Genomic DNA, 57,671 nt, shown 5'->3' on the forward strand with positions numbered 1-57,671 from the left:
CACCATGGTCGGCAATCACCTGCGGGCGTTGGAGCAACGCCTGGGTGTGCGCCTGCTCAACCGTACGACGCGACGCCAGCGGTTAACAGAATTCGGCACCGCTTATTACCAGCGTTGCCTCGAAGTGCTGGGGCTGGTGGCCGATTCCGAACGGTTGGCCGAGCAGGCCCTCGACGAGCCGAGCGGCACCTTGCGCATCACCGCACCGCTGACGTTCGGCAGCGAAAAACTGGCACCGGCCCTGAGTGAATTCACCCTGCTGTGTCCACGCGTCAAATTGGATGTGGTCCTCACCAATCGCCGTCCGGACCTGCTCGAAAACGGTTTCGACGTGGCGTTTCGGCTGGGCAATACCGAGGAGGCCCACCTGATCGCCCGTCCACTTCTCGACTACAGCCTGACCATGTGCGCATCACCGGAGTACCTGTCGCGCAAAGGCACACCGCAGAAACCCGAAGATCTGCAACACCACGACTGTCTATCCTTTGCCTATCCGGCCGGGGATGACTGGCAGTCGGTGGAAAAACACTGGCGCCTGACCGGTCCCGACGGAGAAGTGGCGGTAGCGGTCAGTGGACCGATGTTGATCAACAGTTCGGCAGGGCTGCATCAAGCGGCGCGAACCGGTATGGGCATCGTGGTGTTGCCTGATGCGTTGATGGAGCAAGACCTCAAGGACGGAACACTGGTGGCATTGATGCCGAATTACCTGCCGCCGAGCCGACCGATGAACCTGATGTATGCCCAGGATCGCTACCGTTTGCCAAAACTGCGTAGTTTCGTCGACTTTGCCTTGCAGAGATGGGGCAAGCACTAGCCGGCTCAATACGCCATCGACTAATCTCCCCGACAAGCGGATCACTTAGATATCAGGGCGGCAGGGAGTGCGGAGATGGGTGAAGCGTCGAATATCGAGCCGTTGAAGTTCAATCTGCAGGATTTGAACGAAGACATGCTGCACACCATTCTGGAGCTGGTCAGCGACGGCATCTGGGACTGGAACGCCAACACCGGGTTCGTCTATCGCAACCCCCGGTGGTACGAAATGCTCGGCTACCCGCCTCATTCCCTGAATAACAACGTGTTGACCTGGGAAAACGTGATCCATCCCGACGATTACCCGCAGGTCATGGCGCTGTTCGACGACTACCTGAATCAACGAGCCCCTGGCTATCAGGCCGAGTATCGCTGCCGCATGCAGGATGGCAGCTATATCTGGATCGAAGATCGTGGCTACGTATTGGCACGCAATGCCGACGGCTCGGTGGCGCGGATGGTCGGCGCGCACCGCAGTATCGAAGACAAGAAGCGCCTGTACGAAGCGCTTGAACGGCGCAACCAATCCCTTGAAGCGATCGTTGAAGAACGTACCCGAGAATTGTCTCGCGTCAATCAGCAACTGCAAATCCAACTCGAAGAAAACCGCAAACTGGCGGAAACCGACACACTGACCTCAATCGCCAATCGCTATCTTCTGGAAAAAGCCCTGCCCCAGGAATGCGAACGCGCCCAGCGCTTTCGGCAACCGCTGTCGCTGATCGCCATGGACATCGACGACTTCAAGAACATCAACGATCACTATGGCCACGCGCTGGGCGATGCGGCATTGGTGCGGGTGATCGATAGCGTGAAGCACTGCGTACGCGAGGGCGATCTGCTCGCGCGTTGGGGTGGCGACGAGTTCATCCTGATCCTTCCCAATACTCCACTCGCCGACGCCCGGACCCTCGCTGAACGTATCCGCCATGGCCTCGCAAACCTGCTGCCAGTGGGGGACTTTCAAGTGACCATGAGTTTTGGCGTGGTTCAGCGCTTTGACGAAGAACAACAGACCGGGTTGCTGTCCAGGGCCGATCAGGCGCTGTATCGGTCGAAGATCGCGGGCAAGAATGTGATTTCCGGATGAATAACGCCTTGCATGTCCGCGATGTACGACCCTCGGAAGCAGAGTCCGTGCGCCTTTTCCTGGGGCAAAACGGATGGGCTCACCGCACAGGTTCCGCTGAACATTTTGCGCAGTTGATCGCTAACTCCCAACGCACAGCCGTTGCCATGAAGGACTCCCAAATTATCGGTTTTGCCCGAGGCATCACGGACGGCCTATCAAACGGTTATCTGTCGATGGTCGTTGTCTGTGGACAACATCGACGTGAAGGTGTCGGGCGCGCGTTGGTTGAACATGTCATGGGCGAGAACACCGACATGACCTGGGTTCTGCGAGCAGGCCGGGAAGGTGCTTCGGATTTCTTTTCAAGCCTGGGTTTTGAAACCTCGACCATTGCGATGGAGCGTCCGCGCGGTAAATAGCCAACCCGCCATTTACATCCCCGCCTTCACCAATACCGGTTTCTCCTGATACCGATCCGGATAAAGCTTTTTCAGCTGCGCGACCTTCGGTAGATCGTTAATCACGATGTAGGGATAGGTCGGGTGCTCGGTCAGAAAGTCCTGATGTTCCTCCTCGGCCGGGTAGAAACCGTTGTAGGTCTCCAGCTTGGTGACAATGGGTTTGTTGAACGAACGGGCGGCGTCCAGCTGGGCGATGTAGGCCTGGGCGATACGTTGCTGTTCGCTGTTTTCCGGGAAAAGCGCCGAGCGATACTGAGTACCGCTGTCAGGTCCCTGACGGTTGAGTTCGGTAGGGTTGTGAGCCACCGAGAAGTAGATTTGCAGCAAGGTGCCGTAGCTGACCTGACGGGGGTCGAAGGTGACTTCGACGGATTCCGCATGACCGGTATCGCCACCGCTGACCCGCTCGTACTGAGCCGTGTTGGCTGCACCGCCGGCGTAACCGGAGACCGCTTTCTTCACCCCTTTGACATGCTGGAACACGCCTTGGACGCCCCAGAAGCAACCGCCGGCAAAGACCGCCCTTTCGCTGTCGGCCTGGGTGATTTCGTCGAGGGTAGGTGGAGGAATAATGACCGCGTCTTCCGCCGCACCGAAGGAGAACGCCAGGCATTGGCCGATGACGCCGGCAGCGGCCAGGCCCAACAGGGTGCGGCGCAAAGTGAACAGGGTTTTCATGAGGCTGATTCCTGAATGAATGGAATGACGATCAACCGAACGTAAACGCATACGCCGACACTCCGGGATCGAGAAACTCGATGCTGAAGGTCCGATCCGTCACGCCGCCGGTTTGGCGCACCAATTGATACAAACGTTGTTCAGTCACGCTGCCGCTGCCATCGGGTGCCACGTCGGTACCGTGGGCATCGCCGGGGGCTTTTCCGTCAATCAACACGTTGAAACGCACCGGTTTACCGTCAGCACCAGGCCCCAACACCAGATGCAGATCACGGGCATGGAAGCGGTAGACAATGCGACTGGCCGGCGCGCTTGAAGTCGCTCGCTCCGAGCCGACTTTCCATTGACCGTCCAGGCTCCAGTCGTTGAGTGCCAATTGCGATGGAGCGCTATAGGCCGACACTTTGTCCGGCACCAGGCTGGTTTCAGGCACGAAATGCTCGGCACGCTGGTAGCCGATATAGGTTTCCGGTGATTGCACTTCGTTCATGTCCGGGGCCAGTTGAACACCCTCGGCGCTGGCATTGATCAAGCCGTCTGCGACCTTCGCGGCACCTGCTTCGCGCAGCAGTTGCTGGATCACCCGCTCCGATTCGGCGTACTCGCCCTCACCAAAATGGTGATAACGGATGCGACCTTGAGCGTCGGCAAAATAGTGGGCCGGCCAGTATTGATTGTTGAAAGCTCGCCAGACCTTGAAGTCATTATCGATGGCCACCGGGTAGTTGATGCCCAGGTTCTTCATCGCTTTGGTGACATTGCCTACGTCTCGTTCGAAAGCAAACTCGGGCGCATGGACGCCAATCACCACCAATCCCTGATCGCGGTACTTCTCGGCCCAAGCCTTCACATAAGGCAGCGAGCGCAGGCAGTTGATGCAGGAGTAAGTCCAGAAATCCACCAGCACGACTTTGCCTTTCAAGGCCTGCGCTGTGAAGGGTGGCGAGTTGAGCCATTGCACCGCGCCGTCCAGCGGTGGAAGGTTGCCTTCAATCGGCAGTGTGCCCGGCGTTTTGTCAGCCGCTTTCATTGCACTTCCCGAGGCCGGAATCTGCGCCATCATCGCCCCGCTAACGTTCGGTGATTGGCCGGCCAACCGTCCCACTAAAGCCTGCTCGATACCGCCGGTGGACGCCGTCGAAACCCGCGCCAGAATCCCGGTGTCGAGCCCCAGGGCGATCGCCGCGACACCCGCCAGCATCGCGGCGCCCAGGCCTCGACGCAGCCACTCGCCAGCGCCGATGGAACGCTTCATCGCCGCGAAGACCTTACCGCCCAGCAGCAGCGCCACGGCAAGGGAAGTTGCGGCACCCGCGGCGTAAGCCAGCAACAACAAGGTGGTTGCGATGCTTGCCCCTTGCAACGCGGCTCCAGTCAGCAACAGACCCAGAATCGGCCCGGCGCACGGAGCCCAGAGCAGGCCCGTGGCGACACCGATCAGGAACGAAGCGCCGGGACGCGGCCGGGCATCGGCGCCCGCCGCTTCCGACAACCGGCTGCCAGCCGCCACCAGTGGCCGCGTCAGACGCTCGGCCAATTGAGGCAGCAACAGCGTTAGCCCGAACAAGGCAACGAACAGCAACGCGAGCCAGCGACCATATTGATTGACTTGCACCACCCAACCGCCGCCCACCGCAGCCAGCGAGGCGACGAGCGCGAAGGTCAGCGCCATACCCGCCAATAGCGGCAACCCGCTCTTCATAAACGGCTGCCCGGTGCGAGCGAAGACAAAGGGCAGCACCGGCAGGATGCACGGGCTGACAATCGTCAGCACACCACCGAGATAAGCGAGGACCAGAAGCCACATAACGTCGACCTGCAAAAATGAGTGAAAGGGAGTACCCGCGGATCAAGTCGCCTGCGGCACAAAAGTCATCGACAGGCCGTTCATGCAATAACGCAAGCCGGTAGGTTTGGGCCCATCGTCGAAGACATGGCCCAGATGACCGCCACAACGTCGGCAGTGGACTTCTTCGCGCAGCACCCCGAAGGAGCGGTCCTGACGGGTGGCGACAGCCTTGTCCAGCGGTGCCCAGAAGCTCGGCCACCCGGTGCGGCTGTCGAACTTGGTCGAGGAAGAAAACAGCGGCAGATCGCAGCCGGCACAGGCAAACGTACCTTCACGGTGCTCGTTGTTCAGCGGGCTGCTGTAGGCCCGTTCGGTGCCCTCTTCGCGCAGGATTTCGTACTGCTCGGCGCTGAGCATGGCGCGCCATTCGTTGTCGCTGTGAGTCACCTCGAACACCTCCGCCGCGCTGGCATCACTGACCAGTGCAGAACTGGCGGCAAATTTTGGCAATACACCGATGACCAGGGCTGCAGCGCCTAGCCCGCCGCTTGCTACGAGAAACTGTCGCCGTGAAAACATGGTCGTCTCCGAAAATTCCAGGTGCCTGTCATGGAACACAGCCTAGGCTTGGGTTGATCGCCAAATCCTCACGAGAAGTTAAACAATTCGTGATAACTCAGGCCCCGGAAAACCCGCACAATGCGCTCATTGCGCCGAAGGATTGAGCTTGATGGAACAGACCAAACGCGTCCTCGTGGTCGAGGACGACCTGCATATCGCCGACCTTATCTGCCTGCATCTACGCGATGAGCAGTTCGAGGTGGTGCACTGCGCCGACGGCGATGAAGGCATGCGCCTGCTGCAGCAAGGAAGCTGGGACGCACTGATCCTCGACCTGATGCTGCCCGGCGTCGACGGCCTGGAAATCTGCCGCCGCGCCCGCGCCATGGCCCGCTACACACCGATCATCATTACCAGTGCGCGCTCCAGCGAAGTGCACCGGATTCTCGGGCTCGAACTTGGCGCCGACGATTACCTGGCCAAACCCTTTTCCATGCTCGAACTGGTGGCCCGGGTCAAAGCGCTGTTGCGACGGGTCGACGCCATGGCCCGCAACCTGAAGATGGACGCCGGCAGCCTGATCACGGACGGCCTCTCCATCGACCCGATCACGCGCGATGTGTCCCTTGACGGTCGCCGCCTCGACCTCACACCACGGGAGTTCGACCTGTTGTATTTCTTCGCCCGTCAGCCCGGCAAAGTGCTCTCGCGCATGGACCTGCTCAACGCCGTCTGGGGCTACAGCCATGAAGGCTACGAGCACACCGTCAACACTCACATCAACCGATTGCGGGCAAAGATCGAAGCCGATCCGGCGCAACCGGTGCGCATCCTCACGGTGTGGGGACGAGGCTACAAATTCGCCGCCAGGGAGGAGCAGCCGTGAGACTGACCCTGACTCAGCGCCTGTCTTTGGTGTTCGCCGTGTTGCTGCTGGTGTGCTGCGGCACGTCGGCCTGGATGCAGGTGCAGTCCAACAAAATGCATGAGCTGGAAGTGGTGCAAGGGTTATCGCGGGATCTGGCCCAGCACATCGCCCATGACACCGTGCTGATGGACACCAAAGGCCTGATGCCCGACGCCGTGCGCGACCTGTTCAGCCAACTGATGCTGGTCAATCCCAGTGTCGAGGTCTATCTGCTCGACCCCGAGGGCCGGATTGTCGGCAGTGCTGCGCCCGAGGGTCGGATACGCCGGGAGCGGGTCGATCTGGCGCCGATCCAGCGCCTGCTCAAGGGCGATGCCCTGCCGGTTCTCGGCGACGATCCGCGCAGCGTCGATGGCCGCAAAGTGTTCAGCGCCGCGCCCTTGCAGGTCAATGGCAAACCGGTGGGTTATCTCTATGTGGTGCTGCTGAGCGAAGAGCACGACCGCTTCGCCGAGCGCGGCGCCACCAGCGCCGCCCTGAATACCGCGCTGTTGTCCATCGGGCTGGTGGCGTTGCTGTGCCTGATTGCCGGTCTCACCGCATTCGCCCTCATCACCCGACCTTTGCGCCGCTTGACCGAAACCGTCAGCCAGTTCGACATTGATGGCGCTCCGGTAACGCCGCCGGCATCCGTCCCGGTGGAAAAAGCCGCCAGCCACGATGAAATTGCCATACTCGATGCGACCTTCCGGCAGATGCAGGCGCGCCTCGGTGAGCAATGGCGTTCGTTGACCCGCCAGGATCAGGAACGCCGCGAACTGGTGGCGAACATCTCCCACGACCTGCGCACGCCTCTGGCCTCGCTGCACGGTTACCTGGAAACCTTGTCGCTCAAGGACGCCACGTTGTCACCCGCCGACCGCCGCCGTTATCTGGGCATTGCGCTGGATCAAAGCCGCAAGGTGGGTGGTCTGGCGCAATCGCTGCTGGAGCTGGTGCGCCTGGAACATGGTTTCGTGCAACCGGTACTGGAACGTTTCTCGTTGACCGATCTGGTGCAGGATATTTTCCAGAAGTTCGAACTGACGGCCGAGGCGCGTCAGGTCGAACTCAAGGCCACCTTCGCACCCAATGTTTCGGCGGCCTGCGCCGACCTTGGATTGATCGAGCGGGTGCTCACCAACCTGTTCGACAACGCCCTGCGCCACACCCCGCAAGGGGGAGAAATCGAGCTCAGCCTGCGCCCTCAAGGACCTTTTATCGAAGTGACCGTCAGCGACACCGGCCCCGGCATTGCTGGCGAACTGCGCGAAGGTCTGTTCCTGCGCCCGTTCAACATTGGCGGCGCACGGCGTGATGGCGGACTGGGGTTGCGGATCGTGCACCGGATCCTGCAATTGCATGGCCGCGAGATCCAGCTGATTGACGTTCCCGGACGCGGCGCGACCTTCCGCTTTTCGTTGCCAGTGGATCAGCAAACGGCCGAGCAATTGGCGGTTCGGTCGATGAATCTGAACACGCTGGGGAAATAGTCGACTGCCTGGACCACAGCAACGGCTAATATCCTGGCACCCATTTCGGCAAGGACGCTGCGCGATGCTCAACACCCTGCAAAACACCCCATTGTGGGTTTACGCGATATTTCTGCTGCTGTGCTACTACGGTGTCAAAGCCCTGTCCCCGACCCGTGAAAGCAAAACTTCATTGCTCGTCACAGCGCCGATTTTGCTGGGCTGGTCCCTGTTTTCGCTGAACCTGACGCTGAATCCGCAGCTATCGGTCAGTTGCTGGTTGGCCGCCGTCATCCTGGGCAGCCTCGCGGCGCTGCTGATTTTCCCACGCAAGGGCATTGAGCTGGATGATCCACAAACCGGCCTGATCGTGCCGGGCACAGCAAAAACGCTGGTGCTCTATCTGCTGTTTTTTGCGGTGAACTATTACTTCGGCTACCAGGATGACGTTCACCCGGAAATGGCCGCCACCCTGGAGATGTTGCTGCTCAAGGCATTGGCTTCGGGTTTTGTCTGTGGACTGATCAGCGGTCGGGCGTTGAAGCTCTATCGGCTACTGCTGACACTTCAGACAAAACGCCCCCAGATAGCCGCCGGTTAAAAGCCGCTGTGCCAAAAATGATGACCAGCCGCCTGTTCATCCGTGACAACGCCGCCTCGGTCCAATAGATTAGGCGGCCTGAAAAGGCCCAGAGCTTTCTCGCCTCAACCCAAGTTAAAAGAAGTAGTGAAATTTCAATGTCCGATTCCAATACCGCTGAATCCGTAGTCACCTTGTCGTCCAAAGCGGAATACGAAAACTCCATCAATCTTTCACAGCACGTGCCCCAGGCCAAGACCATCAGCGAGATGGTCCTGGACGCTTTCCAGTCCACCCGGGAAAGCGACCAGATTCGCGAGCTGCGCGCCGCGATTCGCCAGGCTCACGACAGCTTCGACGACGATAAAGCCTATGAATTGATGGGCGAACTCAAGCAACTCAAGGACGCCGAGGCTTCCGATATTGCAGCCCTGGAAGACTTGAGCAGCAAATTCCCGATCAGCCGGATTCTCTCAAGCTTCAAGGACGACCCGGCCTTTCAGGAATTGGTCTATGGCCTCGCACTGAAGGTGCTGAACCAGACCCACCAGGCCATCAGCAACCCGAGCAGTGGCAAAAGCAAAGCGGCTCGCGCCAAGAAAGATGTCGAAGTGTTCACCATCAGCAAAGACGGCATCAGCGTGACGTTGCCGCTGCGCACCCCGCGTTCGCGTCTGAACGTTGACCGTGAAGCGCTGGAGTTCCTGGGCTTTACCTTCGTCGGCGAAGGCGAAGAAGCAGAGCTGGAAAGCGAGACGTTCCTGGACAATGCCGGGACTGAACAAGCGGTTAACCGCAAGAACATCATCACTGCGCTTCAGCAGCAAACCGCGTTCGATGGCTACAGCATCGCCGCGCAATAACACGATCCATCAGCGGCGCTTCGGGCGCCACTGACCCAAGAGCCCCGCCCTAGAGCGGGGCTTTTTATTGCCCGCGATTTTACAAAACCCACAATTTCCCTTCCTGTCGTCGTCGCCCACACCGAGACAGTTGCAAAGTGCCACCCCGTTCGGCAATCAATGCCAAGAGGCATTCATGCCACGGTGATTCGGCGCCAGAAAAACACTTTCCTTAACCCTTCAGCACCACGGGTCCGCCTGCAGGGAGCGTCAACTCACTTTCCAGCCCAAGACTTCAGTGGTGCGATTGCTGAGGTCATCATGAACACAACTCCCCTTTACCGTCAGTTAGCCAACCACTACCTGGACGCGATCCGCAGCGGCACCTTGAAAACCGGTGAACGATTCCCCTCCATTCGGCTGATGATGGAAAAACACGCCGTCAGCCTGTCGACCGCGGTGCAGGTTTGCCGGGAACTCGAGGACTGCGGCGTGCTGGAAGCCCGGCCGCGCTCCGGCAATTACATTCGCCAGCCCGATACGTTGCGCAAACCCGTCCCGATCGCGCCTCCCCCGCCGCTGGACACCGGCGTCTACGTCGGCATTCACGAGCAAGTGTCATCGGTCCTCAAGGCCAGTCAGCGTGCGACGATCAAGGTCAATTTCGCCAGTGCCTTCTGCGCCTCGGAACTCTATCCGTTGAAGATCCTGCAAGATCATATGATCAAGGCGCTGCGTCACGATCCGCACTTGCTCGGCGCGGCGGGCTCCACCTGCGGCAACAGCACATTGCGCAGTATTCTTGCGCGACGGGCGCTGACCGCAAAGTCCAACCTGCCAGCGGAAAAGATTGTGATCACCAACGGCGCGACCGAAGCGATCAACCTGGCCTTGCGCGCGGTCACCCAACCGGGTGACACCGTGGCTGTGGAATCACCGACCTTTTACGGCTTGCTGCAAATTCTCGAAAGCCTGAGTCTGCGGGTGCTGGAGGTCCCGGCGACTTCGCACGCCGGAATCAATCTGTTCGCCCTCGAACAATTGCTAAAAGGCCCTGAACGGATTCAGGCGCTGATCGTCATTCCCAACCTGCAAAATCCGCTGGGCAGCATCATGCCCGACGCCAACAAGGCGCGGCTGGTGCAGCTGTGCGCCGAGCACGCCACGGTGCTGATCGAAGACGACACCTATGGCGATCTGGTGGATACCGAGCAGCCGCTGTCCACGCTCAAGCACTGGGACCGCACCGACAACGTGATCTATTGCGCATCCCTGAACAAAACCCTGGCACCGGGCATACGCCTGGGCTGGATCAGCGCGGGGAAATGGCACGACCGCGTGGAAATGCTCAAACACACGCAGTCCCGGGGATGTGAGGCGTTGTCGCAACTGGCGGTCAGTGCGTTCATGAAGACACCGTCCTACGAACGTTACCTACGCCGCTTGAGGAAAATCCTGACTCACCAACGCCAGCAAATGAGCGCAGCGATCATTCGCTACTTTCCCGCCGGCACCTGCGTGACTTCCCCTCGGGGCGGTACGTTGTTATGGGTGGAACTGCCGCGCCAGCATTCATCCATGGCGTTTTTCCATGAGGCATTGAAGACCGGCATCCAGATTTCGCCTGGGGATATCTTTTCCAACGCCCAGCGTTTCAATCATTTTGTGCGCCTTGGTTGCGGTGCGCCGTATTCATCACGGATAGATGAAGCGCTGGCGACCTTGGGTCAACTCCTCAAGAACCAAGGCTGACACATACCCCGTGTAGGAGCTGCCGAACGCGGCCCGAACCTTCGGCAGCTCCTACAGGGGGGAGTTCAGAGAGGGGGTTGGTGCAGGCAGATGATGTGCGGATCGTCATTCCAATGCGGGAAGCGCTCGGCAATCAGCGGGTCATGGCCGGGAATGACGTGCTCTTCGCCGTCAGCCAGGCTATCGATGAGACTGAACGCCTCAAGCGTCTGCGCCAGATCATCCAGAATCGGAAACGGACTGCGCTGACGAATGTTAGCCCACAAGTGCGCGGCATCCGAGGCCAGAACAATCCACCCACGCTCGGTGTTCACCCGTACGACTTGGCTACCCGGTGTATGCCCGCCCACCGGGTGCAACGTCACACCGGGAATCACCTCGACCGTGCCGGTGTGCAAACGCATCCGGCCCTCGAACAACGGTGGAAGCGCCGACATCACGTCATCGACCTCGTAGGTTTTGTTCACCGTGTGATGGGCCATTTTCGGCCCGGTGCAGAAGCGCAGTTCCGCTTCTTGCAGATGCACCGTGGCCTTCGGAAAAAGCCCCAAGTTGCCGGCGTGATCCCAATGCAAATGGGTGAGGATCAGGTTGTCGACCTGCGCCGGATCAATATCCAGTTGGCGTAGGGATTCTTCCGGCAGGCGATACATCTGACGGTTGCGCCGATCCGCCGTGGCCGGTTGAAAACAGGTGTCGACCACGATCACTTGCTGCTCGTTACGAATGACCCAGAAGTAATAATCCAACGGCATCGACGCATTCGGATCACCGCAGCAGGCGTCGTAGAGAAAGTTCTCCCGGGCGGTGCGCTGGGCATTGGCGCCGACACGGATCGCGAACACTTCGTACACAGGAACGGACATATTCACCTCCTGGTTCAGGCCGCTGCGCTGGCTTTGAGGGTCGGACGGAAGTCGAAATCGATCTCGTCGCTGATGCCCAGATCCTGGGCCAGACGATGCAGGCCACTGTAGTCCCGCATGATCGTGGCGTTCTTGTTGCTCTCCCGGGTGTCGGCGATGATCAGTGCGGCGTCCTCGACCCCCAGCTGCGTCAGAATTGCCTCCCACATCGAGTAGTCCTGGGCGACAAAGGCACTCAGCGCCACCGACAACGTGCGAGCGAAAAACGTCCGTTGGGGCGGCTGCATGTTCGCGTACATGACCTTCGCCACTTCGGCGAGAATCTTGCTGTGGGCATATTCGTCGCGGTTATGCAGCTCGGCCACGCGGCGGTTTTGCGGTTGAATGCTCTGATCGTCGGCCAGCAAATCCAGATAGGCGTTGACGCTGATCTCGGCCACCACCGCAAAGGTGATCGCCGCCAGGTCGCGCTGCCACTGCTCCGCCAGTTCTTCACGCAGGGCGATCAGCCGCAGGTAGGTGACCGACGGCGGCAAATCCAGATCCTGATCGAGCGCTCGCTCCAGCTTGGTCCGTTCGATCGCCCGTAGGTGCATGAGCGTGTGGTAGTGCTCGTCGATCAACGTCTGTTGCATGGCCTCGCGAAAATGCCAGTCATCCTTGCCCAGGTATTGATTGGCGATGACGCTCAGCGCCGGGTTCACCACATGCTCTTCGGCGGTCACCGTGCGCAGGTTGTAGCCGATCCAGCCCCAGGTCACCACGGTGCTTTTGAGTTCATCGCTCAGGGCCTGGAATTTCGGGTGATGGAAAAACGGCACCATGCACTCCGGATAATCCGGGCGCGCCGGATCGAACGCTTCGCTGGCCTCGGCCTTGTCCGGGGAGCAGACCGTGGCCCGTTTGGTCCAGGCCTGATTGAGCCGCACGACCAGTTGATGATCGACCTTGGCGATCTCGATTGCTGTTTGCATGACGCGATACCTGTAGGACGCGTACCCGATGACGGGTACGCCAATAGAATTAAGGGCGACGGATGAATCAGGCCAGCCAGTAGCGGGTCAGGTTTCGCGCCGGGTCAGTGTATCGGCTGCGGGAGTGGATCATTCGCCAGTTGTCCCAAATCAGCAGGCATCCGTCGGGAATCAGCACCGGTGTGTTGTGCTCGACGAAATACGCTTCGCCCAGGACTGCGAACCTGGCCAGGGGCGACGAGCTATTGGCGACTTGCGAGTGAAGCAGCGCTTCCTTGGAAGGATTCACATCGCCGTAGTGAAACTGGTTGTAGCTGAAACGGAAAATATCCCCGTCTTCTGTAGGCGTCAGGATGTATTCCTTGACCCGGCGTTGAGCGGCTTCACCGGGTTTGGCGGTGGCGACGAACTCCACAGGCGTGTCGTCGATCCATTCACGCAACTCGGGTTCGGTGCGCTCGAGGAACGCCAGCAATTCATAACCGTCCACCAGCCCTGTATGCCCGCCACCGCACGTGGCCTGTTGATGACAATGCAACGCCAGGTAGCGCGGCGGCGGTCCGTAAACCGGCGCTTCGGTGTGTGGGCCGATGCCGTTCATGCTCTGGGAATACGGCAAGTCTTCGTACCCCGGCTTGCGGGTGATGGCGAACGCGGTCTGCCCGTTGAATTGCGGAATGACCGGGCCGAACTCCTGCAGCGTGCCGAGCACGTCGTCGGCGAACTCGTCCGGCGTCAGCACCGTCCAGCCTCGCGCCGACAATTCTTCATGGCGGTGACCCAGTGAAACGTAAGGTTTAGACGCGACAATCCCTTGATCTGACATGGTGAAATTCCTGGCGGTTTATCAGGCGTTGACGGTTGAGGTGTAGGCGGCAATGAATTCGCGGCAGGCGTTGCCCGGTCGATAGCGATGTTCATCGATGCGCTGCACGGGTGTGATTTCGGCAGCGGTACCGGTGAGAAAACACTCGTCGAAGTCGCCAAGTTCCGTAGGAACAATGGTTCGCTCAACCACTTGGTAATCCAGCGCCCTGGCCAGCTCGATGACGGTCTGACGGGTAATGCCGTTGAGGAAACAATCCGGCACCGGGGTGTGCAACGTCCGACCTTTGACGAAGAACACGTTGGCGCTGGTGGCTTCGGCAACGTTGCCGCGCCAGTCGAGCATCAAGGCGTCGTGGTAACCGTTGTTTTCAGCGTCGTGCTTGCTCAGCGTGGCGATCTGATAATGCCCGGATGCCTTGGCTTCAAACGGGCTGCAACTCGGTGGCGGACGACGCCACTCAGCGGTTTTCAAACGAATGCCGGCCATGTGCCCGGCCGGGTCGAAATAGTTCGGCCATTGCCAGCAGGCGATTGCCACATGGACGCTGTTGAAGCGGGCCGAGGTGGAAATCATTTCACTGCCGCGCCAGGCCACTGGCCGCAGATAACCGTCGACCACGTTGTTGCGTTGCAGCAGCTCATGGCTGGCCGCTTCCAGTTCAGCCAGCTCATAGGGAATGACGAAATCCATCAACTGAGCCGAGCGATACAAACGCTCGCTGTGTTCGCGCAGTTTGAAGATCTTGCCGTTGTAGACACGCTCTCCCTCATACACCGTGCTCGCGTAATGCAGGCCGTGGGTCAGCACATGCAGACGGGCCTGGGACCACTCGACGAACTCGCCGTCGAGCCAGATGAAACCTTCTCGCTGATCAAACGGAATACCGCTCATATCCATATCTCCTAATGAATCGTCCTACGCCGTTTCGAGCAGAACCGGTATCAATTCGGGCGCCGGCGCAACCACAAGATCAGGCTCGGGCTGAAAGAAGAACAAGCGCTCACCGAACGCCGGCCGCAACTCATCGAACCAGGTCGCTTGCGGATCGAATCGCGCATAGAACGTGCGCAACACCCATTGCGGATCGCGAGCCTGGAGGAACTGCAGTACGAAGACTTTTTCCCCGGCCACGGTTTCGATGCCGTTGATCAACACCTTGCCGTAGAAGGTGCTCATGGAAGGACCGCGAACCGTGCGCGCCAACCCGGACACCGTGCGATACGCCGCCTGAAAGATCTCGAATGCCCGAGCCAGCGGCATCGCGAAGTAATGGCTGGGGCCGGTATCACGCTCGACAAACATGTAATAAGGCACCGCGCCGAGCCGCACGCCTTCGGTCCAGAGCGCCGCCCAATCAGCGGGGTTTTCGTTGATGTGCCGAATCACCGGCGCCTGCATGCGCAACGTCGCGCCGCTGGAACGAATGCGTTCGATGGCCTGGCGGGCGATGTCCTGACGGATCTCCACCGGGTGGTTGTAGTGCCCCATGATCGAGAGATTTTTCCCCGCCGCGACGATCCGCTTAAACAGCTCCAGCAGCTCGGGCGCGTCCTTGTCGCTGACAAACCGTTGCGGCCAATACGCCACGGATTTGGTGCCGATGCGGATGCTTTTCAGATGGGGCAACTCCAGCAACGGCTCGATGTAGCCGACCAGCGAGCGGGTGTTCATGATCATCGGATCGCCCCCGGTGATCAGCACGTCGGTGACTTCGGTGTGCACCCGCAGGTAACTCACCAACTCTTGGGATTCGCGCGCATTGAACTTGAGTTCTTCTTCGCCGATGAACTGCGCCCAGCGGAAACAGAACGTGCAGTAGGCGTGACAGGTCTGACCGGCACCGGGGAAAAACAGCACAGTTTCGCGGTACTTGTGCTGAATGCCCGGTAAGATTTTTCCGTCGAGCGTCGCGCCGTTATGCGTCAGCTGCCCGGCCGGATGCGGGTTCATCCGCAACCAGATCGCCTCGATCCGCCGCTTGATAGCAACGGCGTCATCCCGTTCGATCAGTTGCTTGAGTGACGCGTATTCGTCCGGCAGCAGCATGTCCTTGTGGGGAAAGGTCATGCGGAAAATCGGATCGTCCGGGATGTTGCTCCAGTCGATCAACGTGCCCAGTACATATTCATTGGTGCGAAACGGCATGACCCGGGCCACGACGGTCATGGCTTCCTGCAACGCAGGCGTCAGTTTCTGCCAGTACGGCGTGTCTCGAATGGTGCGTGAGTTATAGGGCTTGTAGCGTTCCTGCTCCGACATTCCCTGCATGGCAGCGCTCCTGGTGATTGGCTGGCAGTTCTTACTGAATGGCCGGCGCTACGCGCTCTATGTCCATCCATGCCCGAACACTGTCGCGATCCCACTGGCGGCGGACATACGCGGCGAGTCGGGAGGGAACCTGATCACCATTGGCGACCAATCGGTTGAGCATGATTGCCAGGTCGGTGTCGGCAATGCTCCAGTCACCGAACAGATGCTCGGCGCCTCCCTCCAGCAATCGATCGGCGACAAAGAACAACCGGTCGACGGCGGCCAGGGCATCGTCGGACAGCGGGGTATCTTTTTTGCCGAAATAAATGAGATCCGCCGGGCGTTCTTTGCGAATGACCAACAAATCACTGCGCAACCAGGCCTGGAGTTGACGGGCGCGTGCTCGCTGTTTGATGTCCAGCGGCAATAGTCTGTTATGCCCCGGCGCTATATCTTCCAGGTATTCGGCAATGGCCGAAGACTCCGACAATGCGAAATCCTGGTGAACTAGCGCGGGGATCTTGCAGGTGAGAGACAGATCACGATAACTCGCCTGATAGTTTTCCCGAGCCTTCAAATCCAGCGTGACCAGTTCAAATGAAAGTTGCTTTTCCTTGAGCGCCACAAAAGCCGACATCGCAAAAGCACTGACAAAATCTGCGCCGACATATAGTTTAAGCCTTGTACTCTCCATAGAACGCTCCCTTGCATTAACCACATTAATCCGTTGCCTTGGGAGTGATCGTAGTTAGTTGGTCAAGCGCTGAACAGATACAGAAATTATCTGTTTCTATCGATACAGAAAGTTCAAAAACGCAGATCGCCAGGAGGATTCGACAGGGCCGCAGAAAAGAAAAAGGGAGTCAGCGAACGCTGACTCCCTGGTGTGCAACAAAGGGAAATGACGGTTGGACAGTGATCAGGCCTGGCGATCGCCCAGATTGGAGAGCGACGCCATTTGCGGCATGTTGCTCATGTTCAGCATCGCCAGCGGCTCGTCGTCGCTGGTGTTGACGAAGCCGTGCCGGGTCCAGGCTGGCACCAGCAGCACATCGCCCATGCTGACGCTCACTTCATCGGCATCGCCCAAGGTCAACGCGCCACGGCCGGACTGAATGATAAACAGGTGCCACCACGAATGAGCATGCCCGTCTAACACCGCGCCCGGTTTCAACCATTGCATGGACACCGCCATCCCTGGCGTCAACTTGCAACCTTCAGTGCTGTTGTCGTGGGCCAGCGCGACAATATCGACTTCGCTGGCCTCGAGGCTCTGACGCATGTCGGTCAGTTCACCCCTCTTCCACACCTGTGCACTGACCGGCGGCTGATGCAAACTCTGGCGAAAGTCCTTATATGAAAAAAACGCACCTTGAACGTTATTCATCGCGGATTCCAACTTATGTTGTCGACTTTAATGACCGAACCTTAGGCCAACCATTCAGCCCTGTAAAGCCGAACAACTAATACTTATAACGCTGACGGTCTTAGCGCTACGATCATGTCAACTTCTATCGCGGCATTTTTCGGTAATTGATAAACACCCACGGTCGTTCGGGTATGTTTACCGGCGTCCCCCAACACATGGCTGAATACATCCGACGCGCCGTTGGCCACTTCGCTCAGATCAACAAAGTCTGCCGTGGATTTCACATAGACCGTTACCCGTATCAGCGACTTTATTTTATCCAGCGAACCAATCGCATCAACGATCAGCGCCAGCCCGCGCATCGCGCTGATGCTGGCTGCCGTTTGAGCATCCGCCATGTTCAATTCCAGGCCGACTCTGCCGGGGTACTGGATTTTGCCGTTCATGCGCGGCACCAGGCCACTGATGTACAGCTCATCATGATGCCGAACCAGCGGGGCATAATGCCCGCCGGCGGTGTTCTCGCCGTAGATGTCATAGCCGAGCTCTTTTGCCAGGTCGATGAAACGCTCATCACAGCTCTTTTGCTCAATCATTTACCAAACCCTCTGAATCAATAATGCAAAAAAACGCAGGTGCCCACGGCTTAGCCACAGGCCCTCGTCGCCGGGGCCAGGCAGGTGACCTCGACGCGTGACTCGATCGCTTCTGCCAGCCGCAACAGGTTGTCGCTGAGTTGTCCGTAGTCCTTGCTGAACAACACGATGTGGCCGATGAATGAGGTGTTGTCTTTCACCAATGCCGTGACCGAATCACCGACGCGCTTGGCATACAGCGCTTCCACCAATTCGATGTTCAGTTTTCGGGCCAGCAATTCGATGTCTGGCGTGGCGCGTAAAAGACCGTCAGCTGGCGCTCTGAGCAGCCGGATGCCGCAGTAACCCCGGGCGATGGGATCATGGTGTTCGGTCTTGCCTTCCACCGCCCATCTGACCCAGCGTTCCCACGGATCGAAATCCACGAACGCCAGACGGGCCAGGTCCCAGATGTGCATGCCGCCGGGGCGCATGTTGGTTTCCACTGCTGAGGTCAGGCCGTCGGGGCGCAGGAAAACTTCGTTGTGGTAGGCGCCGTTATCCAGCGAGACCAACGCCGACATGTGCCGACCCGCTGCCGACAATCGAGCCTGCACGTCGGCCGCCAACGGCGCGGGCACCACCTGCTGGATTTCCGCGCGATAGGCGCCTTCAGTGGTGGTTTTCTCGGTGACCCAGGTGCTGCCGGCCACGTAATCCCAGCTGTATTCCCGGGCGTTCTGGATCAGTTCTTCGAGCACGATGCCGCCTTCGCGATATGGCTTGAGTGCCTGCCAGGCCTCGTCGCATTCAGACGGATGATGGATGACCCGACAACCTCTGCTCGCCCCTTCGCAGGCCGGTTTGATAAAGGCTTTGCCGCCCAGTTCGATGACCCTCTGGCGCAGTTCGGGCAAGCTCTGGATGCGTGCGGAAAACACCGGACGGTAATGCTCCGGTGAAGCGCTGGCAGCCGCTTCCAGCTTGCGAAAGATCTGCTTGTCCAGCCCCGCCCGCGCCTCGCCCGGGGTAATACCGGGCAGGCCGAAATGGGAAGCCAGCGCGGCACCGAGCAACACGCCACGGTCGGAGAAAGGCAGAACCCCGATCAGCTTCCATCGATCAGCGTTCAAACACCCCACCACCAGTTCGAGGGAGGCCGCTACCTCTTCGGGCGCCAGTGAAGTGCTGCAGACGTGATCGGCCACCTGATCGTCATCGGGCTGAATCTGATCGACCAGCAGGATGAGCCGGGCGTCATAGAGCGTCTTGCAGAGCTCGCGCAGTTTCCGGATATCGTGAACCCGATTGCCGTTGTACCCGACCACGACTACGCATGATGTCGTATTCATGAAGCCTCCGACCTGTGAAGTGAATAGCGCAACCGCGATGAGTCAGTCGTGCAACGACGCATTGGATTTACGGTTGAGGTAGTACCAGGCCAGGATCCCGCCCGCGCCAATGGCGGCCAGCACCAGTGCGTTGTACGGCGGCGGCACGACCCGCATGATCAGCACCGTCAGCCCGGCGCCAACGCCGAGGGACACTTCCTTGACGAACATGTTGTTTTGTTTGACGGAGAAGTAATCGAGGTAGCTGAACGCACATTCGGCGAGGGACAGCAGCGCCACCCAGATCAACGCGCCAACAAGGGTTTCGACGTGAAAAGCGGCCGGAGACGAAAGCACTGCAAAACCGCCGACGATGATCCCGATCACCGCGATCACCTTGAAGCGCCCGGTGCGTTCGATCAGTTTCATCATCGGCACCTGAGCGAATACCACCACCGCGCTGTTGAGGATCAGCATCAGGCCATACCAGGCCGGTAATTCACCGGTTTCGAGCAGGATGGCTTGCGGCAGGATCGAGAACACACCAAACAGTTTGATCCCCATGATGATGCCGGCGATCACCCACGGCAGCTTGTTGCGCCAGCCGCTGCCGTCCTGGGTCACCGGGTGGGCAACGACCGGTTGAGTGGTGAACGTTGCGCCCATGGCGATGGGCAAACAGAGCAGTACGAAAGCGGCGGCGCCGAGAAAAAACATGGTTGGGGTCAACAAGGGCGAGAGCAGGATCAACCCCGCCAACAGGCTGCCCATGTTCATGGCGACGCGGTTGTAGGCCGCGCCTTCTTTGGTCTGCGCTGCTTCGCTCTTGATCAGGTAACCGGCAATCGCAATGCCGTAGGCAAACAACGCGGCGGCGAACATCACCATGCCCTGGTTGCTGGTGACCGCGAGCAAGACCAATCCGAGGGCGGCGCACAGCAACGTGACGCTCAGCGAACGCCGGCCCAACACCAACAAGGTCAACGGCAACAGCAACAGCAAGGCCCGATAACCGAGGGCGAGGATGCTGTTAGTGGCGGTGTCGAGCCAGACGTTGGCCTTGCCCAGCACGGCAAACAGCGACACGGCCGTGATGATTCGGATTGTGAACAGCCGAATATTAATCACCGGTTTGGCTATGGCGACCGTTGTTTCTACACTCATGCAACACCTCTGGAACCAAGCGACTGCCAAGGCCACAGGCGCCGACAATCAGGAAAGTCTGTAAGGTATGGTAGAGAGAGACGCTTATTTTCATCAGAGCAAGTTCGTATAGAATCCAACGAACTTTACTGCCGGAGAGACCAGTAAAATGCAGGTTCAGCGCGCAGTGATCGCCGCTATAGAGTTCCAGCCGGGTGTACCGCTGGTTCAGCAGATCGTCGATCAGTTATCGGAGGCAATCAGCCACGGAGGCCTGCCTCACGGCTCACGACTGCCGCCGATTCGCGAACTCTCCGAGATGATGAACGTGGGCAAATCCACGGTGGTGGATGCTCTGGACCGCTTGCGGGCCAAGGGTCTGGTGGTTTCACGCCAGGGCTCGGGGCATTACGTGCACCGCTCCAGCACCACGATCAAGACCGATGCCGGCCCGGACCTGCAACCTCAAGACACGCTCAGCGTGGTCCGCCGCGCGGTGCTGCTGGACAATGGCGCGCTGCGCCCAGGGGCCGGTTTCCTGCCGTCTTCGTGGCTGCCGGCTGACGAGTTGCTGAAAGCCGTGCGCGGTACCCTGCGCGCAACTTCCCTGCGCATGGGCGAATACGGCGTCGCCAGCGGTTACTTACCGCTGCGCGAGGCGTTGCGGGTCAAGCTGTCGGCCTTGGGCATCGAAGTGCCGGTGGACCAGATCATCACCACGGCCAACACCGTGCAGGCCATCGACATGCTGATGCGCCTGCTGGTCAAACCTGGCGACACGGTGCTGCTCGACGATCCGTGTTACTTCACCATGCACACCAATCTGGCCTTGCATGGTGCCAAGGTCATCACCATCCCCCGCGGGAGTGACGGCATGGACCTTGAGGTCTTCGAGCAACTGCTGATTGCCCATCGTCCCGTGCTCTACATGACCAACAATACCTTGCATAACCCGACCGGGCATTCGTTCACCCCGGCGCAGGTTTATCGCTTGCTGGAGTTGAGTCACCGCTATGGTTTCCACATCGTCGAAGACGATTTGTATTGCGACTTGCAGCAACGAAGCACTCCGCGTCTGGCAGCGGGCGGGCTGGACAACGTCAGTTACGTGTCCGGTTTCTCCAAGACCCTGACGGCTAACAGCCGCGTCAGCTACGCGGTACTGTCACCGCAACTGGCTGCGCGGCTGGTTGCGCTCAAAATGGCCTGCGGTGGCATGACCTCGGAACTGGCGGAGCAGATTATCTGCACGATGCTCAGTGATGGCAGCTATGCCAAACATACCCGGCGCACGGTGGATCGGCTTTACGAGTCGAGCAGTCGGGTGTCGAGCTGGCTGGTGGAGGCGGGTTGTTCCGTTTCATCGCTGCCGCATGAAGGGTTGTTTATCTGGACGCGGCTGCCCGAAGGGCACCATGCCGAAACGCTGGCGAGGAAAGGCCTGGAAATCGACCTCGTGCTGGCGCCCGGAACCCTGCTCAGCAAAGCGCCGAGCGCTAGCCACTTCCTGCGTTTCAACGTGGCGCATAGCGATAACACCCAGGTGCGGGAACGGTTTTTCCGGTTGCTCGACACACCAAGTAAATAACTGACTGCCACTAACCTTGTGGGAGCGGGCTTGCTCGCGAAGAGGCCGTATCAGCCAGTATTGATGGCGCCTGACACACCGCCTTCGCGAGCAGGCTCGCTCCCACAGGGGTTCAGCGTCGTACTCAACATTAACGGTGCCACCGATCCAATGTGGGAGCGAGCCTGCTCGCGATAGGGGCGACGCGGTCTACCAAAAGAAACCCAATAAAAAACCCCGCGCTTCTCTCGAAGGCGGGGCTTTTCTTTGCAGCCTCTAAACCTTAAGGCGCGTACGTCAGCAACAGCTCACTCGGCACTTTAAAGTCCAGCGACATCATCACGCTCAACGCGGTAATGGTGAAGATCGAGAACACGAACAGCTTGCGTGCCCAGACCGTGTCATCCACTGCCTTGTAGCCGGTCCAGGCCATGTACAACCAGTACATGCCCATGGCCGCGGCGACGGCGAGGTAGCTCATGCCGGCGTAGCCGCTGAAGGTCAGCATCAAGGTCGCTACGAGGAACGCCAGGATGTAGAGCAGGATGTGCTTCTTCGCCACTTGAATCCCGCGCTTCACTGGCAGCACCGGAATCGATGCGGCCAGGTAATCGTTGAAGCGGAAGATCGCGATGGCGTAGGAATGCGGCATCTGCCACAGGCTGAACATCACCAGCAGCGTCAGTGCGGCCATGTCGAAGTTGTTCGTCACCGCCACGTAGCCAATCACCGGTGGCATGGCGCCCGACAGACTGCCCACCAGCGTGCCGTGAACCGACTTGCGCTTGAGGTACAGGCTGTAGAAGCCGACGTAGATGACGAAGCCGATCACCGCGAACAATGCGGCCAAAGGGTTGGCCACTTTGTACAACAGTGCAACGCCGAAAACACCCAGGACGGTCGCAAACGCCAGGGCCAGTTTCAGGGAGATCAAGCCCTGGACCAGCGCCCGGTTCTTCGTGCGTTCCATCTTCAGGTCGATGTCGCGGTCGATGCAGTTGTTGAACACGCAACCGGAAGCCACCACCAGCGACGTGCCGATCATGGCGGCCAGGAAAATGGCCAGATCGACATGCCCTTTCGAGGCCAGGAAAAATCCGCCTGCCACAGAAAGCACGTTACCGAAAATGATCCCCGGTTTGGTGATTTGGATAAAGTGCTTAAAGGACATCCGGACTTTCCTCAGTGCGCCATCATGTTGGAGTGGATGCTGAACATGATCCACAGCGACAGGCCTACCAACAGGACGATGACCAGTGCAGCGAAGACAAACGCGATCACGTTGTTACGCTGGGCAGCGGAGCGGTCCAGGTGGAGGAAGTACACCAGGTGCACCAGCACCTGGATCACTGCGAAGGCCAGTACGATCCACAGGGTCAGGGCTTTCGGCAGCGATGGGTACATCACCAGGCCGAAAGGAATGACCGTCAGGATCACCGACAGAATGAAACCGATAGCGTAAGACTTGACGCTGCCGTGGCTGGCGTCGTGGCTATCGTGGGAATGAGCGTTAGCCATTTACATAGTCCCCATCAGATAAACAACGGTGAATACGCAGATCCACACCACGTCCAGGAAGTGCCAGAACAGGCTCAGGCAGCTCAGACGGGTCTTGTTGGTCGCCGTCAGGCCGTTTTTCTGCACCTGATACATCATGATCGCCATCCAGATCAGACCGCTGGTCACGTGCAGACCGTGGGTGCCGACCAGGGTGAAGAACCCGGACAGAAAGCCGCTGCGGCTAGGACCGAAGCCCTCGGAGATCAGCATGTGGAACTCGTTGATCTCCATGCCGATGAAGCCGGCACCGAACAGGAAGGTCATGCCCAGCCAGCCCAGGACCTGGTTCTTCTTGCCCTTGAACAACGCCAGCATGGCGAAGCCGTAGGTGATCGAACTGAACAGCAGCAGAGCGGTTTCGCCCAGTACGTATGGCAGTTCGAAGATGTCGTGGCCCGACGGGCCACCCGCTACGTTGTTAACCAGTACCGCGTACGCCGCGAAGATCGACGCAAACAGAATGCAGTCGGTCATCAGGTAGAGCCAGAAACCGAATACGGTCATCTCGCCCGAGTCGTGGTGATGGTCGTCGTGCCCATGGTCCGTGCCATGGGCGTGTCCAGCAGTGGTCACTAAGTTCGACATGGTTTAAGCCTGTTCCAACGAGGTTTCAACACGGGTGGCGGTGGCTGGAACTTTCCCGGCCGCTACCAGACGCTTGTGCTGCTCGGCTTCGATGCGCTCGATCACGTCGACCGGCACCATATAGCCCTGATCATCGCGGGCAGCGTGGATCACGAAGTAGCCCACGGTGCCAACCAGGCCAACGATGGCCAACCACCAGATGTGCCAGATCATCGCGAAACCGAACACGGTCAACAGAGCACCCATGACCACACCGGTAGCGGTGTTGTTTGGCATGTGGATCGGTTCGTAACGGGCCGGAGCCTTGTACGCGGTACCGTCTTCCTTGGCTTCGGTGAACGGATCGATGGTGTCCGCTTTTGGCAGCACGGCAAAGTTGTAGAACGGTGGTGGCGACGAGGTCGACCATTCCAGCGTGTGTGCATTCCACGGGTCACCGTGTTCGCACATGTTTTCCGGCTTGTTGCGATCACGCACGCTGACATACAGCTGGATCAGCTGGCAGGCGATACCGACCGCGATCATTACCGCACCGAACATGGCGACGTACAGGTACGGCACCCACTCAGGGTTGGTGGTGGCGTTCAGACGACGGGTCATGCCCATGAAGCCCAGTGCATAGAGCGGCATGAACGCGACGAAGAAGCCCGAGATCCAGAACCAGAACGCTGCCTTGCCCCAACCTTCGTGCAGCTTGAAGCCGAACGCTTTAGGGAAGTAGAAGCCGAAGCCTGCGATGTAGCCGAATACCGCGCCGCCAATGATCACGTTGTGGAAGTGAGCGATCACGAACAGGCTGTTGTGCAGGACGAAGTCCGCACCCGGAATGGCCAGCAGTACGCCGGTCATGCCGCCGATGGCGAAGGTCACCATGAAGCCCAGGGTCCACAGAACCTGGCTGGTGAAACGCAGACGCCCTTGGTAAATGGTGAACAGCCAGTTGAATAGCTTCACCCCCGTCGGGATCGAAATCAGCATCGTCGCCAGACCGAAGAAGGCGTTGACGCTGGCACCCGAACCCATGGTGAAGAAGTGGTGCAGCCAGACCATGAAGCCCAGGATCGAGATCGCGCCCGATGCGTAGACCATCGAGTGGTGGCCGAACAGACGCTTGCCAGTGAAGGTCGAGATGACTTCGGAGAAGATCCCGAACGCCGGCAGAATCAGGATGTAAACCTCGGGGTGACCCCAGGCCCAGAACAGGTTGACGTACATCATTGGATTGCCACCAAGTTCATTGGTGAAAATGTGGAAATCCATGTAACGGTCAAGCGTCAGCAGTGCCAGGGTAGCGGTCAGGATCGGGAACGAGGCCACGATCAGGACGTTGGCCCAGGTGCAGGTCCAGGTGAAGATCGGCATGTCCATCAGCTTCATGCCCGGGGTACGCATTTTCAGCACGGTGGCCAGGAAGTTGACCCCCGTCAGCGTCGTACCCAACCCGGATAGCTGTAGCGCCCAGATGTAGTAATCCATCCCCACGCCCGGGCTGTATTGCAGACCCGACAGCGGCGGATAGGCAACCCAACCGGTCTTGGCGAATTCGCCAACGCCCAGGGACAGGTTGATCAGCACCACGCCCGATACCAGCAGCCAGAAGCTCAGGGAGTTCAGGAACGGGAAGGCAACGTCACGCGCGCCGATCTGCAGCGGCACTGCAAGGTTCATCAGGCCGGTGAAGAATGGCATCGCCATGAAGATGATCATGATCACACCGTGAGCGGTGAAGATCTGGTCATAGTGTTCAGGCGGCAGGTAGCCAGGCGAACCCTCGGTGGCCATGGCCAACTGGGTACGCATCATGATGGCGTCGGCAAAACCGCGCAGCAGCATGACCATGGCAACGATGATGTACATCACGCCGATTTTCTTGTGGTCGACCGAGGTCAGCCACTCGGACCACAGGTAGGTCCACTTCTTGAAATAGGTGATTGCAGCGAACAGCGCCAGACCACCGAGCGCGATCATGGCGATGGTTATCATCACGATCGGTTCGTGGAACGGGACCGCTTCCCAACTTAATTTACCAAACATCGTTTACTCCTCTGCCCCGGCAGCTGAATGCGAACTCATGTCCATCCCTTCCATGGCGGCCATTTCGTGCTCTTTCTTCTCGTGGTGCATCGGCTTGCCCGGATTCATGCCTTCGTACTTGTCGACGATGATCTGGAACAGGTTTGGCGTGACCGAGGAGTAGAGCTCGACTGGGTTGTTCTGGCTTGGCTTGGAAAGGGCTTCGTATTCAGCTTTTTCAAGCTGTTTAGGTGCCTTTTTGACTTCGCTGACCCAGGCGTCGAAATCTTCCTGAGAGGTGGCGATAGCTTTGAATTTCATGCCGGTGAAACCAGCGCCGCTGTAGTTGGCGGAGATACCGTCCATTTCAGCGTTCTGGTTGGCGATCAGGTGCAGTTTGGTCTGCATGCCGGCCATCGCGTAGATCTGGCCGCCCAGGGCCGGGATGAAGAACGAGTTCATCACGGAGTCCGAGGTCACCTTGAAGTTGATCGGCGTGTGCGCCGGGAACACGATCTTGTTGACGGTGGCGATGCCTTGCTCTGGATAGATGAACATCCACTTCCAGTCCAGCGCGACGACTTCAATGGTGATCGGCTTGACGTCGGATTCCAGCGGCTTGTAGGGATCCAGCGCGTGGGTCGACTTGTAGGTGACATAACCCAGGGCAATGATGATCAGCACTGGAACAGCCCACACCGCGATTTCAATTTTGGTGGAGTGCGACCATTTCGGCGTGTAGACAGCGTCGGTGTTGGACGCGCGGTATTTCCAGGCGAACAGGAAGGTCATGACGATGACCGGAACCACGACCAACAGCATCAGCAGCGTTGCGGTGATGATCAGGTTTCGCTCGTCCAGGCCGACCTGGCCCTTGGGATCGAGCAAGGTCATGTTGCAGCCTGACAGCAACAACGTGCCGATCAGCGGCAATAAGCCTAGTAGTCTGGGGTACCTGTTTTTACTCATCTCACGACCTCTAAAGCAGCTTGCGCAATGCAGTTGGGTTTTGATCGCCAACACTTCACCCTGCCAAGGGTTGGCATTTTTCTTGGATTGAATAAGTGGCTGCCCGTCGCGCGTCAGACGCTGTTCGACAAATCCTGGGCTAGCGTTGAGTTCTTATTCGAATTCGTGGTCAAAGGCCTTGTTACAGACCAATTCCATTTGGTGCGGATAGTTGGAAGGCACCGACACCTGGGAGTCGCATGAAGCCAATCGGCCTCTCGACGCCCTATTCCTGCTCAGGGATGAGCAGTGCCGGGAATTCAGTGCGGGCGATTGTAGATATGTAACGTTTTATAAACCATGTCTCATCCCGAAATAATTTTTATCCATTCCAGCAACAATCATTAACGATATTTGCAAAAGTGCGCCATGGTATCGAAATTGATTCTCAACAAAAACACCAAAAAATGTAGGTCTACCTCAGGCAGTTCAGACAGTATCGAAGGCTCTGCGCCCTCCTTCGACCCTGCCAAAGCCCCCATGTGACAAGGGCTTCGGCGATTCGCCAAGGCCTGTTAAAACTGCCTGTTCCAGATTATTCGGGCTGAAGTTGTCCCACGCTGAAACAGACCAATTTTGTTGCGTAGCCACGTACCAATTCGGCGACCTGAAATGCCTTGCGACACTCCCGCTGTGACAACATGTCGCACACGTGCCGCACCCAGACTTGTCGCGCATCAAGGTCATTTAACCCATGCCCTGAAATGCAAAACGCCCCAGCTCCCTCAACGAGGGCCGGGGCGTTTTTTTGTGTGGCAGCGATTGCGGCGGATGACTTCAGCGCAGGGCTTTGCGGTTACGCGAAGTGAGCAGCGGCACCAGCACCACGATCAGCACAAAGGCCAGCAGCGCCCATTGTGCAAGCGACAGACCGAGGATCGGCGGGTACGGCGTGGAGCAGAAGCCGTCGACCTGGAAGCCAAGTGGGAAGATCTTCGCCAGTGGCAAACCGTCGACAATCGGTTGCAGCACGTCGATGCCGCAACTGACTGTCGGATAGAACTGGGTATAAACGTGATGCCCGGCCACCCCGACGCCTGCAATGGCGCAGATCACCACCAGGGTTTCAAATACCGTGATGCTGCGGCGGGTGCGCATGGCCGCACCGATGAACGCGAAGAGCGCAATCAGCAGCAACGCATAACGTTGCAGGATGCACAGCGGGCATGGCGCCTCGCCCAGAACAATTTGCATGTACAGCGCGCCACCGATCAGCCCCAGGCAGATGATGCCCAGCAACACCAGATAGCGCCGTTCGCGGCCCAACTGCATCGTTTCCTCGCTCATTGCGTTTCCCTTCTAAATATCGATTGCCCAGAAGTCTACACGCTGGCCCTGACCTTTGAGAGTCCGGCGCGCACAGCGGGGTATCGGGGGAATAGACGACAAGCTGGTTAAGAAGGGATTAAATTCGGGCTATTTCCAGAAATTTGCATGATCCCACGACCGCATCGTCAGCAGGCTGGCTCTCACTTTGGAATGCATTCACAGGCTGACCTGCTTTGGAATGCATTCAACTGTGGGAGCCAGCCTGCTGGCGATGCGATTGATCAGTCGCCGTAGATATCAGACTTGAAGTACTTCTCTGAAATCTTCTGGTATTCGCCGCTGGCGCGAATGCCGTCGATGGCCGTGTTCAGTTCGGAGACCAACTCGGTGTTGCCCTTGCGCACTGCAATCCCGGCGCCCTCGCCCACGTATTTCGGATCCTTGAGCTCCGGCCCGACAAAGGCGTAACCCTTGCCACGCGGCATCATCAGGAAGTCATTCAGCGGGATGGTGTCGGCAAAAATGGCATCGAGGCGACCGGCAGCCAGATCCATGTAGATCTCTTCGTTGTTGCCGTAACGCTTGACGTTGATACCCTTCGGCTCGAAAACCTCAGTGGCGTAACGGTCAGTGGTGGTTGCACGCTGCACGCCAACCGTCTTGCCCTTGAGGCTGGCGTACTGATCATCCACCGCCGCGCCGTCCTTCATCACCAGTCGCGATGAGGTGAAGTAATACTTGTGAGTGAAATCCACCGACTTCTTGCGGTCTTCGTTGATGGTCATGGACGACAGCGCCATGTCGATTTTCTTCACTTTAAGGGAAGGAATCAGACCGTCGAACTCACCTTCGACCCAGACGCACTTGACCTTCATCTGCGCGCACAGGGCATTGCCGATGTCGTAGTCGAACCCGACAATCTCGCCTTTATCGGTTTTGGACGCGAACGGTGGATAAGCCGCTTCGATACCGATGCGCAGGGTTTTATCGGCGGCGAACAGGCTGCTGCACGCCAACAGGCTCAGAGCCAGACCGGTAATGAGGGGGAATTTCTTCATGTTCGTTCTCTCGCGGGTTGTTGTTGGTTTGGCAAGACAGAAGAAAGAGCAGAAACGGGCAAGGCCTTTTTTGTACTTATAATTCCATACTGGACTTTTATGTATTGATCGTCAATCAGGGCTATTAAAGATGTGGCCGCCGATGGTCGGGAGGTGAATCAGTGGGAAATTGGGTGATGCGGATGGCCTCTTCGCGAGCAAGCCCGCTCCCACATTCGATCTCCTTCAAACACCAATTTTGTGTTCGACTCAGAACCAATGTGGGAGCGGGCTTGCTCGCGAAGGCGGACTGACAGTCAACGAAGAACTAATTGGTTACTTACTGCTTCCAGCGATCCGCCGCCGCATGATCGCTGTCACGCCCTTCAACCCAACGCGACCCGTCAGGGGTGTTTTCTTTCTTCCAGAACGGTGCGCGGGTTTTCAGGTAGTCCATGACAAAGGCGCAGGCGTCGAACGCGGCCTGGCGGTGGGCGCTGGCGGCGCCGACGAAGACGATCGGCTCCCCCGGCTCCAGGGCGCCGATGCGATGCAGCACTTCAAGTTTGAGCAGCGGCCAGCGCTGCTCGGCCTCTGTGGCGATCTTGGCGAGGGCTTTTTCGGTCATGCCCGGGTAGTGTTCAAGGAACATCCCGGCGACGTCGAGTCCGTCATTGAAGTCGCGAACATAGCCGACAAAACTCACCACCGCACCAACACCCACATTGGAGGCGTGCATGGCATTGACTTCAGCACCCGGATCGAACGCCGTGGATTGCACGCGAATCGCCATGGCTCAGCCTCCGGTCACGGTCGGGAAAAAGGCCACTTCATCGCCATCGCTCACCGGCTCATCGAGCTGGCACAGGTCTTCGTTGCGGGCGCACATCAGGTTCTGTTCGCTCAGCACATCCGCACCGTCCCGCTGGGCCAACAGTGCACGCACATCGTCGACGGTGGCGAAGTTGCCTTCGACCTTCACTGAGTCCACGCCGAGCGCTTCACGGTAACGGGCAAAAAACTTCACGGTGACGTTCATGGTTGATCCGCCTGGAAATGGCCGCTCTTGCCGCCGAGTTTCTCCAGCAGGCGCACGCTTTCAATAGTCATGCCGCGATCCACGGCCTTGCACATGTCATAGATAGTCAGCGCCGCGACGCTGGCGGCGGTCAGGGCTTCCATCTCCACGCCGGTTTGTCCGGACAACTTGCAGCGCGCAACGATGCGTACGGTGTCGTCGCCTTCGGCACTGAGCTCGACCTTGACGCCGGTGAGCAGCAGCGGATGACACAGAGGGATCAGATCGCTGGTTTTCTTCGCGGCCTGAATGCCGGCGATACGCGCCACGGCGAACACATCACCCTTGGGGTGACCGCCGCTGACGATCATCTGCAGGGTTTCGGGCAGCATGCGCACCAGCGCTTGGGCCGTTGCTTCACGGAACGTCACGGCTTTTTCAGTGACGTCGACCATATTGGCGCGACCTTGGGAATCGAGATGAGTCAGCACAGGGATACTCCTGATCAGGAGCCCCGATTGTAAACCTGTGGGTCAAAATTCCGCACGTTTGATTATCGAGCCACCACACATACCCTGTGGGAGCGAGCTTGCTCCCACAGGGTTATGTGTTGGGCATAAAAAAACCGGGCGGCTTTGGGCCGCCCGGTTTTGGTGAGGGTTTACAAATGCGATTCGGCGTATTCGGCCAGAATCGAACGTGGCACCCCTTGCAGGGTGATGTGTACACCGTTGGGGAAATCCTTGAAGCGTTCTGTCAGGTACGTCAGCCCGGAACTGGTCGCGGACAGGTAAGGGGTGTCGATCTGCGCCAGGTTGCCCAGGCACACCACTTTGGAACCGGCGCCGGCACGGGTGATGATGGTTTTCATCTGGTGCGGCGTGAGGTTCTGGCATTCATCGATCAGGATCAGACTCTGCTGGAAGCTGCGGCCTCGAATGTAGTTGAGGGATTTGAACTGCAACGGCACTTTGCTGAGGATGTAATCGACACTGCCATGGGTGTTTTCGTCATCCATGTGCAAGGCTTCGAGGTTGTCGGTGATGGCGCCCAGCCAAGGCTCCATTTTTTCCGCTTCAGTGCCGGGCAGGAAACCGATCTCCTGGTCCAGGCCCTGCACGCTACGGGTCGCGATGATCCGGCGATAGCGTTTGCTGACCATGGTCTGCTCGATCGCCGCCGCCAGTGCGAGGATGGTTTTACCGGAACCCGCTGCCCCGGTCAGGTTGACCAGGTGGATATCCGGATCGAGCAAGGCGTACAGCGCCAGGCTTTGATAGATGTCACGCGGTTTCAGGCCCCAGGCTTCCTGGTGCAACAGGGGTTCCTGATGCAGGTCGAGAATCAGCAGCTTGTCTTCCTCGATCTCCTTGATCCAGCCGACAAAGCCCTGTTCATCGATGATGAACTCGTTGACGTGCACCGCCGGCAGGTTGTCGATCAACTGCACCTGGTGCCAGGTGCGGCCATGATCCTGACGGGTGTCGACATTCCTCACTCGGTCCCAGAAGGAGCCGGTCATGTTGTGATAACCGTTGGGCAGCAGCGACACGTCGTCAACCAGTTGGTCGGTGCTGTAGTCCTCGGCCGCGATCCCGCAAGCCCGGGCCTTGAGGCGCATGTTGATGTCTTTGGTGACCAGCACCACGGGCAGCTTTGGTTCGCGTGCGTGCAGGTCGATCAACTGGTTGATGATGATGTTGTCGTTCAGGTGCTCGGGCAGAATGATGTTCGGTTCGGCACGTTTGCTCATCAAAATTGACAGCAAACCCTTGGGCCCACTCTTGCCGCGCTGGATCGGCACACCGAGTTCGACATCTTCGGGGCTGGCATCGCCCAAGGTCTTGTCGATCAGGCGAATCGCCTGACGGCATTCTGCAGCCACGCTGTGATGCCCGCTCTTGAGCTTGTCGAGCTCCTCAAGCACGGTCATCGGGATGGCGACATGGTGTTCTTCGAAGTTAAGCAGGGCGTTTGGATCGTGAATCAATACGTTGGTATCGAGTACATAAAGGATTGGCTGGTTGGAGGAAGAACTACGTCCGTGATCATCCATACTCGGTCACCTTTGTGGGAGCCAGTCGACGCAATACCGTTACAGTGCTGCGCCTCGAAGTGGCCACCGAATTCACCTGCGAGGATTCAAGTGAACTGCACACAAATTGGGGTCTTGGAAGACGCCACCTGTGTTGCAGGTTTCGGCGGTCTGTCTTCGTAATACTCCAAAACCTGTGACAGAAAAAAGTACTTTGACGTTTTTTTGAAGTTTATTTTTCAGAGTGACCAATAGCACTAGGCGGATTGCCATCACCCCGTTAAAGTCGGAAGTCCGCCTGCACCGAATTCTCTCCCAAAACCACCCCTCCCCCAATGTTTACGGACTTTCGTCGTTTTCAGCGAAACGCGTCCTGACAGTCTTCCCAGCCGATTCCGCTTTGCGCCGTTTGCGTGATGAGCCAGGGCATCGCCGTTTTCAGCACATCCTGCTTCACGTTGAAGTTGATCACCCCGTGGCGCCACAACAACATCAAACTCAACACCCGCTGGCCGCTCTGATTGGCTTTCAGCTTGCCCGCACCGTCCTGGGCATCGATATCCCACAGCGCCACCTGCAAGCCCTGGGATTTGAAGAATCCTTCAGCGTCAGACCGACGCTGGCCATCGGGCGGCCGAAACAATGGCACGTAGTTCTCGGGCAGTTTGCTTTTGACCAGTTCGACGCTGCGTCGCACCGAGTCCTGCCAGTCCTGCCAGTGGCTGTGGGAGCGAAATTCCCAGCCTTGTGCGCCAATGCACTGCTTCGAGTACGTCGCTTGCAGGCTGGCTACCGAACGATCGGCCAGACGGGCCTGGATGTCCTTGCCGAGGACGAAGAACGTGCCACTCATGTTCGACTTGCGCAGGTATTCCGTGGCCCAGGCGGTGTTATCCGGCGCGGCATTGGCGGCACTGTCGAAGGTCAGCAAAAACAGCCGGTCATGCATCTGATCGCCGTTGCGTTCATAGTCGCCAAAACGATCGACTTCGCTGCTGGTTTGCGGAAACAGCGCTGCCTTGCGCAACTGCTCGTCCAGATACTGGGCGTGGAACAGTCGGCTCGGCTCGGCCCACTTTATGTAGTAGCTCTCATCGCTGACCTGAAACTTGGCGGCTTGCTGGCGCAGGGTGTCCATGTCCTCGACCAGAAAACAGAAGGAGGCATCCTGATCGCAGCTCTGCTGGGCGTAGTTGTAGTTGGTCAGCAGCCGCTGCCACATGCGCTGGCGCAGGTTGTTGATCGATTCCAGATTGACCGTGCGCAACCCCAGGCGCTGGGCCAGGCTCACTTCATCCAGGGATTCGCTGGCCAACAGGACGCGAGAAAACATGAGGATCTCGGCTCGTGACGCCACATCAAACAGGGTCGGGCTGTTGAGCTGTTCAGGCCAGGTGCTGCGATCAAGCGTTGCCACATCGCCCGACGCCGCCATGGCACCAAAGCTCAACAGCCAGGCCGAGAATAGAAAAACGATACGCAATGGGATGTCTCCATAACAAAACCCGCGCGGCACTATATCGCGGGAAGATCAAAAGATCGCAGCCTCGCTTCGCTCGACAGCTCCTACAGATGTACGCGCACTGTAGGAGCTGTCGAGCGAAGCGAGGCTGCGATCTTGTTCCATGACACCATCGATCACCTATGACGCTCATAGCTGGAGTCAACAAGGACAACCCCCTAGAATCGCCCCCACGATTAAAGGAGACGACTTCATGCTGATGGTGATTTCCCCCGCCAAGACCCTCGATTACGAAACACCGCCGGCGACCCAGCGCTTCACCCAGCCACAATACCTCGACCATTCCCAGGAGCTGATCCTGCAATTGCGCGAGCTGGCCCCTTCGCAGATCAGCGAGTTGATGCACGTCTCCGACAAGATCGGCGGGCTCAACGCCGCGCGTTTCGGCAGCTGGACGCCCGCATTCACTCCGGAAAACGCCAAGCAGGCACTGCTCGCCTTCAAGGGCGACGTCTACACCGGGTTGAATGCACAAACCTTCAGCGAGGCCGATTTCGATTACGCCCAGCAGCACTTGCGCATGTTGTCCGGCCTGTACGGCCTGCTGCGCCCACTGGACCTGATGCAGCCGTATCGACTGGAGATGGGCACCAAACTGGCGAATGCCCGCGGCAAGGACTTGTATGCCTTCTGGGGCACACGCATCAGCGAATGGCTGAACGAAGCCTTGGCCGATCAAGGTGATGACGTGCTACTGAACCTGGCCTCCAACGAGTACTTCTCGGCGGTCAAACGCAACGCCCTGAACGCGCGCATCATCAATACCGACTTCAAGGATCTGAAGAACGGCCAGTACAAGATCATCAGCTTCTACGCGAAAAAGGCCCGCGGCATGATGAGTCGCTTCGTCATTGAAGAGCGCATCAACGACCCGCAAGCCCTCAAGCAGTTCGATGTACAAGGTTATCGCTACAGCGCCGAGCAGTCTAAACCGGACAATCTGGTGTTCCTGCGCGACCACGCACCCGAGTAAATATCCGGTTGGCGCACGCCTCATTAACGGGTCGTGCGCCACGTCCAATCGTCCAACAATTCCTCGCCTCACTCGTCACTTTACTGACGTCAAAAATCAATCACCCGATTTTCTAACTTTAGTTTCACTCGACTTTGTTGAATTTTTTCAGTAGTGGCACTGAAATTTTTTATCGGTAGTGGCACATAACTATCTAATCCGCCAATAACCCTATGTATAAAGGGCGAAACAGGTGTTGCTATCAATATGAAAGCAGTGCCATCTTTTTCAATATTTCAAGAAATTTCTGAATTCGCGATGGGCGGACAGGAACTATGTCCAAATGCGTCGTTCATACCACCGGTAACCATTATCTCTGAGCTTGTACGAGATAACTTACGCAGAGAAGAGATTCACGTAGCAAAGTTGTCACATTAACTTCTGCTTACTGATTCCTGATTTGGGCAACACATGAAGGATAGGAGATAAACATCATAAATATCCCCTACAAGGCCAAGGCTGCGCCCCTATAAACGTGCTCACCTGAGCACCCAACCGCTTGATTTACGGGCTTCTGGCCTGGCTTTGAGCGCGCAAGACCTTTGCACGAATGTCTTCTGATTAGAAGATCTGCTGCATAACAGGGCACGCCATAACAATAAAAGCCTAGTTGCGCACATCTTGAGTGCACTTATTTAGACACTCGGAACTTATATGCCTGCACGCGGCATTGTGACGCCTTTAAGGCGCACTTCCGAGTGCACTATCACCGCTGAACACCATTAACTCCGGCCATGTAATGGCTTGATAAACACAGAGGTAATTGCGATGCGCATCAGCATATTTGGTTTGGGTTACGTCGGCGCAGTATGTGCCGGTTGCCTGTCTGCACGGGGCCATGACGTCGTTGGCGTCGATGTTGCCAAAGACAAAATCGATATGATCAACGCCGGTAAATCGCCGATCGTTGAACCGGGTCTGGGCGAGCTTCTGCAGAAGGGTATCGAGACGGGCAAATTGCGCGGCACGACCAACTTCGCCGAGGCGATTCGCGACACCGACCTGTCGATGATCTGCGTCGGCACGCCGAGCAAGAAGAACGGCGACCTGGAACTGAACTACATCGAAGCCGTGTGCCGCGAGATCGGTTTTGTCCTGCGTGACAAGACCACCCGTCACACCATCGTGGTTCGCAGCACCGTACTGCCAGGCACTGTGGCAAACGTAGTGATCCCGATCCTCGAAGACTGCTCCGGCAAGAAAGCCGGTGTCGACTTCGGTGTTGCAGTGAACCCTGAGTTCCTGCGTGAAAGCACTGCGATCGCCGATTACGACCTGCCGCCAATGACCGTCATCGGCGAGTTCGACAAGGCAAGCGGCGACGTTCTGCAATCGCTGTACGAAGAACTCGACGCTCCGATCATCCGCAAGGACATCGCAGTGGCCGAGATGATCAAGTACACCTGCAACGTGTGGCACGCCACCAAGGTGACCTTCGCCAACGAGATCGGCAACATCGCCAAGGCTGTCGGCGTCGATGGCCGCGAAGTGATGGAAGTGGTCTGCCAGGACAAGACGCTGAACCTGTCCCAGTACTACATGCGCCCTGGTTTCGCGTTCGGCGGTTCCTGCCTGCCGAAAGACGTTCGCGCCCTGACCTACCGCGCCGGTTCCCTGGACGTGGAAGCACCGCTGCTGAACTCGTTGATGCGCAGTAACGAGTCCCAGGTGCAGAACGCCTTCGACATCGTCACCAGCCACGGCAAACGCAAAGTCGCCCTGCTGGGTCTGAGTTTCAAGGCCGGCACTGACGACCTGCGCGAAAGCCCGCTGGTTGATCTGGCGGAAATGCTGATCGGCAAGGGTTACGACCTGAGCATCTACGACACCAACGTCGAATACGCCCGTGTCCACGGTGCGAACAAGGATTACATCGAGTCGAAGATCCCTCACGTCTCGTCCTTGCTCAACGCCGATTTCGACGACGTGATCAACAACTCCGACGTGATCATCCTCGGCAACCGTGACGAGAAATTCCGCGCCCTGGCGCAGAACGCTCCACACGGCAAGCAAGTGATCGACCTGGTCGGTTTCATGTCCCAAGCCACCAACGTGAGTGGCAGGACTGAAGGCATCTGCTGGTAATGCGGTCGTAGGAGCTGTCGAGTGAAACGAGGCTGCGATCTTTCCAGGTCCACTTGAGTTTCAAGCGAAAGATCAAGAGATCGCAGGCTTCGCCAGCTCCTACAGGATTTCTGGCGTCATCCGGACCGGATGTCGCCAGTTTTCGTAAGCCTGCCTTAACCCCATCGGGCCACCCCACAGGCTCGCCCGAGATAGAGACGGATGCAGATTATGCACAGGCTAAAGCACGGCCTACTTCAGGTCGCCGGTTGGCTGTTTTACTTAAGTATTTTGATGGGCATCGCCATGGCGTTGCCTGCGTCCACGTTCGACTCCGAGTCGAAGGACTTCATCTTCCTGATCGGTATCGTCGGTATCTGGCGCTACTCGATGGGTGCTACGCACTTTTTGCGCGGCATGCTGTTTCTGTACGTGGTCTACCCGCACCTGCGGCGCAAAGTGCGCAAGCTGGGTAAAGCGGCAGACCCGTCCCATGTGTTTCTGATGGTCACCAGTTTTCGTATCGACGCACTGACCACCGCCCAGGTCTACGCCTCGGTGATTCGCGAAGCGATCGACTGCGGCCTGCCGACCACCATGGTCTGCTCCATCGTGGAAATGTCCGATGAGAAGCTGGTGAAAAGCCTTTGGACCAAAATGAATCCACCGGCTCGCGTCAAGCTCGACTTCGTGCGCATTCCCGGCACCGGTAAGCGCGACGGCCTGGCTTACGGTTTCCGCGCCATCTCCCGCCATCTGCCGGACGACCGCGCCGTGGTTGCAGTGATCGATGGCGACACCGTGCTCGCTGAAGGCGTCGTGCTCAAGACCGTGCCGTGGTTCCAGATGTTCGGCAATGTCGGCGGCCTGACCACCAACGAGTTCTGCGAAGTGCGCGGCGGCTACATCATGAGCGAGTGGCACAAACTGCGCTTCGCCCAGCGCCACATCAACATGTGCTCAATGGCCCTGTCCAAGCGCGTGCTGACCATGACCGGGCGGATGTCGGTATTCCGCGCCACTGTGGTGACCAACCCGGACTTCATCGCCGACGTGGAAAGCGACTCGCTGCAACACTGGCGCCTGGGTCGCTTCAAGTTCCTTACCGGTGATGACAAGTCGAGCTGGTTCAGCTTGATGCGCCTGGGCTACGACACGTTTTATGTGCCAGACGCCGCCATTCACACCGTGGAACACCCGCCGGAAAAAAGCTTCATCAAGGCCAGTCGCAAACTGATGTTCCGCTGGTACGGCAACAACCTGCGGCAGAACTCCCGCGCCTTGGGCCTGGGGATGAAACGTCTCGGCCTGTTCACTTCGGTGGTGCTGTTCGACCAGCGTGTGTCGATGTGGACGTCGCTGCTGGGCCTGACCGTCGCGCTCATCGCCACCTTCAAATACGGCGCCGCGTTCATCCTGGTTTACCTGCTGTGGATCGGCATTACCCGCCTGATCCTGACCGTGCTGCTGTCTTTGTCCGGTCACACGATCGGCCCGGCCTACCCGGCGATTCTCTATTACAACCAGATCGTCGGCGCGCTGGTGAAGATCTACGTGTTCTTCCGCCTCGACCGACAGTCCTGGACTCGCCAGCCCACTTCCCTGACCCGTGATCTCGCCAGCTTTCAAGGTTGGTTCAACACTTGGTCGTCTCGGACCATGACCTTCTCCGCCGGCAGCATTTTTGTTGCTGTGCTGCTGATGATGGTCTGACCGAACTCGCCTGAATTAACTAGGAAATCGTCCATATGAATACCGCCGTCAACGCCAACGTAGTGCATGAATCAGAAGCCCAGCGCCAGCACGCCCGGGTGAAAATCCCTGCCAAGCTGCGCTTCTACGGTCCTGACCGGACCCCGGTAGAAGCCCGGGTCATCGACCTCTCCGCTGGCGGCCTGGCTTTCAACGCCGGTCAGCTGCCATTGAAGATCGGCGATGTGTACAAGGCTCGCCTGCAGTTCGTTATCGATAACCTCGGCCTGGCCATGGACGTCGAGTTACTGGTGCGCTCCCACGACCGCGAAACCGGTCGTACCGGTTGCCAGTTCCAGAACCTCGAATCCCAGGACATTTCCACCCTGCGCCACCTGATCACTTCTCACCTGGCCGGCGACATCGTCACCATGGGTGAAGTGCTGGCCACCCTGCAACGCGACAACTTCACCAAGGCGCGCAAGAACAAGGATGGCGGCCACGGCATGACCCCGTTCGGTCGCCTGCGTGCAGTGACCTTCAGCCTCGCGATTTTCCTCGTCGGCCTGACGGCATTCGGCTTCATCTTCAAGTCGGTGTACGGCATGTACTTCGTCAGCCACGCCCAGGCCGGTCTGGTCAGCGTAGCGGGCATGAACATCACCATGCCGCGCGACGGCACGGTGCAGAGCCTGATCAAGGCCGACGGCGTTGCCGCCAAAGGCGCGCCGCTGGCGACCTTCAGCACCAGCATGCTCGATGTGCTCAAGGGCCATCTTGACGACAATCAATTACAACCGGCCAAGGTTGAAGAACTGTTCGGCAAGCAAATGACCGGCACCCTGACGTCGCCGTGCGATTGCACCGTAGCGCAGCAACTGGTCGCCGACGGTCAGTACGCCAACAAGGGCGACGTGATCTTCCAACTGGTGCCGCGTAACAGCGAAGCCAACATTGAAGCGCGCTTCTCCTATCGCCAGTTCGGCGACGTGCTGCCAGGCAGCTCGGTCAGCTTCCAGATCGCCGGCGAAGACAAAACCCGCTCCGGCACGATCGTCAGCAGCACCAGCCTGAAAAGCGCCGACCTGTCGTCCGACATCCGCGTGCAGATCAAGCCTGACGAGCCGCTGGACAGCAAATTCGCCGGTCGCCCGGTTGAAGTCAACGCCACCCGTGGTCCGAACCTGAACTGGCTGATCGACAAAGCCATGGCCGCCGGTCGTTAAAAACAAGAGGACATGCCCGTGACTAGCCCACTCAGAATCCTGCCAGTCCCGCTGACTCTGGCCATGGCAATTGCCCTGGCCGGATGCGCCGGCCTGCCCGACCAGCGTCTGGCCAACGAAGCCCTCAAGCGCGGTGATACCACGCTGGCGGCGCAGAATTACCAGCAACTGGCAGACCTGGGCTACAGCGAAGCACAGGTTGGCCTCGCCGATATCCAGGTCGACAGCCGTGACCCGGCGCAGCTCAAGAAAGCCGAGGCGACTTATCGCGCTGCGGCCAGCGTCTCGCCGCGAGCCCAGGCTCGCCTGGGTCGTCTGCTGGTGGCCAAACCCGGCTCTACCGAAGCCGAACAGCACGAAGCCGAAGGCCTGTTGAAGAAAGCCACTGCCGCAGGCGAAGGCAACACCCTGATCCCGCTGGCCATGCTTTACCTGCAATACTCGCACAGTTTCCCGAACGTCAATGCGCAACAGCAGATCAGTCAATGGCGCGCCGAAGGCAAGCCGGAAGCGGGCCTGGCCCAAGTGCTGCTCTATCGCACCCAGGGCACTTACGACCAGCATCTGGACGAAGTGGAAACGATCTGCAAAGCCGCGTTGAATACCACCGACATCTGCTACGTCGAACTGGCCACGGTTTATCAGAAAAAAGCCCAGCCAGAGAAACAGGCCGAGCTGATCAAGCAAATGCAAGCCGCTCAGGCTCGCGGCGCGGTTTCCGCCCAGCGGGTGGACAGCGTGGCTCGTGTACTGGGCGATGCATCCCTGGGCACGACCGATGAGAAAACCGCTCAGTCGCTGCTGGAAGGTATCGCACCCGGCTACCCCGCTTCCTGGGTCAGCCTGGCGCAACTGCTCTACGACTTCCCGGAACTGGGTGACGTCGACACGATGATGAAGTACCTGGACAACGGCCGTGCCGCCGACCAGCCGCGCGCCGAACTGTTGCTGGGCAAGCTCTACTACGAAGGCAAAATGGTCCCGGCCGACGCGAAGGTCGCCGAAGAACATTTCAAGAAAGCCGTCGACAGAGAAGTGGCCGCCGATTACTACCTCGGCCAGATCTACCGTCGCGGTTACCTGGGCAAGGTCTATTCGCAAAAAGCGCTGGATCACCTGCTCAAGGCTGCGCGTAACGGCCAGAACAGCGCCGACTTCGCCATTGCCCAACTGTTCTCCCAAGGCAAGGGCACCCGGCCCGACCCGCTTAACGCTTATGTCTTCAGCCAATTGGCCAAAGCCCAGAACACCCCGCAAGCCACCGAGCTTGCGCAAACACTCGAAGCCCAACTGCCGCCTGCCCAGCTCGCCGAGGCCCAACGCCTGTTGAAACAAGAACAGGCCGTTCGTGGTGCCTTGAGTCAGAACACGCTGGAACTGCATGCCCTGGAAGAAGAAGACGGCGAGGAATCCCTATGAAGTTGAATCCATTCGTTAAGGCCGGTATTGGCCTGTCATTCGCCCTGCTGTGGTCGTGCCCGACCCTGGCGGCCCTGACTGAAAGCAAGAACTACGGCCTTGACGTGAAAGTCACCGCCCAGTCCGAAGACGACACTGACCTCGGTACGGCGAGCGGCGGCGACGTCAACGGCGTCGGCCTCGACCTGCGTCCATGGATTTATGGCGAGAGCGGCGCTTGGAGCGGCTACGCCATGGGTCAGGCCGTGACGTCCACCGACATCATCGAGACGGACACCCTGCAACAGTCCGACAGCGACGGCACCCAGGCCACCGACAGCGGTGATCGCAAGAGCAAGAAAAACTACCTGGCGATGCGTGAGTTCTGGGTCGGCTACAGCGGCCTTACGCCCTACCCCGGCGAGATTCTCAAGCTCGGTCGTCAGCGCCTGCGCAATGACGACGGCCAATGGCGCGACACCAACATCGAAGCCCTGAACTGGACCTTCGACACCACCCTGTTGCGCGCCAACGCCGGTGTTGCCGAGCGCTTCAGCGAGTACCGCACCGACCTCACAGAGCTCGCACCCAAGGACAAGGATCGCCTGCACGCTTACGCCGATGCGGCGTACCAGTGGAACCCGGGTAACTGGGTCGGCATTCGTGGTCACCACACTCACGATGACGGCAAGCTCGATACCGCGCAGCCAGGCGTTCCCGCCGATTCTCTGGACAAGAAAGAGAACGGCGATATCAGCTGGATCGGCCTTACTGCCGACAGCGATGCCTATAACTGGCGCAACACCAACACCGTCAATTACTGGGGCAGCGTGACCGGTATGAGCGGCGACCGCGAGAAGGTCAACCCGCTCAACGCCGATGGCACCGCTCCAGCACAAGCCAAAACCAGTGGCGATGTTGATGGCTGGGCCACGGACCTGGGCGTGCGTCTGCGCCTCGATCCGCAATGGCAAGTCGGTGCAGCCTATGCCCGTGCCAGTGCCGATTACGAACAGAACGGCCTGCAAAGCAACCGCTCGAACTACACCGGTACCCGCTCGCGGGTTCACCGTTTCGGCGAAGCCTTCCGTGGCGAAACGAACAACATGCAGAGCGCTACCTTGTTCGGTTCGTGGATGCTCAACGACGAATACGACGCCAGTGTGATCTACCACAAATTCTGGCGCGTCGACGGCAACAAGCCGGTCGGCAGCAACGGCATCAACGCCGTCCAGAACGACACCGACGACGTGACCGGCGCCGTGCTCTCCAGCACGTCCCTGCCGTTGGAAGATGGCAACAAAGACCTCGGCCAGGAAATGGACGTGGTCGTCACCAAGTACTTCAAGCAAGGCCTGCTGCCCGCCTCCTTGAGCCAGTCGATCGATGAGCCTTCGGCCCTGGTGCGGTTGCGTGGCGGTGTGTTCAAGCCCGGCGATGCGTATGGCAAAGGCGTCGACTCGTACATGCACCGCGCGTTTATCGACGTGATCTGGCGCTTCTGATGCGAACCGCTAAGGGAGTTCCTGACATGAACAGTCCGAAGAGAGGCTCGATAACCTTGCTGGCCGGCGCGATGTTGCTGGCCAGCACGGCAGCCTTCGCCTCAGTGGAGCCGGCCTCGCCCGTTCAAAAAGGGCAACCGGCGACCATTGCAAAAGGGTTGCAACAGGCCAAGACCTACACCGTCAGCAGCGCCCCGACCGCGCCGCTGGAGTTGGCCAAGCCGAAACTGCCGGACACCTCCGGCTACACCGCCGAAGCCATCGCTGCGAAAGTCGTGCGCACCAAGCCCGGCAAGATCAGTGTGCGCCGGATGATGCAGGAAAACGCCCTGAAGGACTTCATCGGCGGCGATAACAAGATGGCCGAATGGGTGGTGCGTCAGCACGGTATCCCGCAGGCCATCTTCGTCGACGACGGCTACATGAACCTCAAGGATCTGGCCAAGAAAGTACCCAAGCAGTACTTCAGCGAAACCTCGCCGGGTGTGTTCCTGGCGAAGTTGCCGATCGTGGTGGGTGAGAAAGGCATCCTGGAAATCGACAAGCAGACCCAGGAACTGCGCCTGTCCCAAGAGGGCGGTTCGTTCCTGGTCAACGACGGCCAGTTGTTTGTGCGTGATACCAAAATCACTGGCTGGAGCGAGAAGGCAAACGGCCCGGCGGTCTTCAAGTCGCCGAAGGAATTCCGTCCGTTCCTGCTGTCCTGGGGCGGCACCCAGACCTACATCGCCAACAGCAAGATCGCCAGTTTCGGCTACGCCAACAGTAAGTCCTATGGCGTGAGTATTTCCCAATACACGCCGAACATGGCCAAGGTGCTCAAGCGCCCTGAACCGAGCGGCTGGATCGTCGGCTCCGAGTTCTCGGACATGTGGTACGGCTTCTACTGCTACGAAACCCGCGACTTTGTGGTCAAGGGCAACACCTACAAAGACAACATCGTCTACGGCATTGACCCGCATGACCGTTCCCACGGTCTGATCATTGCCGACAACACGGTGTTCGGGACCAAGAAGAAGCACGGGATCATTATTTCCCGCGAAGTGAACGACAGTTTCATCTTCAACAACCGCAGCTACGACAACAAATTGTCGGGCCTGGTGATCGACCGTAACAGCGTCAACAACCTGATCGCCTACAACGAGATCTACAAGAACCACACCGACGGCATCACCCTCTACGAGAGTGGCGACAACCTGTTGTGGGGCAACAAAGTGATCAGCAACAAGCGCCACGGCATCCGGATTCGTAACAGCGTGAACATCCGCCTCTACGAAAACCTGTCCATGGCCAACGGCCTGACCGGTGTCTACGGACACATCAAGGACCTGACCGACACCGACCGTGACATCAAGCTCGACCCGTTCGATGCCCAGGTGTCCCTGATCGTGGTCGGCGGCGAACTGGCCGGCAACGGCAGCGGCCCGCTGTCCATCGACTCGCCGCTGAGCGTCGAGTTGTATCGCGTGTCCATGCTCGCACCGACCAAATCCAGCGGCATCAGCTTCAACGGGATTCTCGGCGAGCGCCAGGATGAAATTCTCGACCTGCTGGTGCGCCAGCAGAAAGCCGTGCTGATCGACCCTGTCGAACGCCAGACCGAAATGCGGGACTGAGGATAATTTTATGCACTCACACTTGATCAAATTACTCAGCTTGTCGGCCCTGACCGCCGGCATTCTCGCGGCCAGCGGCGGCGCTCGTGCCGATGAAGCCAAAGCACCGGCCTTCAGCGCCGAACCGTGCTGCAACCTGTGCCCGGAAGCCCACGACGCGAAGAACTACACCACGCGTTACCAGCAGAACTTCACCACGCTGGTGCAGGCTCAGGGCGATTGGCTGTTCCGTACGCAAGAAGACTTGCGCACCGAGTTCGACACCACACCCGCCGGCTACAAACGCATGAAAGAACTGCACGATGCGTTCAAGAGCAAAGGCATTGAACTGGTCATCGTTTACCAGCCGACCCGTGGTCTGGTGAACCGCAACAAGCTCAACCCGGAAGACAAGGCCAAGTTCGATTTCGACAAGGCCTTGAGGAACTACAAGACCATGCTCGGGCGTTTCGCCGCCATGGGCTACACCGTGCCGGACCTGTCACCGCTGACCAACGAGTCGCTGCCTGACACCCTGCCGGCCCACGATTTCTACTTCCAGGGCGACCAACACTGGACGCCATATGGCGCCCAACGCACGGCGAAAATCGTCGGCGAGAAAATCAAGCAATTGCCTGAGTTCGCTGACGTTCCGAAGCGCGAATTCGAGAGCCATAAGTCGGGTCGCATGGGCAAGACCGGAACGTTACACAACATGGCTGGTCAACTCTGTGGCACTAGCTACGCGATCCAGTACATGGATCAGTTCACCACCGAGCCGAAAGGCGAAGCAGCTGATGGCGATCTGTTCAGCGATTCCGGAAATCCGGAGATCACCCTGGTCGGCACCAGCCACAGCGGCAAGAACTACAACTTCGCCGGTTTCCTTGAAGAGGCCATCGGCGCCGACATCCTCAACGTGGCGTTCCCCGGCGGTGGCCTGGAAGGTTCGATGCTGCAGTACCTGGGCAGCGAAGAGTTCCAGACCAAGCCGCCGAAGATTCTGATCTGGGAATTCTCGCCGCTCTATCGCCTCGACCAGGAAACCATCTACCGCCAGATGATGGCGCTGCTGGACAACGGTTGCGAAGGAAAGGATGCACAGATGACCGGCAGCACCACGTTGAAACCGGGCAAAAACGAATTGATGGTCAACAGCAAGAACCTGAACCTGCAAAACAGCAGTCACCAGGTTGATATCCGCTTCGCCGATCCGTCGGTGAAAACTCTGCAAGCCACCCTCTGGTACATGAACGGTCGCCACGAGGACATCAAGATCGATAAACCGGAAACCTCCGATACCGACGGGCGTTTCGCCTTTGAGTTGCGCACGGACGAAGACTGGGCCTCGCAGAATCTGCTGGCCGTCGAAATCCAGGGCCCTGAAGCAGGTGCCGCGCCACAGAAAGTCGAAGCGAAAATCTGCAAACGCAACGTGTTCCCCGGCGCTGGGCAGCGTACCGCTCAGGCCGGGCAATGAGGCAACTCTTATGACATGCATGCAAACCCGAACTTTGAAAAGATTGATCGCGCCCTCCCTGCTGACTCTGGCGATGTTCGCCGGAGCCACCCAGGCCGCCGCGCCACTGCGTCCACCCCAGGGGTACTTCGCGCCGATTGAAAAAGTCAAAACCGGCGGCAAGAGCGAAGGCTGTGATGCGATGCCGACGCCGTACACCGGCTCGCTGCAATTTCGCAGCAAATACGAAGGTTCCGACAAGGCCCGTTCGACCCTGAACGAGGCATCGGAAAAAGCCTTCCGCGACACCACGGCCGACATCACCAAGATTGAGCGCGGCACCAGCAAGCGCGTAATGCAGTACATGCGTGACGGGCGTCCGGAACAGCTGGAATGCACCCTGAATTGGTTGACCGCCTGGGCCAAGGCCGATGCGTTGATGTCCAAGGACTTCAACCACACCGGCAAGTCCATGCGCAAATGGGCGTTGGGCAGCATGGCGTCGTCCTATATCCGCCTGAAGTTCTCCGAGTCGCAGCCGTTGGCGAACCACCAGCAAGAGGCGCAGTTGATTGAAGCCTGGTTCAGCAAAATGGCTGATCAGGTGGTCAGCGATTGGGACAACCTGCCGCTGGAAAAAACCAACAACCACTCGTACTGGTCCGCCTGGTCGGTGATGGCAACGTCCATCGCCACCAACCGCCGCGATCTGTTCGACTGGTCGGTGAAGGAATTCAAGGTCGGCGCCAATCAGATTGACGCCCAGGGTTTCCTGCCCAACGAACTCAAGCGCCAGCAACGCGCCCTCGCCTATCACAACTATGCCCTGCCGCCGCTGGCGATGATCGCCAGTTTCGCTCAGGTCAACGGCGTGGACTTGCGTCAGGAAAACAACGGCGCATTGAAACGACTGGGTGATCGAGTGCTCGCCGGTGTCGAAGACCCGGAAGAATTCGAGAACAAGAACGGTAAGGAACAGGACATGACCGATCTGAAAGACGACTCGAAATTCTCCTGGCTCGAACCGTTCTGCACGCTCTACACCTGCTCGCCGGATGTGCTTGAGAAAAAGCACGAGATGCAGCCGTTCAAGACTTTTCGCCTCGGGGGTGACCTGACCAAGGTCTACGACCCGGCGAATGAGAAGGGCAAAAAAGGCTCCTAGCGCCAAACGCAAAACCTGTGGGAGCGAGCTTGCTCGCGATGACTGAGTGTCAGTCGACATCGATGCTGAATATCAGATCGCTATCGCGAGCAGGCTCACTCCCACAGGGTCAGTGCAAGATTTGAGTTGAGTGATATTCCCCCGGTTTTCGGTGGGGGGTTTGGGGGGGCTGCGGCCCTTGACTGTTGGTTAAACATGGAGAGACCGGGATGGTATTTTCATCCAACGTGTTCCTGTTTTTGTTCTTGCCGATCTTTCTCGGCATGTACTACTTAAGCGGAATACGCTATCGCAACCTGCTGCTGCTGATCGCCAGCTACATGTTCTATGCCTGGTGGCGTGTGGACTTCCTTGCGCTGTTCGCAGCCGTCACGCTGTGGAACTACTGGATCGGCCTCAAAGTCGGTGCCGCAGGCGTTCGGACCAAACCGGCACAACGCTGGTTGCTCCTGGGCGTGGCCGTCGACCTGTGCATTCTCGGCTACTTCAAGTACGCCAACTTCGGCGTGGACAGCATCAACGCGATGATGACCTCCGTCGGTCTGTCGCCGTTCATCCTGACCCACGTGCTGTTGCCGATCGGGATCTCGTTCTACATCTTCGAGTCCATCAGCTACATCATCGACGTCTACCGTGGTGACACGCCGGCGACCCGCAACCTGATCGACTTTGCCGCTTTCGTGGCGATCTTCCCGCACCTGATCGCTGGTCCGGTGTTGCGCTTCCGCGATCTCGCCGACCAGTTCAACAACCGCACCCACACCCTCGACAAGTTCTCCGAAGGTGCGACGCGATTCATGCAGGGCTTCATCAAGAAGGTCTTCATCGCCGACACCCTGGCGGTCGTGGCCGACCATTGCTTCGCCTTGCAGAACCCGACCACGGGCGATGCCTGGCTCGGCGCGCTGGCCTACACCGCGCAGCTGTATTTCGACTTCTCCGGTTACAGCGACATGGCGATCGGCCTGGGCTTGATGATGGGTTTCCGCTTCATGGAAAACTTCAAACAGCCGTACATCAGCCAGTCGATTACCGAGTTCTGGCGTCGCTGGCACATCAGCCTGTCCACCTGGTTGCGTGACTACCTGTACATCACGCTGGGCGGTAACCGTAAAGGTACGCTGATGACCTATCGCAACCTGTTCCTGACCATGCTGCTCGGTGGTCTGTGGCACGGCGCGAACATCACGTACATCATCTGGGGCGCCTGGCACGGCATGTGGCTGGCGATCGAAAAAGCCCTCGGCCTGAATACCTCGCCGCGCAGCATCAACCCGATCCGCTGGGCGCTGACCTTCCTGCTCGTGGTCATGGGCTGGGTGATCTTCCGCTCGGAAAACCTGCACGTTGCCGGTCGTATGTACGGCGCGATGTTCAGCTTCGGCGAATGGTCACTGTCTGAACTCAACGCGGCCAGCCTCACCGGCCTGCAAGTGGCGACCCTGGTGGTGGCTTACATGACCCTGGCGTTCTTCGGCATCCGCGACTTCTACAGCAACCTGCCGCCTGAGAAGACCAAGCCTGTTGTGAACGTCGAGGCCGATGGCCCGGCTGCCGCGACCCCTGGAATGATCAAAGCCGTACCGGGCGACAACCCGGGCAGCATCCACCAGCCTGGCTACACCGTCGGCGTTGAAGCGACTGTGCAACCGGCCTACTGGACTGCGGACTGGTCTCGTTACGTGATGCGCACGCTGGTACTGGTGCTGTTCATCGCCTCGATTTTCAAACTCTCGGCGCAAAGCTTCTCGCCGTTCCTTTACTTCCAGTTCTGAGGGATCTGACTATGACCCGCTCATTACGCATCCTCTACATCGCCCTGTTCATGGTGACGCTGTTGGTCCTTGGCGTGTGGTCCACGCGCAGTTTCCTCGGCTTCAGTACTTCTGCCGAAACGACGGTGCTCAACGGCCGCTGGACCAAAGCCGTGGAAACGCATTACGACGAAGAGTTTCCGATCAAGCGCCTGGGCACCAACCTTTGGGCTGCGCTGGATTTCAAACTGTTCAACGAAGGTCGTCCGGGCGTCGTGCTCGGCCGCGATCAGTGGTTGTACAGCGATGAGGAATTCAACCCGATCGTCAACGAAGAGCTGAACCTGCAAGGTAACTACGCGCTGGTTGAAGGCGTGCGCCAGGAACTGAAGGCGAAAGGCGTGAAACTGGTCATGGCGATCGTGCCGGCCAAGACTCGCCTGTACCCGGAACACCTGGGTGAAGTGAAGCCTTCGAGCATCCACGCCAACCTCTATGAGGACTTCCACGCTCGTGTGGCGGCTAACAAGGTCCTCGCTCCCGACCTGTTCGGCCCGATGCTGAAAGCCAAGCTGGACGGTCAGCAAGTGTTCCTGCGCACCGACACTCACTGGACCCCGGAAGGCGCGCAAATCGCTGCCGAGACCCTGGCGAAATCCATTACCGACAAATACCCGCTGAGCGGCGAGCCACAGCACTTCGTCACTGAACCTGCGGAGAAGGTGACGCACAAGGGCGACCTGCGGTTGTTCCTGCCACTGGACCCGCTATTCGAAAACCTGATGCCGAAACCAGAGCCGTTGCAGAAGCGCAACACCGTTGCGGCGCAGGACCAGCCTGCCGCTGATGACGCCCTGTTCGCCAACACTGAAGTGCCGGTGGCCCTGATCGGCACCAGCTACAGCGCCAACCCCAACTGGAACTTCGTCGGTGCGCTGAAACAGGCGCTGAACAGCGACGTGGTCAATTACGCCGAAGACGGCCACGGCCCGATTCTGCCGATGCTCACCTATCTGAAAAGTGATGCTTTCAAGAACAGCCCGCCACAGGTGCTGATCTGGGAGTTTCCTGAACGTTATCTGCCTGTGAACAACGAAATCGGTGACGCCGACCCGCAGTGGGTCGCAGAGCTCAAAGAAGCCGGTGCTCGCCAACAAAACGTAGCCGCAAACACTAAATCCGAGACGCCCGACCGGGCGCAAAACTGAAAGAGAGGTACACCATGACTTTCACTACTACTCCTCGCCGTCTCGCCAAGACCTTCGCTCTCGTTGCTGGCATGAGCGTGTTGTCGATGTCCGCCTTCGCTGGCGACGCCGCACTCTACGGCCCGACTGCACCGAAAGGTTCAAGCTTCGTACGTGTCTACAACGCCGGTAACGCTGAAGTCAGCGCCACCGTCGGCACCACCAACCTGAGCGAAGTCGCGCCGCTGTCCAGCAGTGACTTCAGCTTCATGCCGGGCGGCGACTACAGCGCCAAGGTCGGTAGCCAATCCCTGCCGGTGAAACTGGCCGGTGACCACTATTACACCCTGGTCAACAACGCCAGCGGCGCACCGCAACTGATCGAAGAGCCGCCGTTCAAGAACAAGCAGAAATCCCTGGTTCGCGTGCAGAACCTCAGCGACAAGGCCCTGACCCTGAAAACCGCTGACGGCAAGACCGAAGTGGTTCCGACCGTGGCGGCCAAAGGCCGCGGCGAGCGTGAAATCAACCCGGTTAAAGTCAGCCTGGCACTGTACGACGGCGCCACCAAGGTCGGCGACGTGAAGCCAGTTGCCCTGGAACGAGGCGAAGCCGCGGTGCTGTACGTCACCGGCAGCGGCAGCAGCCTGTCGCCAGTCTGGGTGAAACGCCCGGTTTCGACGCGCTAATCATTTTGCCGGGTAGCCCACGGGCTACCCGGACACGGAATAAGAACAAGAGTGAAACGACAGAACGCAGTAGCTCTGACCCAATCGATTTTAAGGAGTAACAACATGATTCCGGTAATCTTGTCAGGTGGTAGTGGCTCACGTCTTTGGCCGCTTTCGCGTAAGCAATTCCCTAAGCAATTTCTCGCCCTGACCGGCGAACACACGCTGTTCCAGCAAACCCTGGAACGCCTGGTGTTCGAAGGCATGGACACCCCGATCGTGGTCTGCAACAAGGACCACCGCTTCATCGTCAACGAGCAACTGAGTGCCCGTAACCTGGACACCCAGCGCATCCTGATGGAACCGTTTGGCCGCAACACCGCTCCGGCCGTTGCGCTGACCGCGATGATGCTGGTCAACGAAGGTCGCGACGAGTTGATGCTGGTGCTGCCAGCCGACCACGTGCTGGAAGATCAGAAAGCCCTGCAACGCGCGCTGGCCCTGGCCACGGTCGCTGCAGAGAACGGCGAAATGGTGCTGTTCGGCGTACCGGCCACCAAACCGGAAACCGGCTATGGCTACATCAAGTCGACCAATGATTCGCTGCTGCCGGAAGGCGTCAGCCGCGTCTCGCACTTCGTCGAAAAACCGGACGTGAAACGCGCCACCGAGTTCGTCGAGTCCGGCGGTTATTTCTGGAACAGCGGCATGTTCCTGTTCCGCGCCAGCCGTTTCCTTGAAGAGCTGAAAAAGCACGATCCGGACATCTACGACACCTGCCTGCTGACCCTGGAACGCAGCGTACAAGATGCCGACACCATCGACTTCGACGCCGCCACCTTCGCCTGCTGCCCGGACAATTCCATCGACTACTCGGTGATGGAAAAAACCCAGCGCGCCTGCGTTGTACCGCTGACTGCGGGCTGGAGCGATGTCGGCTGCTGGTCGTCGCTGTGGGAAGTGAATGAAAAAGACGCCAACGGCAACGTCACCAAAGGCGATGTGGTCATCCAGGACAGCAAAAACTGCATGATCCACGGCAACGGCAAACTGGTGTCGGTGATCGGCCTGGAAAACATCGTGGTCGTCGAAACCAAGGACGCCATGATGATCGCCCACAAGGACAAGGTCCAAGGCGTGAAACAGATGGTCAACACCCTCAACGAGCAGGGTCGCAGCGAAACCCAGACCCACTGCGAAGTCTATCGTCCGTGGGGTTCCTACGACTCGGTGGACATGGGCGGCCGCTTCCAGGTCAAGCGCATCTCGGTCAAACCGGGCGCGTGCCTGTCGTTGCAGATGCACCACCACCGCGCCGAACACTGGATCGTGGTCAGCGGCACCGCTGAAGTGACCTGCGACGAAAACGTGTTCCTGCTCACTGAAAACCAGTCGACCTACATCCCGATCGCCTCGGTCCACCGCTTGCGCAATCCGGGCAAGATCTCGCTGGAAATCATCGAAGTGCAATCGGGCAGCTACCTGGGCGAAGACGATATCGAGCGGTTTGAAGATATCTACGGTCGCTCCAACCCGATCGAACGCGGCGTGTCGGTGAAAACCATCGCGCAGTGATTGATCTGTAACACAAGAAGCCCCCGTCCGACCCGCTGCGTTTCCCTATCCGCAGCGGGTTGGGTGGGGGCTTTTTTTATCCATTGACTCATTTCTTCGCTGTGACCACCTGCTTGGCCATGGTCTTTCTGATCTTCGTCTGTGAATAAACGGAAACAGCAGCGTTCGAGCGATTGAACAATCCCGTTTTGCCTGGCGCGTAGCGCTCGATACTGCTCGACCCTTGAATGGTCTGATAATGAATATTCCAGACCTGTTGTTTTCGGTCGTACTTCATAAAAGCGAAGCCGGTTGTGACTTGTTCCTGCTGGCCTTGCCCGTCCGGGGCATATCCGTAGTCCTGAAACTCCATCGCCGCGCCGAGCCCCATCCCATGTTCCCGTGCAGAAAGTTCATTGTATTGCGAGTTTTCCTTCGAACCCTCCACATGCCGAACGCGAAGCACGTTGTCGTTTAGTTGATCCACCGTCAGGGAACAACCACTGAAGCCTGGCGTGAATACATGATCAGGATCGGTTCCCGTGGGCTTTAGCGGTATATCAACATAACCGCCCTGAGGAGCCCAGAAACCTGAGACCGCATTGTCTTTGTCGGGTATCTCGCCTTTCGGAATGTCGACGATTCTTAATGCATTGAACGCCCCTTTGCTCTCTCCTGAAAAAGTGAGTTTGTCCATGGTGAAGATAAACTTGCCCCCGCCACTTTTATTGTTCACCCCTGAAACAATAGTGTCCGAATAGCGACCGGGGACCGGGTCCAGAAACTTGGTGCTAACCTCCACCCGGTTAAACTCGCCTACCTCCAGGGCTTTATGAATGTTGGTCGGTTTACCGGTCGCCGGCACACTCAAATTTGGTTTGCCCCTATCGATATATCGCGCGCCCGGAATGTCGCGCGCAGCACCCGCTGCAATGACCGGCTCCCACAATCCGTTGGCCAGTTTTTTTCGCGAGACGGCTCCATCATCATCAATAAAGGTAACCGGGTTGTTCAGGGCCATCCGATACAGGTTCAAGCCATCCACCGCGCCTGCCGGATCCGGGTTGAGCCATCGCTGCAGCCACGGCATGTAGTACCGAAATCCATAGTAATAAAGCCCCGTTGCATCCCGCTCCTTCCCCGAATACCGAACGGTTTTGTAATCTCCATCGGTGTCGTTCGGCCCGGCAGACCAGGCCGTCTCACCAAACGGGTAGTAGGTTTCCCGGCTGATGATCCGCGCATCATCGGCGAGTTCCAGCGTGCAGGAGTTCAAGTGATCAACCAGGTTGTAACGGTACTGATCGTTGGTCACGCCGGACGGCGGATCGGTTTCCCAATGCAATACCCGAACACTGTTGAGCCCGGCCTGCGCGGTGATGACCTCTAGTACCTTTCCGGTGCCGCTGTCGGCGCGAATTTCCACCCCAGGTAAATAACGCACTTCAGCCACCACGGTTCGGATATTGGTTTGTAACGAGCGGATTTTTCGCACGCGCTGACCACCGCCATCGTAGACATAGGACTCTTGATCATTGAGCCCCGAGTCGCGCTCCACTGGGCTGATCGACTGCAACTGGTTACGCAGGTCCCAGGTCAGGAATCGCCCCTGATCCAGTTCCAGTAAATTGCCCTTGGCATCGAACGCAGCGGCGATTGCTTCCTCGGTGGGCGGCACACCGTTGCGCCAGGGCAAACAGCGGTTGCTGTACCGCGCCGCCTTCAATTCACGCCCCGGATTTTGCGCCCCGACGTGCGTCAGCTTCAGCAGGTTGCCGCTTTCATCGTAACTGTAGGTCTGGCGGTAGTTGCTGACCGCCGCTGGATCGGCCTGCCCCACGGATGCCGGTCCCTGGTTGGGGCCGCCCGCCTCCCAGCCAGAAGCCTCGATCAATTGGTAAAGGCTGTCGTAGCTAAAGCGACTGATGGGCTCGATACGCTGGTTGGCGAAGTAACGCACCGGCAGTGCCTTGTCCTCGATGCTCAGGACGTTGCCCATTCGGTCATAAAGATAAATCAGATGCTGCAACGTCCCGGCATGGTCGCTGTACGCCCGTCGCTCCGTCAGGCGCCCGCTCTCAGGGCAATACTTGAGGGTCGTTTGTACATCGTTACCCGCCACTTCCCGTTCAACCTGCCCCTCGGCGTTGTACTGGATATCGCTGACCAGCGTTTGCCAGGTGGTCAGCCCCTGAAGTTGCAGGCGCGTCTCACGCAAGCGGCCGTCAAGGGTCAGGCTGAAGATCTGGCGGTTGCCCTTGGCATCGACCTGTTCCAGCACATCATTGAGCGGACCGAAATTCCACGTCGAGATGGCGCCCTCCCCCGGTTCAAGCAGCCGCTGGCGATCGGCTTCCAACGCCGGCCAGTCAGGTGCAACAGGGTCCAGGGTGAAGTGACGGACTTGCTTCACGCATTGGTCGGTGATTGAAAATGCCTCGAACAGCACCGTCCCTGCGGGGGCGTCATGACGGATCAACTGCCCGCATTGATTCTGGACGCCATGATCGGGACCGCCATAGGCCATGCGTTCAACCGCCCTTCGCGGTTCAGTCACGCCTTGCTCGAACACTGCCACGGGGCGAAGCAAGTCGTCGTACTCGACCTCGCGTCTGGTGCCTCGGCGGTCCCACCCCAGCAACACCTCATTGCCTAGCCCCGGCAGGTTGAGCTGCCAACCGGCATCGACGCTGTCAGTGAACAGCGCGTTACCCGACAGCGAAAACACCGTCGAGAGGTTGGCGGGTGTCAGCGGCTCTTCTTGTTTCAGTGCCCAAAGCCGCGGATCCCATTGTTCAACCCCACGTCCTGCAGCATCGTAAAAAGTGCGGTTGATACGTACCTGAGTGGGGTCGTCTTCGACGGCGCGCCAATAATCAACCGAACGGATCGGCAGACCACGCGGGTCGACAACGGACAATCCGGGGGTTTTGTGGTGCATTTCCATCATCAAGGCCTGCATGCCGGTGGCGTCCTTGTTTACCAGCGGTCATCTAACCGCTACGGGACAGGTCAGGCTACTGTCAGAAATTACAGTGCCGACGAACGGTAAAGGACCTTGATCGACGCATGTCCATTCCTTCGGCCCTTCGGTAGGATGGTGGTCATGAGTTCAAGGAGCGTTCAAACATGTTCATCGGCGTCCTGCTGGTCATCACCTGGCTGATTTTGTTGCTGCGCTACCCGACCAAGGCGTTGCCGGTCTCCGTGGCAGCGGCCATTGGGTTGGGTCTGGTGGCAACGTGGGTGATCTGGATGGACAGCCGCGAGGTCAAGCAACTGGCGCGCCTGGAGTTGCGCATCACCTACGCGCCCGAACACTGCCCTGCGGACCGACCGTTGCTATTGAAAATGAACAACGGCAACGACGTGCCGCTGACCGAACTGCGCTGGCGCATCGCAGCCTATGCACCGGGCGATACGGTGAATCTGGCCGACAATCAATACGCCGCACCGCGCTATCGCGGCCCCGGCGAACTGCAGGCCGGCGCGAACTGGGAAGACTGTTTGCCCCTGCCGCCTCTGCGCCCTGGCTATCGCCCGCAAACACTGGAGTTTCGCGCCGAGCGTTTGCAGGGTAGTTTCTCCGATTAATCCCCTATCTCTTTTTGCACAAGGACCGCGCCATGCCCGTTGCGTTGATTACCGGTTGTTCCAGCGGCATTGGCCGCGCCCTCGCCGATGTGTTCAAAAATGCCGGATACGACGTCTGGGCCAGCGCCCGCAAGGCTGAAGACGTGGCAGCCCTGACCGCTGCCGGTTTCACCGCCGTGCAACTGGACGTCAACGACGGCGCCGCACTCGAACACTTGAGCGAGCGCATCAACCAGCAACATGGCGGCCTCGACGTGCTGATCAACAATGCCGGTTACGGCGCCATGGGGCCGTTGCTCGACGGCGGTGTGCCGGCCATGCAGCGGCAATTCGAAACCAATGTGTTCGCCATCGTCGGCGTTACCCGCGCCTTGTTCCCGGTGCTGCGTCGCGCCAAGGGTCTGGTGGTGAACATCGGCAGCGTGTCCGGAGTTTTGGTCACGCCATTCGCCGGCGCCTACTGCGCCTCGAAAGCGGCGGTGCATGCCTTGACCGATGCGTTGCGCATGGAACTGGCGCCGTTTGGCGTGCGGGTCATGGAAGTCCAGCCGGGCGCCATTGCTTCCAGTTTTGCCAAGAATGCCGGTCATGAGGCTGAGCAGTTGATTACCGAACAATCGCCTTGGTGGCCGCTGCGTGACGGCATTCGCGCGCGGGCCAAAGCCTCTCAGGACAACCCGACCCCGGCCAGTGAATTTGCCACCGGTTTGCTCAAGGCCGTGCAGCAGAGCAAACCACCGCGCCTGATTCGTCTGGGCAATGGCAGTCGGGCGTTGCCGTTACTGGCGGGGTTGTTGCCTAAAGGGCTGCTGGAGGCAGGGTTGATGAAGCGGTTCGGGCTGAAGGGGCAACTTCCATGACTGATTACACCGAATACTTTGATGAAGTGATCCAGGCTCACGTCGCCATTGAGCAGTGGTTGGCCGAGGAACAGGACGAACCGGCACTTGAACAGTTGCTGACGCGTTTTTCACCGCAGTTTTCCATGGTCTCGCCGTTGGGTCGGGTGCTGGATTTTGACGCGTTGAGCGAATTGTTTTTGATGGCGGGCGGGAAGAAACTCGGATTCAGAATTGAGCTCAGCGAATTGCGCGGCATCGCCCTGTATGACAGTGGCGCGGTGGTGAGTTATCGCGAGCAGCAGACCGACGCAACCGGCCTGCATTCTGATCGTCGCTCGACAGTGGTATTTGAGAAACAGGCCTCCGGCCAGGTTATCTGGCGGCACTTGCAGGAGACGTTTTGCAGCAAGTAAGTAGTCGCAGACGCGGGGACGGTGAAATTGCAAAACCGCTTGATGTCCGTAAAATGCCCCGCGAGAAGTTCCAAAGACCTCTTACACAAAGAGTCTAGTTAAACCAAGGACGAGTCCCCATGACCAGCACAAGGAAGCTCTATAAAAGTGCACCTATAACGTATCCCTCCGCGCCACTTCATCATTCAAAACGCCTATAACTTACGATCTCGCACTTCGGACAATCACGTATTTTTTACGCGTATCCAAGTCAGGGACATCTTGAAAATCCTGATTATTTTTTTAATCAGGCTGGGGACATCACTTGAAATTTCATCACTTCCTGCCACTGGCAGCCGTCACCGTACTCATCGGCTGCAGCACCCATCCGGCTGAATCCGACCTCAATGACACACTGCCTAAATTGACCCTGCAGCAGGTTTTACCCGCCGCAACGGCCAATGAATACTGCAACAGTACAACGGACAGCGACATTGCCTATGGTGTCGGCTACAACTTGTACAACGAAGACAAACTTCAGGAAGCCAAAAGCTGCCTGATCATGGCAGCCCCCAAGCACGACAGAGCCTTTTGCTATTTGTCGATGATTGCCGAGCAAGAACATTCCAGAAACACGATCGACAGAAACACTGAAGCCTTCAACTATCTGGCTTATTCCG

General features: G+C 58.5%; 52 protein-coding genes (2 of these 52 cut by a window edge). 26 read left to right on the plus strand and 26 right to left on the minus strand.

Annotation, left to right across the window (positions count from 1 at the left end):
* The 3 genes from ACMXYJ_RS28460 to ACMXYJ_RS28470 all read left to right on the plus strand — a co-directional run.
* Nucleotides 1-817 carry the 3' portion of a LysR family transcriptional regulator gene (locus ACMXYJ_RS28460; protein WP_415757818.1) on the plus strand. 89 nt of this gene lie to the left of the window's left edge, so only the last 817 of its 906 coding nucleotides appear in the window; its start codon lies off the left edge, out of view; it ends in the stop codon at nt 815-817.
* 75 nt (nt 818-892) lie between these two features.
* On the plus strand, nt 893-1,906 hold the full coding sequence (locus ACMXYJ_RS28465) for a sensor domain-containing diguanylate cyclase (RefSeq protein ID WP_415757819.1): 1,014 nt from the start codon (nt 893-895) through the stop codon (nt 1,904-1,906).
* A complete protein-coding gene (locus tag ACMXYJ_RS28470) occupies nt 1,903-2,307 on the plus strand; it encodes a GNAT family N-acetyltransferase (protein ID WP_415757820.1) in 405 nt (134 codons plus the stop codon). Before ACMXYJ_RS28465 ends, ACMXYJ_RS28470 begins: the two co-directional genes overlap by 4 nt.
* A gap of 12 nt (nt 2,308-2,319) precedes the next feature.
* Here ACMXYJ_RS28470 and msrA read toward each other — a convergent pair whose 3' ends face one another.
* Genes msrA through msrB form a run of 3 tightly spaced genes read right to left on the minus strand, consistent with a single transcriptional unit; the run spans nt 2,320 to nt 5,395 of the window.
* Nucleotides 2,320-3,027, minus strand: a complete 708-nt coding sequence (msrA, locus tag ACMXYJ_RS28475) for a peptide-methionine (S)-S-oxide reductase MsrA (protein ID WP_415757821.1) — start codon at nt 3,025-3,027, stop codon at nt 2,320-2,322.
* A 31-nt stretch (nt 3,028-3,058) separates the two neighbouring features.
* Complete coding sequence (locus ACMXYJ_RS28480) at nt 3,059-4,834, minus strand: cytochrome c biogenesis protein DipZ (RefSeq protein ID WP_415757822.1); 1,776 nt, start codon at nt 4,832-4,834, stop codon at nt 3,059-3,061.
* Between the two features lie 42 nt (nt 4,835-4,876).
* Nucleotides 4,877-5,395, minus strand: coding sequence for a peptide-methionine (R)-S-oxide reductase MsrB (gene msrB / locus ACMXYJ_RS28485; protein WP_415757823.1), 519 nt, complete (start codon nt 5,393-5,395; stop codon nt 4,877-4,879).
* Nucleotides 5,396-5,546: 151 nt separating this feature from the next.
* Here msrB and ACMXYJ_RS28490 point away from each other — a divergent pair, with 151 nt between their 5' ends.
* The 5 genes from ACMXYJ_RS28490 to ACMXYJ_RS28510 all read left to right on the plus strand — a co-directional run bounded on the left by ACMXYJ_RS28490 (nt 5,547) and on the right by ACMXYJ_RS28510 (nt 10,930).
* Complete coding sequence (locus tag ACMXYJ_RS28490; RefSeq protein ID WP_415757824.1) at nt 5,547-6,263, plus strand: response regulator transcription factor; 717 nt, start codon at nt 5,547-5,549, stop codon at nt 6,261-6,263.
* Complete coding sequence (locus ACMXYJ_RS28495; RefSeq protein WP_415757825.1) at nt 6,260-7,777, plus strand: sensor histidine kinase; 1,518 nt, start codon at nt 6,260-6,262, stop codon at nt 7,775-7,777. The genes ACMXYJ_RS28490 and ACMXYJ_RS28495 overlap by 4 nt, the downstream gene beginning before the upstream one ends.
* A gap of 64 nt (nt 7,778-7,841) precedes the next feature.
* Nucleotides 7,842-8,357 (plus strand): hypothetical protein, encoded by a 516-nt coding sequence (locus ACMXYJ_RS28500; protein ID WP_415757826.1) that lies wholly within the window; start codon nt 7,842-7,844, stop codon nt 8,355-8,357.
* 137 nt (nt 8,358-8,494) lie between these two features.
* A complete protein-coding gene (locus tag ACMXYJ_RS28505) occupies nt 8,495-9,199 on the plus strand; it encodes a hypothetical protein (protein WP_415757827.1) in 705 nt (234 codons plus the stop codon).
* Between the two features lie 300 nt (nt 9,200-9,499).
* Nucleotides 9,500-10,930, plus strand: coding sequence for a PLP-dependent aminotransferase family protein (locus ACMXYJ_RS28510; protein ID WP_415757828.1), 1,431 nt, complete (start codon nt 9,500-9,502; stop codon nt 10,928-10,930).
* A 65-nt stretch (nt 10,931-10,995) separates the two neighbouring features.
* Here the strand turns inward: ACMXYJ_RS28510 and ACMXYJ_RS28515 are convergent, their stop codons facing one another.
* The 10 genes from ACMXYJ_RS28515 to ACMXYJ_RS28560 form a co-directional block, all read right to left on the minus strand.
* Nucleotides 10,996-11,796 (minus strand): N-acyl homoserine lactonase family protein, encoded by an 801-nt coding sequence (locus ACMXYJ_RS28515; protein ID WP_415757829.1) that lies wholly within the window; start codon nt 11,794-11,796, stop codon nt 10,996-10,998.
* A gap of 14 nt (nt 11,797-11,810) precedes the next feature.
* A complete protein-coding gene (locus ACMXYJ_RS28520) occupies nt 11,811-12,770 on the minus strand; it encodes a diiron oxygenase (RefSeq protein WP_415757830.1) in 960 nt (319 codons plus the stop codon).
* Between the two features lie 67 nt (nt 12,771-12,837).
* The gene (locus ACMXYJ_RS28525; RefSeq protein WP_415757831.1) at nt 12,838-13,596 is read right to left on the minus strand and encodes a TauD/TfdA family dioxygenase; all 759 of its coding nucleotides are present in this window, start codon (nt 13,594-13,596) and stop codon (nt 12,838-12,840) included.
* Between the two features lie 21 nt (nt 13,597-13,617).
* Complete coding sequence (locus ACMXYJ_RS28530) at nt 13,618-14,490, minus strand: branched-chain amino acid aminotransferase (protein ID WP_415757832.1); 873 nt, start codon at nt 14,488-14,490, stop codon at nt 13,618-13,620.
* Nucleotides 14,491-14,514: 24 nt separating this feature from the next.
* Complete coding sequence (locus ACMXYJ_RS28535) at nt 14,515-15,867, minus strand: KamA family radical SAM protein (RefSeq protein ID WP_415757833.1); 1,353 nt, start codon at nt 15,865-15,867, stop codon at nt 14,515-14,517.
* A gap of 31 nt (nt 15,868-15,898) precedes the next feature.
* Nucleotides 15,899-16,543, minus strand: a complete 645-nt coding sequence (gene yfcF, locus ACMXYJ_RS28540; RefSeq protein WP_415760821.1) for a glutathione transferase — start codon at nt 16,541-16,543, stop codon at nt 15,899-15,901.
* Nucleotides 16,544-16,768: 225 nt separating this feature from the next.
* Entirely contained in the window at nt 16,769-17,236 is a 468-nt protein-coding gene (locus ACMXYJ_RS28545) for a cupin domain-containing protein (RefSeq protein WP_415757834.1), read from the minus strand.
* 83 nt (nt 17,237-17,319) lie between these two features.
* Nucleotides 17,320-17,814 (minus strand): RidA family protein, encoded by a 495-nt coding sequence (locus ACMXYJ_RS28550; protein WP_415757835.1) that lies wholly within the window; start codon nt 17,812-17,814, stop codon nt 17,320-17,322.
* Between the two features lie 50 nt (nt 17,815-17,864).
* Nucleotides 17,865-19,145, minus strand: coding sequence for a biotin carboxylase (locus ACMXYJ_RS28555; protein ID WP_415757836.1), 1,281 nt, complete (start codon nt 19,143-19,145; stop codon nt 17,865-17,867).
* Between the two features lie 42 nt (nt 19,146-19,187).
* A complete protein-coding gene (locus ACMXYJ_RS28560; protein WP_415757837.1) occupies nt 19,188-20,288 on the minus strand; it encodes a hypothetical protein in 1,101 nt (366 codons plus the stop codon).
* 148 nt (nt 20,289-20,436) lie between these two features.
* On the opposite strand from ACMXYJ_RS28560, the gene ACMXYJ_RS28565 reads away from it, so the two are divergent.
* Nucleotides 20,437-21,855 carry a PLP-dependent aminotransferase family protein gene (locus ACMXYJ_RS28565; protein ID WP_415757838.1) on the plus strand — a complete coding sequence of 473 codons (1,419 nt, stop codon included), beginning with the start codon at nt 20,437-20,439 and terminating at the stop codon, nt 21,853-21,855.
* Between the two features lie 262 nt (nt 21,856-22,117).
* Here ACMXYJ_RS28565 and cyoE read toward each other — a convergent pair whose 3' ends face one another.
* The 12 genes from cyoE to ACMXYJ_RS28625 form a co-directional block, all read right to left on the minus strand.
* Complete coding sequence (gene cyoE / locus ACMXYJ_RS28570) at nt 22,118-23,005, minus strand: heme o synthase (protein WP_415757839.1); 888 nt, start codon at nt 23,003-23,005, stop codon at nt 22,118-22,120.
* 11 nt (nt 23,006-23,016) lie between these two features.
* Complete coding sequence (gene cyoD / locus ACMXYJ_RS28575) at nt 23,017-23,352, minus strand: cytochrome o ubiquinol oxidase subunit IV (RefSeq protein ID WP_008147629.1); 336 nt, start codon at nt 23,350-23,352, stop codon at nt 23,017-23,019.
* Nucleotides 23,353-23,979 carry a cytochrome o ubiquinol oxidase subunit III gene (locus ACMXYJ_RS28580; RefSeq protein WP_008147627.1) on the minus strand — a complete coding sequence of 209 codons (627 nt, stop codon included), beginning with the start codon at nt 23,977-23,979 and terminating at the stop codon, nt 23,353-23,355. It lies immediately after the preceding gene.
* Nucleotides 23,980-23,982: 3 nt separating this feature from the next.
* The gene (gene cyoB, locus ACMXYJ_RS28585) at nt 23,983-26,013 is read right to left on the minus strand and encodes a cytochrome o ubiquinol oxidase subunit I (RefSeq protein WP_415757840.1); all 2,031 of its coding nucleotides are present in this window, start codon (nt 26,011-26,013) and stop codon (nt 23,983-23,985) included.
* Nucleotides 26,014-26,016: 3 nt separating this feature from the next.
* Entirely contained in the window at nt 26,017-26,961 is a 945-nt protein-coding gene (cyoA, locus tag ACMXYJ_RS28590; protein ID WP_008147621.1) for a ubiquinol oxidase subunit II, read from the minus strand.
* 816 nt (nt 26,962-27,777) lie between these two features.
* Nucleotides 27,778-28,287 carry a disulfide bond formation protein B gene (locus tag ACMXYJ_RS28595; protein ID WP_415757842.1) on the minus strand — a complete coding sequence of 170 codons (510 nt, stop codon included), beginning with the start codon at nt 28,285-28,287 and terminating at the stop codon, nt 27,778-27,780.
* A 263-nt stretch (nt 28,288-28,550) separates the two neighbouring features.
* Nucleotides 28,551-29,327 carry an ABC transporter substrate-binding protein gene (locus ACMXYJ_RS28600; RefSeq protein ID WP_415757843.1) on the minus strand — a complete coding sequence of 259 codons (777 nt, stop codon included), beginning with the start codon at nt 29,325-29,327 and terminating at the stop codon, nt 28,551-28,553.
* Between the two features lie 319 nt (nt 29,328-29,646).
* On the minus strand, nt 29,647-30,099 hold the full coding sequence (gene moaE / locus ACMXYJ_RS28605) for a molybdopterin synthase catalytic subunit MoaE (RefSeq protein WP_415757844.1): 453 nt from the start codon (nt 30,097-30,099) through the stop codon (nt 29,647-29,649).
* Between the two features lie 3 nt (nt 30,100-30,102).
* Complete coding sequence (gene moaD / locus ACMXYJ_RS28610) at nt 30,103-30,345, minus strand: molybdopterin converting factor subunit 1 (protein WP_415757845.1); 243 nt, start codon at nt 30,343-30,345, stop codon at nt 30,103-30,105.
* The gene (gene moaC / locus ACMXYJ_RS28615; RefSeq protein WP_033061025.1) at nt 30,342-30,815 is read right to left on the minus strand and encodes a cyclic pyranopterin monophosphate synthase MoaC; all 474 of its coding nucleotides are present in this window, start codon (nt 30,813-30,815) and stop codon (nt 30,342-30,344) included. The genes moaD and moaC overlap by 4 nt, the downstream gene beginning before the upstream one ends.
* Before the next feature lie 170 nt (nt 30,816-30,985).
* Nucleotides 30,986-32,380, minus strand: a complete 1,395-nt coding sequence (locus ACMXYJ_RS28620) for a PhoH family protein (RefSeq protein WP_046045946.1) — start codon at nt 32,378-32,380, stop codon at nt 30,986-30,988.
* Between the two features lie 337 nt (nt 32,381-32,717).
* Nucleotides 32,718-33,842 carry a polysaccharide deacetylase family protein gene (locus tag ACMXYJ_RS28625; RefSeq protein WP_415757846.1) on the minus strand — a complete coding sequence of 375 codons (1,125 nt, stop codon included), beginning with the start codon at nt 33,840-33,842 and terminating at the stop codon, nt 32,718-32,720.
* 232 nt (nt 33,843-34,074) lie between these two features.
* Between ACMXYJ_RS28625 and yaaA the strand changes: the two genes are divergently transcribed.
* The 13 genes from yaaA (at nt 34,075) to ACMXYJ_RS28690 (ending at nt 52,184) form a co-directional block, all read left to right on the plus strand.
* Entirely contained in the window at nt 34,075-34,854 is a 780-nt protein-coding gene (gene yaaA, locus ACMXYJ_RS28630; RefSeq protein WP_415757847.1) for a peroxide stress protein YaaA, read from the plus strand.
* Nucleotides 34,855-35,661: 807 nt separating this feature from the next.
* Nucleotides 35,662-36,978 carry a nucleotide sugar dehydrogenase gene (locus ACMXYJ_RS28635; RefSeq protein ID WP_309676360.1) on the plus strand — a complete coding sequence of 439 codons (1,317 nt, stop codon included), beginning with the start codon at nt 35,662-35,664 and terminating at the stop codon, nt 36,976-36,978.
* Nucleotides 36,979-37,188: 210 nt separating this feature from the next.
* Nucleotides 37,189-38,670, plus strand: a complete 1,482-nt coding sequence (gene alg8 / locus ACMXYJ_RS28640) for a mannuronan synthase (protein ID WP_415757848.1) — start codon at nt 37,189-37,191, stop codon at nt 38,668-38,670.
* A gap of 35 nt (nt 38,671-38,705) precedes the next feature.
* Entirely contained in the window at nt 38,706-39,875 is a 1,170-nt protein-coding gene (locus ACMXYJ_RS28645; RefSeq protein ID WP_415757849.1) for a PilZ domain-containing protein, read from the plus strand.
* 12 nt (nt 39,876-39,887) lie between these two features.
* The gene (gene algK, locus ACMXYJ_RS28650) at nt 39,888-41,294 is read left to right on the plus strand and encodes an alginate biosynthesis TPR repeat lipoprotein AlgK (protein WP_415757850.1); all 1,407 of its coding nucleotides are present in this window, start codon (nt 39,888-39,890) and stop codon (nt 41,292-41,294) included.
* On the plus strand, nt 41,291-42,778 hold the full coding sequence (locus ACMXYJ_RS28655) for an alginate export family protein (protein ID WP_415757851.1): 1,488 nt from the start codon (nt 41,291-41,293) through the stop codon (nt 42,776-42,778). The genes algK and ACMXYJ_RS28655 overlap by 4 nt, the downstream gene beginning before the upstream one ends.
* Before the next feature lie 26 nt (nt 42,779-42,804).
* Nucleotides 42,805-44,394 carry a mannuronan 5-epimerase AlgG gene (algG, locus tag ACMXYJ_RS28660; RefSeq protein ID WP_415757852.1) on the plus strand — a complete coding sequence of 530 codons (1,590 nt, stop codon included), beginning with the start codon at nt 42,805-42,807 and terminating at the stop codon, nt 44,392-44,394.
* A gap of 10 nt (nt 44,395-44,404) precedes the next feature.
* A complete protein-coding gene (locus ACMXYJ_RS28665) occupies nt 44,405-45,853 on the plus strand; it encodes an alginate O-acetyltransferase (RefSeq protein ID WP_415757853.1) in 1,449 nt (482 codons plus the stop codon).
* A gap of 10 nt (nt 45,854-45,863) precedes the next feature.
* Entirely contained in the window at nt 45,864-46,997 is a 1,134-nt protein-coding gene (locus ACMXYJ_RS28670; protein WP_415757855.1) for a mannuronate-specific alginate lyase, read from the plus strand.
* A gap of 209 nt (nt 46,998-47,206) precedes the next feature.
* On the plus strand, nt 47,207-48,772 hold the full coding sequence (locus tag ACMXYJ_RS28675) for an MBOAT family O-acyltransferase (RefSeq protein ID WP_415757856.1): 1,566 nt from the start codon (nt 47,207-47,209) through the stop codon (nt 48,770-48,772).
* 11 nt (nt 48,773-48,783) lie between these two features.
* Nucleotides 48,784-49,959: an alginate O-acetyltransferase gene (locus ACMXYJ_RS28680; protein ID WP_415757857.1), complete on the plus strand. Its 1,176-nt coding sequence runs from the start codon at nt 48,784-48,786 to the stop codon at nt 49,957-49,959.
* Nucleotides 49,960-49,973: 14 nt separating this feature from the next.
* A complete protein-coding gene (locus ACMXYJ_RS28685) occupies nt 49,974-50,627 on the plus strand; it encodes an alginate O-acetyltransferase AlgF (RefSeq protein ID WP_415757858.1) in 654 nt (217 codons plus the stop codon).
* A gap of 105 nt (nt 50,628-50,732) precedes the next feature.
* On the plus strand, nt 50,733-52,184 hold the full coding sequence (locus tag ACMXYJ_RS28690) for a mannose-1-phosphate guanylyltransferase/mannose-6-phosphate isomerase (protein WP_415757859.1): 1,452 nt from the start codon (nt 50,733-50,735) through the stop codon (nt 52,182-52,184).
* A gap of 88 nt (nt 52,185-52,272) precedes the next feature.
* On the opposite strand, the gene ACMXYJ_RS28695 is transcribed toward ACMXYJ_RS28690, so the two are convergent.
* On the minus strand, nt 52,273-55,125 hold the full coding sequence (locus ACMXYJ_RS28695) for an RHS repeat-associated core domain-containing protein (RefSeq protein WP_415757860.1): 2,853 nt from the start codon (nt 55,123-55,125) through the stop codon (nt 52,273-52,275).
* 167 nt (nt 55,126-55,292) lie between these two features.
* Here ACMXYJ_RS28695 and ACMXYJ_RS28700 point away from each other — a divergent pair, with 167 nt between their 5' ends.
* The 4 genes from ACMXYJ_RS28700 to ACMXYJ_RS28715 all read left to right on the plus strand — a co-directional run.
* Nucleotides 55,293-55,757, plus strand: coding sequence for a multidrug transporter (locus ACMXYJ_RS28700; RefSeq protein ID WP_415757861.1), 465 nt, complete (start codon nt 55,293-55,295; stop codon nt 55,755-55,757).
* A 32-nt stretch (nt 55,758-55,789) separates the two neighbouring features.
* Nucleotides 55,790-56,617 (plus strand): SDR family oxidoreductase, encoded by an 828-nt coding sequence (locus ACMXYJ_RS28705; RefSeq protein ID WP_415757862.1) that lies wholly within the window; start codon nt 55,790-55,792, stop codon nt 56,615-56,617.
* Nucleotides 56,614-57,012 (plus strand): DUF4440 domain-containing protein, encoded by a 399-nt coding sequence (locus ACMXYJ_RS28710; protein WP_415757863.1) that lies wholly within the window; start codon nt 56,614-56,616, stop codon nt 57,010-57,012. The genes ACMXYJ_RS28705 and ACMXYJ_RS28710 overlap by 4 nt, the downstream gene beginning before the upstream one ends.
* 304 nt (nt 57,013-57,316) lie before the next feature.
* Nucleotides 57,317-57,671, plus strand: partial view of a hypothetical protein gene (locus ACMXYJ_RS28715; RefSeq protein ID WP_415757864.1) — the 5' end (the start) only. It continues 653 nt past the right edge of the window; 355 of the gene's 1,008 nt are visible here — the first part of the coding sequence; it begins with the start codon at nt 57,317-57,319; its stop codon lies beyond the right edge, outside the window.

This window comes from Pseudomonas arabinosi, from assembly GCF_047758675.1.
In the GTDB taxonomy this organism is placed as follows: Bacteria; Pseudomonadota; Gammaproteobacteria; order Pseudomonadales; family Pseudomonadaceae; genus Aquipseudomonas; species Aquipseudomonas arabinosi.

What these genes read in the sequence shown, in the direction of transcription:
- ACMXYJ_RS28465 (WP_415757819.1), top strand. Translation starts at nt 893, where the DNA reads ATGGGTGAAGCGTCGAATATCGAGCCGTTGAAGTTCAATCTGCAGGAT.
- ACMXYJ_RS28470 (WP_415757820.1), top strand. Translation starts at nt 1,903, where the DNA reads ATGAATAACGCCTTGCATGTCCGCGATGTACGACCCTCGGAAGCAGAG.
- msrA (WP_415757821.1), bottom strand. Translation starts at nt 3,027, where the DNA reads ATGAAAACCCTGTTCACTTTGCGCCGCACCCTGTTGGGCCTGGCCGCT.
- ACMXYJ_RS28480 (WP_415757822.1), bottom strand. Translation starts at nt 4,834, where the DNA reads ATGTGGCTTCTGGTCCTCGCTTATCTCGGTGGTGTGCTGACGATTGTC.
- msrB (WP_415757823.1), bottom strand. Translation starts at nt 5,395, where the DNA reads ATGTTTTCACGGCGACAGTTTCTCGTAGCAAGCGGCGGGCTAGGCGCT.
- ACMXYJ_RS28490 (WP_415757824.1), top strand. Translation starts at nt 5,547, where the DNA reads ATGGAACAGACCAAACGCGTCCTCGTGGTCGAGGACGACCTGCATATC.
- ACMXYJ_RS28500 (WP_415757826.1), top strand. Translation starts at nt 7,842, where the DNA reads ATGCTCAACACCCTGCAAAACACCCCATTGTGGGTTTACGCGATATTT.
- ACMXYJ_RS28505 (WP_415757827.1), top strand. Translation starts at nt 8,495, where the DNA reads ATGTCCGATTCCAATACCGCTGAATCCGTAGTCACCTTGTCGTCCAAA.
- ACMXYJ_RS28510 (WP_415757828.1), top strand. Translation starts at nt 9,500, where the DNA reads ATGAACACAACTCCCCTTTACCGTCAGTTAGCCAACCACTACCTGGAC.
- ACMXYJ_RS28515 (WP_415757829.1), bottom strand. Translation starts at nt 11,796, where the DNA reads ATGTCCGTTCCTGTGTACGAAGTGTTCGCGATCCGTGTCGGCGCCAAT.
- ACMXYJ_RS28520 (WP_415757830.1), bottom strand. Translation starts at nt 12,770, where the DNA reads ATGCAAACAGCAATCGAGATCGCCAAGGTCGATCATCAACTGGTCGTG.
- ACMXYJ_RS28525 (WP_415757831.1), bottom strand. Translation starts at nt 13,596, where the DNA reads ATGTCAGATCAAGGGATTGTCGCGTCTAAACCTTACGTTTCACTGGGT.
- ACMXYJ_RS28530 (WP_415757832.1), bottom strand. Translation starts at nt 14,490, where the DNA reads ATGAGCGGTATTCCGTTTGATCAGCGAGAAGGTTTCATCTGGCTCGAC.
- ACMXYJ_RS28535 (WP_415757833.1), bottom strand. Translation starts at nt 15,867, where the DNA reads ATGCAGGGAATGTCGGAGCAGGAACGCTACAAGCCCTATAACTCACGC.
- yfcF (WP_415760821.1), bottom strand. Translation starts at nt 16,543, where the DNA reads ATGGAGAGTACAAGGCTTAAACTATATGTCGGCGCAGATTTTGTCAGT.
- ACMXYJ_RS28545 (WP_415757834.1), bottom strand. Translation starts at nt 17,236, where the DNA reads ATGAATAACGTTCAAGGTGCGTTTTTTTCATATAAGGACTTTCGCCAG.
- ACMXYJ_RS28550 (WP_415757835.1), bottom strand. Translation starts at nt 17,814, where the DNA reads ATGATTGAGCAAAAGAGCTGTGATGAGCGTTTCATCGACCTGGCAAAA.
- ACMXYJ_RS28555 (WP_415757836.1), bottom strand. Translation starts at nt 19,145, where the DNA reads ATGAATACGACATCATGCGTAGTCGTGGTCGGGTACAACGGCAATCGG.
- ACMXYJ_RS28560 (WP_415757837.1), bottom strand. Translation starts at nt 20,288, where the DNA reads ATGAGTGTAGAAACAACGGTCGCCATAGCCAAACCGGTGATTAATATT.
- ACMXYJ_RS28565 (WP_415757838.1), top strand. Translation starts at nt 20,437, where the DNA reads ATGCAGGTTCAGCGCGCAGTGATCGCCGCTATAGAGTTCCAGCCGGGT.
- cyoE (WP_415757839.1), bottom strand. Translation starts at nt 23,005, where the DNA reads ATGTCCTTTAAGCACTTTATCCAAATCACCAAACCGGGGATCATTTTC.
- cyoD (WP_008147629.1), bottom strand. Translation starts at nt 23,352, where the DNA reads ATGGCTAACGCTCATTCCCACGATAGCCACGACGCCAGCCACGGCAGC.
- ACMXYJ_RS28580 (WP_008147627.1), bottom strand. Translation starts at nt 23,979, where the DNA reads ATGTCGAACTTAGTGACCACTGCTGGACACGCCCATGGCACGGACCAT.
- cyoB (WP_415757840.1), bottom strand. Translation starts at nt 26,013, where the DNA reads ATGTTTGGTAAATTAAGTTGGGAAGCGGTCCCGTTCCACGAACCGATC.
- cyoA (WP_008147621.1), bottom strand. Translation starts at nt 26,961, where the DNA reads ATGAGTAAAAACAGGTACCCCAGACTACTAGGCTTATTGCCGCTGATC.
- ACMXYJ_RS28595 (WP_415757842.1), bottom strand. Translation starts at nt 28,287, where the DNA reads ATGAGCGAGGAAACGATGCAGTTGGGCCGCGAACGGCGCTATCTGGTG.
- ACMXYJ_RS28600 (WP_415757843.1), bottom strand. Translation starts at nt 29,327, where the DNA reads ATGAAGAAATTCCCCCTCATTACCGGTCTGGCTCTGAGCCTGTTGGCG.
- moaE (WP_415757844.1), bottom strand. Translation starts at nt 30,099, where the DNA reads ATGGCGATTCGCGTGCAATCCACGGCGTTCGATCCGGGTGCTGAAGTC.
- moaD (WP_415757845.1), bottom strand. Translation starts at nt 30,345, where the DNA reads ATGAACGTCACCGTGAAGTTTTTTGCCCGTTACCGTGAAGCGCTCGGC.
- ACMXYJ_RS28620 (WP_046045946.1), bottom strand. Translation starts at nt 32,380, where the DNA reads ATGGATGATCACGGACGTAGTTCTTCCTCCAACCAGCCAATCCTTTAT.
- yaaA (WP_415757847.1), top strand. Translation starts at nt 34,075, where the DNA reads ATGCTGATGGTGATTTCCCCCGCCAAGACCCTCGATTACGAAACACCG.
- ACMXYJ_RS28635 (WP_309676360.1), top strand. Translation starts at nt 35,662, where the DNA reads ATGCGCATCAGCATATTTGGTTTGGGTTACGTCGGCGCAGTATGTGCC.
- alg8 (WP_415757848.1), top strand. Translation starts at nt 37,189, where the DNA reads ATGCACAGGCTAAAGCACGGCCTACTTCAGGTCGCCGGTTGGCTGTTT.
- ACMXYJ_RS28645 (WP_415757849.1), top strand. Translation starts at nt 38,706, where the DNA reads ATGAATACCGCCGTCAACGCCAACGTAGTGCATGAATCAGAAGCCCAG.
- algK (WP_415757850.1), top strand. Translation starts at nt 39,888, where the DNA reads ATGCCCGTGACTAGCCCACTCAGAATCCTGCCAGTCCCGCTGACTCTG.
- ACMXYJ_RS28655 (WP_415757851.1), top strand. Translation starts at nt 41,291, where the DNA reads ATGAAGTTGAATCCATTCGTTAAGGCCGGTATTGGCCTGTCATTCGCC.
- algG (WP_415757852.1), top strand. Translation starts at nt 42,805, where the DNA reads ATGAACAGTCCGAAGAGAGGCTCGATAACCTTGCTGGCCGGCGCGATG.
- ACMXYJ_RS28665 (WP_415757853.1), top strand. Translation starts at nt 44,405, where the DNA reads ATGCACTCACACTTGATCAAATTACTCAGCTTGTCGGCCCTGACCGCC.
- ACMXYJ_RS28670 (WP_415757855.1), top strand. Translation starts at nt 45,864, where the DNA reads ATGACATGCATGCAAACCCGAACTTTGAAAAGATTGATCGCGCCCTCC.
- ACMXYJ_RS28675 (WP_415757856.1), top strand. Translation starts at nt 47,207, where the DNA reads ATGGTATTTTCATCCAACGTGTTCCTGTTTTTGTTCTTGCCGATCTTT.
- ACMXYJ_RS28680 (WP_415757857.1), top strand. Translation starts at nt 48,784, where the DNA reads ATGACCCGCTCATTACGCATCCTCTACATCGCCCTGTTCATGGTGACG.
- ACMXYJ_RS28685 (WP_415757858.1), top strand. Translation starts at nt 49,974, where the DNA reads ATGACTTTCACTACTACTCCTCGCCGTCTCGCCAAGACCTTCGCTCTC.
- ACMXYJ_RS28690 (WP_415757859.1), top strand. Translation starts at nt 50,733, where the DNA reads ATGATTCCGGTAATCTTGTCAGGTGGTAGTGGCTCACGTCTTTGGCCG.
- ACMXYJ_RS28695 (WP_415757860.1), bottom strand. Translation starts at nt 55,125, where the DNA reads ATGCAGGCCTTGATGATGGAAATGCACCACAAAACCCCCGGATTGTCC.
- ACMXYJ_RS28700 (WP_415757861.1), top strand. Translation starts at nt 55,293, where the DNA reads ATGTTCATCGGCGTCCTGCTGGTCATCACCTGGCTGATTTTGTTGCTG.
- ACMXYJ_RS28705 (WP_415757862.1), top strand. Translation starts at nt 55,790, where the DNA reads ATGCCCGTTGCGTTGATTACCGGTTGTTCCAGCGGCATTGGCCGCGCC.
- ACMXYJ_RS28710 (WP_415757863.1), top strand. Translation starts at nt 56,614, where the DNA reads ATGACTGATTACACCGAATACTTTGATGAAGTGATCCAGGCTCACGTC.